Source organism: Alcaligenes aquatilis (assembly GCF_003076515.1).
GTDB classification, from domain to species: Bacteria; Pseudomonadota; Gammaproteobacteria; order Burkholderiales; family Burkholderiaceae_B; genus Alcaligenes; species Alcaligenes aquatilis.
Genome location: NZ_CP022390.1, coordinates 632,345 through 690,015, shown reverse-complemented (window position 1 = coordinate 690,015; position 57,671 = coordinate 632,345). Strand labels below are relative to the sequence as shown.

General features: G+C 56.1%; 53 protein-coding genes (1 of these 53 cut by a window edge). 28 read left to right on the top strand and 25 right to left on the bottom strand.

From position 1 onward, the window contains the following. The 6 genes from ileS to CA948_RS17745 form a co-directional block, all read left to right on the top strand. Nucleotides 1-1,209, top strand: the 3' end of a protein-coding gene (gene ileS, locus CA948_RS03260; RefSeq protein WP_108727318.1) for an isoleucine--tRNA ligase. 1,632 nt of this gene lie to the left of the window's left edge; 1,209 of the gene's 2,841 nt are visible here — the last part of the coding sequence; the start codon falls outside the window, past its left edge; the stop codon is at nucleotides 1,207-1,209. Further along, nucleotides 1,202-1,735, top strand: a complete 534-nt coding sequence (gene lspA / locus CA948_RS03255; RefSeq protein WP_108727317.1) for a signal peptidase II — start codon at nucleotides 1,202-1,204, stop codon at nucleotides 1,733-1,735. Before ileS ends, lspA begins: the two co-directional genes overlap by 8 nt. Before the next feature lie 20 nt (nucleotides 1,736-1,755). Then, a complete protein-coding gene (coaBC, locus tag CA948_RS03250) occupies nucleotides 1,756-2,940 on the top strand; it encodes a bifunctional phosphopantothenoylcysteine decarboxylase/phosphopantothenate--cysteine ligase CoaBC (protein ID WP_108727316.1) in 1,185 nt (394 codons plus the stop codon). A 74-nt stretch (nucleotides 2,941-3,014) separates the two neighbouring features. After that, nucleotides 3,015-3,476 carry a dUTP diphosphatase gene (gene dut, locus CA948_RS03245; protein ID WP_042487854.1) on the top strand — a complete coding sequence of 154 codons (462 nt, stop codon included), beginning with the start codon at nucleotides 3,015-3,017 and terminating at the stop codon, nucleotides 3,474-3,476. Nucleotides 3,477-3,612: 136 nt separating this feature from the next. Beyond that, nucleotides 3,613-4,608 (top strand): 23S rRNA (adenine(1618)-N(6))-methyltransferase RlmF, encoded by a 996-nt coding sequence (gene rlmF / locus CA948_RS03240; RefSeq protein ID WP_108727315.1) that lies wholly within the window; start codon nucleotides 3,613-3,615, stop codon nucleotides 4,606-4,608. A gap of 325 nt (nucleotides 4,609-4,933) precedes the next feature. Next, nucleotides 4,934-6,118, top strand: a complete 1,185-nt coding sequence (locus CA948_RS17745; RefSeq protein WP_108727314.1) for a restriction endonuclease — start codon at nucleotides 4,934-4,936, stop codon at nucleotides 6,116-6,118. 429 nt (nucleotides 6,119-6,547) lie between these two features. Here CA948_RS17745 and CA948_RS03230 read toward each other — a convergent pair whose 3' ends face one another. Next, nucleotides 6,548-7,225 (bottom strand): type 1 glutamine amidotransferase domain-containing protein, encoded by a 678-nt coding sequence (locus CA948_RS03230; RefSeq protein ID WP_108727313.1) that lies wholly within the window; start codon nucleotides 7,223-7,225, stop codon nucleotides 6,548-6,550. Nucleotides 7,226-7,745: 520 nt separating this feature from the next. Here CA948_RS03230 and CA948_RS03225 point away from each other — a divergent pair. Next, entirely contained in the window at nucleotides 7,746-8,435 is a 690-nt protein-coding gene (locus tag CA948_RS03225) for a VIT1/CCC1 transporter family protein (RefSeq protein ID WP_108727312.1), read from the top strand. 55 nt (nucleotides 8,436-8,490) lie between these two features. Here the strand turns inward: CA948_RS03225 and CA948_RS03220 are convergent, their stop codons facing one another. Further along, the gene (locus tag CA948_RS03220; protein WP_234354401.1) at nucleotides 8,491-8,886 is read right to left on the bottom strand and encodes an SDR family NAD(P)-dependent oxidoreductase; all 396 of its coding nucleotides are present in this window, start codon (nucleotides 8,884-8,886) and stop codon (nucleotides 8,491-8,493) included. 584 nt (nucleotides 8,887-9,470) lie between these two features. Here CA948_RS03220 and CA948_RS03215 point away from each other — a divergent pair. Continuing rightward, nucleotides 9,471-10,610 carry a hypothetical protein gene (locus CA948_RS03215; RefSeq protein ID WP_159063911.1) on the top strand — a complete coding sequence of 380 codons (1,140 nt, stop codon included), beginning with the start codon at nucleotides 9,471-9,473 and terminating at the stop codon, nucleotides 10,608-10,610. Between the two features lie 212 nt (nucleotides 10,611-10,822). Here the strand turns inward: CA948_RS03215 and CA948_RS03210 are convergent, their stop codons facing one another. The 11 genes from CA948_RS03210 to clpS form a co-directional block, all read right to left on the bottom strand. Next, entirely contained in the window at nucleotides 10,823-11,560 is a 738-nt protein-coding gene (locus CA948_RS03210; protein ID WP_108727311.1) for an ABC transporter ATP-binding protein, read from the bottom strand. Continuing rightward, nucleotides 11,557-12,393, bottom strand: coding sequence for an ABC transporter ATP-binding protein (locus CA948_RS03205; RefSeq protein ID WP_162496890.1), 837 nt, complete (start codon nucleotides 12,391-12,393; stop codon nucleotides 11,557-11,559). The genes CA948_RS03210 and CA948_RS03205 overlap by 4 nt, the downstream gene beginning before the upstream one ends. Then, the gene (locus tag CA948_RS03200) at nucleotides 12,390-13,496 is read right to left on the bottom strand and encodes an ABC transporter permease subunit (protein WP_376912741.1); all 1,107 of its coding nucleotides are present in this window, start codon (nucleotides 13,494-13,496) and stop codon (nucleotides 12,390-12,392) included. Before CA948_RS03200 ends, CA948_RS03205 begins: the two co-directional genes overlap by 4 nt. Next, a complete protein-coding gene (locus CA948_RS03195; RefSeq protein WP_094196387.1) occupies nucleotides 13,493-14,425 on the bottom strand; it encodes a branched-chain amino acid ABC transporter permease in 933 nt (310 codons plus the stop codon). Before CA948_RS03195 ends, CA948_RS03200 begins: the two co-directional genes overlap by 4 nt. Nucleotides 14,426-14,553: 128 nt before the next feature. After that, nucleotides 14,554-15,711: a branched-chain amino acid ABC transporter substrate-binding protein gene (locus CA948_RS03190; protein WP_094196386.1), complete on the bottom strand. Its 1,158-nt coding sequence runs from the start codon at nucleotides 15,709-15,711 to the stop codon at nucleotides 14,554-14,556. A gap of 128 nt (nucleotides 15,712-15,839) precedes the next feature. Next, the gene (putA, locus tag CA948_RS03185) at nucleotides 15,840-19,613 is read right to left on the bottom strand and encodes a trifunctional transcriptional regulator/proline dehydrogenase/L-glutamate gamma-semialdehyde dehydrogenase (protein WP_108727310.1); all 3,774 of its coding nucleotides are present in this window, start codon (nucleotides 19,611-19,613) and stop codon (nucleotides 15,840-15,842) included. A 111-nt stretch (nucleotides 19,614-19,724) separates the two neighbouring features. After that, complete coding sequence (locus CA948_RS03180; RefSeq protein WP_108727309.1) at nucleotides 19,725-20,339, bottom strand: PqiC family protein; 615 nt, start codon at nucleotides 20,337-20,339, stop codon at nucleotides 19,725-19,727. After that, on the bottom strand, nucleotides 20,336-21,988 hold the full coding sequence (locus CA948_RS03175) for a PqiB family protein (protein ID WP_108727308.1): 1,653 nt from the start codon (nucleotides 21,986-21,988) through the stop codon (nucleotides 20,336-20,338). The genes CA948_RS03180 and CA948_RS03175 overlap by 4 nt, the downstream gene beginning before the upstream one ends. Nucleotides 21,989-21,998: 10 nt before the next feature. After that, a complete protein-coding gene (locus CA948_RS03170) occupies nucleotides 21,999-23,288 on the bottom strand; it encodes a paraquat-inducible protein A (protein WP_238988642.1) in 1,290 nt (429 codons plus the stop codon). A gap of 3 nt (nucleotides 23,289-23,291) precedes the next feature. After that, a complete protein-coding gene (gene clpA, locus CA948_RS03165; RefSeq protein WP_094196382.1) occupies nucleotides 23,292-25,613 on the bottom strand; it encodes an ATP-dependent Clp protease ATP-binding subunit ClpA in 2,322 nt (773 codons plus the stop codon). A 93-nt stretch (nucleotides 25,614-25,706) separates the two neighbouring features. Further along, nucleotides 25,707-26,030: an ATP-dependent Clp protease adapter ClpS gene (gene clpS, locus CA948_RS03160; protein WP_026482895.1), complete on the bottom strand. Its 324-nt coding sequence runs from the start codon at nucleotides 26,028-26,030 to the stop codon at nucleotides 25,707-25,709. A 165-nt stretch (nucleotides 26,031-26,195) separates the two neighbouring features. Between clpS and CA948_RS03155 the strand changes: the two genes are divergently transcribed. Both CA948_RS03155 and CA948_RS03150 read left to right on the top strand, forming a co-directional pair. Beyond that, the gene (locus CA948_RS03155) at nucleotides 26,196-26,441 is read left to right on the top strand and encodes a cold-shock protein (protein ID WP_003801483.1); all 246 of its coding nucleotides are present in this window, start codon (nucleotides 26,196-26,198) and stop codon (nucleotides 26,439-26,441) included. Between the two features lie 46 nt (nucleotides 26,442-26,487). After that, a complete protein-coding gene (locus CA948_RS03150; RefSeq protein WP_094196381.1) occupies nucleotides 26,488-26,958 on the top strand; it encodes a DUF192 domain-containing protein in 471 nt (156 codons plus the stop codon). Here CA948_RS03150 and pcaF read toward each other — a convergent pair whose 3' ends face one another. After that, on the bottom strand, nucleotides 26,959-28,164 hold the full coding sequence (gene pcaF, locus CA948_RS03145) for a 3-oxoadipyl-CoA thiolase (RefSeq protein ID WP_094196380.1): 1,206 nt from the start codon (nucleotides 28,162-28,164) through the stop codon (nucleotides 26,959-26,961). It lies immediately after the preceding gene. Nucleotides 28,165-28,488: 324 nt separating this feature from the next. Here pcaF and bfr point away from each other — a divergent pair, with 324 nt between their 5' ends. Beyond that, nucleotides 28,489-28,953: a bacterioferritin gene (bfr, locus tag CA948_RS03140; protein ID WP_108727307.1), complete on the top strand. Its 465-nt coding sequence runs from the start codon at nucleotides 28,489-28,491 to the stop codon at nucleotides 28,951-28,953. Between the two features lie 139 nt (nucleotides 28,954-29,092). Here bfr and sodB read toward each other — a convergent pair whose 3' ends face one another. Further along, the gene (sodB, locus tag CA948_RS03135) at nucleotides 29,093-29,671 is read right to left on the bottom strand and encodes a superoxide dismutase [Fe] (protein WP_094196379.1); all 579 of its coding nucleotides are present in this window, start codon (nucleotides 29,669-29,671) and stop codon (nucleotides 29,093-29,095) included. Between the two features lie 54 nt (nucleotides 29,672-29,725). Continuing rightward, nucleotides 29,726-31,072: an exodeoxyribonuclease VII large subunit gene (gene xseA, locus CA948_RS03130; protein ID WP_108727306.1), complete on the bottom strand. Its 1,347-nt coding sequence runs from the start codon at nucleotides 31,070-31,072 to the stop codon at nucleotides 29,726-29,728. A 426-nt stretch (nucleotides 31,073-31,498) separates the two neighbouring features. On the opposite strand from xseA, the gene CA948_RS03125 reads away from it, so the two are divergent. The 10 genes from CA948_RS03125 to CA948_RS03080 all read left to right on the top strand — a co-directional run bounded on the left by CA948_RS03125 (nucleotide 31,499) and on the right by CA948_RS03080 (nucleotide 39,113). Beyond that, nucleotides 31,499-32,104 carry a MotA/TolQ/ExbB proton channel family protein gene (locus CA948_RS03125; RefSeq protein ID WP_094196377.1) on the top strand — a complete coding sequence of 202 codons (606 nt, stop codon included), beginning with the start codon at nucleotides 31,499-31,501 and terminating at the stop codon, nucleotides 32,102-32,104. Further along, complete coding sequence (locus CA948_RS03120) at nucleotides 32,104-32,508, top strand: ExbD/TolR family protein (protein WP_094196376.1); 405 nt, start codon at nucleotides 32,104-32,106, stop codon at nucleotides 32,506-32,508. Before CA948_RS03125 ends, CA948_RS03120 begins: the two co-directional genes overlap by 1 nt. Then, entirely contained in the window at nucleotides 32,505-33,584 is a 1,080-nt protein-coding gene (gene lpxK / locus CA948_RS03115; protein WP_108727305.1) for a tetraacyldisaccharide 4'-kinase, read from the top strand. Before CA948_RS03120 ends, lpxK begins: the two co-directional genes overlap by 4 nt. Beyond that, entirely contained in the window at nucleotides 33,584-33,769 is a 186-nt protein-coding gene (locus CA948_RS03110; RefSeq protein ID WP_094196374.1) for a Trm112 family protein, read from the top strand. The genes lpxK and CA948_RS03110 overlap by 1 nt, the downstream gene beginning before the upstream one ends. A gap of 1 nt (nucleotide 33,770) precedes the next feature. Continuing rightward, nucleotides 33,771-34,535, top strand: coding sequence for a 3-deoxy-manno-octulosonate cytidylyltransferase (gene kdsB, locus CA948_RS03105; RefSeq protein WP_108727304.1), 765 nt, complete (start codon nucleotides 33,771-33,773; stop codon nucleotides 34,533-34,535). Between the two features lie 102 nt (nucleotides 34,536-34,637). Continuing rightward, entirely contained in the window at nucleotides 34,638-35,294 is a 657-nt protein-coding gene (adk, locus tag CA948_RS03100) for an adenylate kinase (RefSeq protein ID WP_094196372.1), read from the top strand. A gap of 63 nt (nucleotides 35,295-35,357) precedes the next feature. Then, nucleotides 35,358-36,122, top strand: coding sequence for a 3-hydroxyacyl-CoA dehydrogenase (locus CA948_RS03095; RefSeq protein WP_108727303.1), 765 nt, complete (start codon nucleotides 35,358-35,360; stop codon nucleotides 36,120-36,122). 18 nt (nucleotides 36,123-36,140) lie between these two features. Next, nucleotides 36,141-37,694, top strand: coding sequence for a murein biosynthesis integral membrane protein MurJ (murJ, locus tag CA948_RS03090; protein WP_094196370.1), 1,554 nt, complete (start codon nucleotides 36,141-36,143; stop codon nucleotides 37,692-37,694). Between the two features lie 56 nt (nucleotides 37,695-37,750). Continuing rightward, on the top strand, nucleotides 37,751-38,014 hold the full coding sequence (gene rpsT, locus CA948_RS03085) for a 30S ribosomal protein S20 (protein ID WP_094196369.1): 264 nt from the start codon (nucleotides 37,751-37,753) through the stop codon (nucleotides 38,012-38,014). A 157-nt stretch (nucleotides 38,015-38,171) separates the two neighbouring features. Next, a complete protein-coding gene (locus CA948_RS03080) occupies nucleotides 38,172-39,113 on the top strand; it encodes a 2-hydroxyacid dehydrogenase (protein ID WP_108727302.1) in 942 nt (313 codons plus the stop codon). Nucleotides 39,114-39,168: 55 nt separating this feature from the next. Here CA948_RS03080 and CA948_RS03075 read toward each other — a convergent pair whose 3' ends face one another. Continuing rightward, nucleotides 39,169-39,483, bottom strand: a complete 315-nt coding sequence (locus CA948_RS03075) for a DUF3579 domain-containing protein (protein ID WP_094196367.1) — start codon at nucleotides 39,481-39,483, stop codon at nucleotides 39,169-39,171. 252 nt (nucleotides 39,484-39,735) lie between these two features. Here CA948_RS03075 and argF point away from each other — a divergent pair, with 252 nt between their 5' ends. After that, entirely contained in the window at nucleotides 39,736-40,677 is a 942-nt protein-coding gene (gene argF, locus CA948_RS03070; RefSeq protein ID WP_108727301.1) for an ornithine carbamoyltransferase, read from the top strand. 272 nt (nucleotides 40,678-40,949) lie between these two features. Here the strand turns inward: argF and CA948_RS03065 are convergent, their stop codons facing one another. The 7 genes from CA948_RS03065 to CA948_RS03035 form a co-directional block, all read right to left on the bottom strand. Continuing rightward, nucleotides 40,950-41,657 (bottom strand): response regulator, encoded by a 708-nt coding sequence (locus CA948_RS03065; protein WP_094196365.1) that lies wholly within the window; start codon nucleotides 41,655-41,657, stop codon nucleotides 40,950-40,952. Continuing rightward, nucleotides 41,654-44,323 carry a sensor histidine kinase gene (locus CA948_RS03060; RefSeq protein ID WP_108727300.1) on the bottom strand — a complete coding sequence of 890 codons (2,670 nt, stop codon included), beginning with the start codon at nucleotides 44,321-44,323 and terminating at the stop codon, nucleotides 41,654-41,656. Before CA948_RS03060 ends, CA948_RS03065 begins: the two co-directional genes overlap by 4 nt. Before the next feature lie 45 nt (nucleotides 44,324-44,368). Next, a complete protein-coding gene (gene kdpB / locus CA948_RS03055) occupies nucleotides 44,369-46,453 on the bottom strand; it encodes a potassium-transporting ATPase subunit KdpB (protein WP_199827878.1) in 2,085 nt (694 codons plus the stop codon). A gap of 14 nt (nucleotides 46,454-46,467) precedes the next feature. Further along, nucleotides 46,468-47,142, bottom strand: coding sequence for a potassium-transporting ATPase subunit KdpC (gene kdpC, locus CA948_RS03050; protein ID WP_094196363.1), 675 nt, complete (start codon nucleotides 47,140-47,142; stop codon nucleotides 46,468-46,470). Between the two features lie 12 nt (nucleotides 47,143-47,154). Next, nucleotides 47,155-48,858 (bottom strand): potassium-transporting ATPase subunit KdpA, encoded by a 1,704-nt coding sequence (kdpA, locus tag CA948_RS03045; protein ID WP_203226743.1) that lies wholly within the window; start codon nucleotides 48,856-48,858, stop codon nucleotides 47,155-47,157. A gap of 137 nt (nucleotides 48,859-48,995) precedes the next feature. Further along, complete coding sequence (gene kdpF, locus CA948_RS17925) at nucleotides 48,996-49,049, bottom strand: K(+)-transporting ATPase subunit F (protein ID WP_234354425.1); 54 nt, start codon at nucleotides 49,047-49,049, stop codon at nucleotides 48,996-48,998. A 118-nt stretch (nucleotides 49,050-49,167) separates the two neighbouring features. Beyond that, nucleotides 49,168-49,920, bottom strand: coding sequence for a type 1 glutamine amidotransferase (locus tag CA948_RS03035; RefSeq protein ID WP_108727299.1), 753 nt, complete (start codon nucleotides 49,918-49,920; stop codon nucleotides 49,168-49,170). 247 nt (nucleotides 49,921-50,167) lie between these two features. On the opposite strand from CA948_RS03035, the gene CA948_RS03030 reads away from it, so the two are divergent. The 6 genes from CA948_RS03030 to CA948_RS03005 all read left to right on the top strand — a co-directional run bounded on the left by CA948_RS03030 (nucleotide 50,168) and on the right by CA948_RS03005 (nucleotide 55,992). Then, the gene (locus tag CA948_RS03030; protein WP_108727298.1) at nucleotides 50,168-51,235 is read left to right on the top strand and encodes a LacI family DNA-binding transcriptional regulator; all 1,068 of its coding nucleotides are present in this window, start codon (nucleotides 50,168-50,170) and stop codon (nucleotides 51,233-51,235) included. Nucleotides 51,236-51,387: 152 nt separating this feature from the next. Continuing rightward, nucleotides 51,388-52,353 carry an ABC transporter substrate-binding protein gene (locus CA948_RS03025; RefSeq protein ID WP_230018814.1) on the top strand — a complete coding sequence of 322 codons (966 nt, stop codon included), beginning with the start codon at nucleotides 51,388-51,390 and terminating at the stop codon, nucleotides 52,351-52,353. Between the two features lie 28 nt (nucleotides 52,354-52,381). Then, nucleotides 52,382-53,188 carry an ABC transporter permease gene (locus CA948_RS03020; RefSeq protein WP_094196358.1) on the top strand — a complete coding sequence of 269 codons (807 nt, stop codon included), beginning with the start codon at nucleotides 52,382-52,384 and terminating at the stop codon, nucleotides 53,186-53,188. A 7-nt stretch (nucleotides 53,189-53,195) separates the two neighbouring features. Next, complete coding sequence (locus CA948_RS03015) at nucleotides 53,196-54,008, top strand: ABC transporter permease (RefSeq protein WP_203226742.1); 813 nt, start codon at nucleotides 53,196-53,198, stop codon at nucleotides 54,006-54,008. After that, the gene (locus CA948_RS03010) at nucleotides 53,998-55,083 is read left to right on the top strand and encodes an ABC transporter ATP-binding protein (RefSeq protein ID WP_108727296.1); all 1,086 of its coding nucleotides are present in this window, start codon (nucleotides 53,998-54,000) and stop codon (nucleotides 55,081-55,083) included. The genes CA948_RS03015 and CA948_RS03010 overlap by 11 nt, the downstream gene beginning before the upstream one ends. Nucleotides 55,084-55,158: 75 nt before the next feature. After that, nucleotides 55,159-55,992, top strand: coding sequence for a phosphodiesterase (locus CA948_RS03005; protein ID WP_108727295.1), 834 nt, complete (start codon nucleotides 55,159-55,161; stop codon nucleotides 55,990-55,992). Between the two features lie 256 nt (nucleotides 55,993-56,248). Here the strand turns inward: CA948_RS03005 and argG are convergent, their stop codons facing one another. Continuing rightward, complete coding sequence (gene argG, locus CA948_RS03000; RefSeq protein WP_108727294.1) at nucleotides 56,249-57,583, bottom strand: argininosuccinate synthase; 1,335 nt, start codon at nucleotides 57,581-57,583, stop codon at nucleotides 56,249-56,251. Between the last annotated feature and the right edge of the window lie 88 nt (nucleotides 57,584-57,671).

The window sequence follows — 57,671 nt, the reverse complement described above, 5'->3', positions numbered from 1 at the left end:
GTATGGTTTGACTCGGGTACCACGCACGCCACCGTGCTGGGCGGCAAGGATCACACTACCCACGGCTCGCACGCTGACAAACTGCAATGGCCTGCCGACCTGTACCTGGAAGGCTCGGACCAGCACCGTGGCTGGTTCCACTCGTCTCTGCTGACTGGCTGCATGCTGTATGGCCGCGCACCCTACAAAGCCCTGCTGACCCACGGCTTCGTGGTGGACGGCAATGGCCGCAAGATGAGCAAATCGCTGGGCAATATCATCAAGCCGCAAGAAATTGCCGACAAGATGGGTGCCGAGATCATGCGCCTGTGGGCCGCCTCTACTGATTACTCGGGCGAGCTGTCCATCTCCGACGAAATTCTGAAGCGTGTTGTGGAAGGCTACCGCCGTATCCGCAATACCTTGAAGTTCCTGCTGGGCAACCTGGCCGACTTCGACGTCACCCAACATGCTGTACCTGTTGATCAACTGACCGAGATCGACCGCTACGCCCTGCAAATGACCGCCGACATGCAAGCCGAGTTGCTGGAGAACTACAAGCGCTACGAGTTCCACCCCATCGTGGCTCGCTTGCAGACCTTCTGCTCCGAAGACCTGGGCGCGTTCTACCTGGATATTCTGAAAGACCGTCTGTACACCACCGCCAAAGATGGTCTGCCTCGTCGCTCGGCTCAAACAGCGCTGTATCACCTGACGCAGACCCTGCTCAAGCTGATGGCTCCTATCCTGTCCTTCACGGCAGAAGAAGCCTGGCGCGACTTGCACGGTGGTTCGGTTCCTAGCGGCACCATCTTCACCGAGCTGTTCCATTCCCTGCCCGAGCAAGGCGAACAGTCTGCACTGAGCGCCAAGTGGCAACGCTTGCGCGCCATCCGTGCCGACGTGATGCGCCGCATTGAAGATGTCCGTAGCACCGGCGCCATCGGCTCCTCCCTGGCTGCCGAGATCGACATCTACGCCAAGGGCCAGGATCTGGAATTCCTACAGTCCCTGGGCGAAGATCTGCGCTTCATGCTGATCGTCTCGCGTGCCGACGTGCACGCTGGCGAAGGCGATGTGCGCATCGACGTTACTCCTACCGAACAGGCCAAGTGCGAGCGTTGCTGGCACCACCGCCCAGACGTGGGCCAGAGCGCCGCGCACCCCACCCTGTGTGGTCGTTGCGAGGACAATCTGTTTGGCCAAGGCGAAGTGCGTCACCATGCCTGATAAGGACATGGCCCCTTCTCCCGGCCAGGCCCGACTGCCCTCGCGGCAGTTCTGGGCCTGGATTGGTCTGGCCGCCTTTATTGTCGGTCTGGACCAATGGACCAAACAGTATTTCGACACCAACCTGTTCTATCAGGAACGTTGGAATATCCTGCCCTTTTTTGATTTCACCCTGGTCTACAATCCCGGCGCCGCTTTCAGCTTCCTGGCCGGTGGCCAGGGTTGGCAACGCTGGTTCTTTGTCGGCATTGCCGCTATTGCGACCGTCTTTATCGTGACCATGCTGCGCCGCTCGGCCAAACAGCCCTTGTTTTGCCTGTCACTTAGCCTGATTCTGGGCGGTGCCATTGGCAACGTGGTCGATCGCCTGATGCACGGCCACGTGGTGGATTTTTTGCTGTTCTACTGGAATCAATCCTACTTTCCGGCTTTCAATATTGCTGACGTCGCCATCAGTTGCGGCGCTGCCTTGTTAGTGCTGGACGAGTTCATGCGCATGCGCCGCAACAAACGACAGCGCTCCTGAGTCTGTAAGGATCATGTCCTATGATTAGCAATAAAAAACTGGTGTTTGGCATCACCGGCGGCATCGCTGCTTATAAAACCGCCGAACTCTTGCGTCGCAGCCAGGACCTGGGTGCCCGGATTGATGTAGTCATGACCGAATCGGCCACACGCTTCATCAGCCCGGTCACCTTTCAGGCCTTGTCGGGCCGTACTGTCTACACCGACCTGTGGGATGCGCGTGTTCCCAACAATATGGCGCACATCCAGCTTAGCCGGGATGCCGACGCCATTCTGATCGCCCCCGCCAGCACCAACTTCATGGCCAAGCTGGCCAACGGTCTGGCCGACGACTTGCTCAGCACCTTATGCGTGGCCCGTGGACACTGCCCCCTGCTGATCGCCCCGGCCATGAATCGGGAAATGTGGCTGCACCCGGCCACTCAGCGCAATGTCGAACAACTGCGCCGCGACGGCGTGCATATTCTGGGCCCCGGCAGCGGCGACCAGGCCTGTGGTGAAACCGGCGACGGTCGCATGCTGGAACCGGCCCAACTGCTGGCTGAACTGACCGCCTTCTTCCAACCCAAACTGCTAGCCGGTAAACGAGTCCTGATCACCGCTGGCCCGACCAGCGAACCTATCGACCCGATCCGTGTCATCAGCAACCGCTCCTCCGGCAAGATGGGCTACGCCATTGCGCGTGCGGCTCAGGAAGCCGGCGCACACGTCACGCTGGTGTCGGGTCCGGTAGCGCTGGAAACGCCCTACCAGGTACGCCGCATCAATGTGGAAACGGCCCGCCAAATGCATGCCACTGTCATGTCCAAAGTGGATGATGCCGATATCTTCATCAGCGTTGCAGCGGTAGCAGACTGGTACGTCAGCAATGCCAGCGACATCAAGATCAAAAAGACCTCCGAACAAGCCACGCCAGACCTGCAATTCAGCCCCAACCCCGACATTTTGGCCGAAGTTGCCGCACTGAAGAACGGTCCTTTCTGTGTCGGCTTTGCCGCCGAGACCGACAACTTGATCGAGCACGCTCAAGCCAAACGTCAACGCAAGAATGTTCCCTTGCTGGTTGCCAACCTGGCCCAGCGCGCCATGAACGCCGATGACACCGAGCTGGTGTTGTTCGACGAGCAAGGCCATATGCACTGGCCTGCCCAGGATAAACTGCTGGCGGCGCGCCAACTGGTTCAAGATATCGCCCAGCGGCTTTAAACTCTTTTCTCTTTTATGATGACGGGCAGCGCTAAAGCAGGTGCGCTGCCTCTCTTTTTTTCAGGATACCGTCTATGCACCGCCGTATTGAAGCTCGCATCGTCAATGACTTGTTGGGCACCACTATTGAAGCCCCCAGCTATGCCACAGACGGCTCGGCCGCCATGGACCTGCGCGCCTGCCTGAGCGAAGCCGTTACCCTGCCCGCAGGCGGCCGTACGCTGGTTAAAACCGGCCTGGCCATCAATATGATGGACCCTGGCCTGGTGGCCATCGTCGCCTCGCGCTCGGGCCTGTCCTTGAAGCATGGCGTGCGTGTTGCCCAAGGCATTGGTGTGATTGATGCCGACTACCACGGCGAAATCGGCGTGATTCTGGCCAACGACAGCGACCAGGATTATGTGATCCAGCCCGGCGAGCGTATCGCCCAACTGATGTTCCAACCCGTGGTGCAAGTAGCACTGCAATTTGTGAATGAGTTCTCTACCGAGACCGAGCGTGGTACGGGTGGGTTCGGCAGCACAGGCAAGAACTAAGCATTAAAACTAGGGAAAGATGCGATGCAGAGCGACGTAGTACAGCAAGCATCGCTCCTTCCTTAGTCCTGGCACTTTGCTTTAACAACGTACTAGTGCCACGACTCAGACTTACCCAGGCCAATTTCGGACTTCAATGCGCTCTTCAAAAACAGGTAATTCCAAGGCTGAATTACCCACTTCCAACAGAACAGCGGCCCAGCTCCACCCGCGCAACCGCCATCAGGGCCGCTACGACTTTGACGCTCTCATCAAAGAAACGCCCGAACTGGCCGCTTTCGTTTTCTTGAATCCGTACGGTGATCAGAGTATCAACTTCGCTGATCCGAATGCCGTCAAAACTCTGAATCGCGCCCTGCTAAAGAGCTTTTACGGCATAGCGTATTGGGATATTCCTGCCAATTACCTGTGCCCTCCCATTCCGGGTCGAGCCGATTACGTACACTACCTGGCCGATCTGCTGGCTAACAGCAATAAGGGGGCCATTCCTAATGGTGAGGCGGTACGTGTCCTGGATATTGGCGTAGGTGCAAATGCCATCTACCCGTTGATCGGCCATGCCGAATATGGCTGGCAGTTTCTAGGCTCGGACATCTCGGCTGATGCACTGACATCAGCACGAAGCATTATTCATGGGAATCCTGGTTTATCGGCTGCAATCAAGCTACGCCAACAAAAATCGCCCAGACATATTTTCAAGAGCTTGCTGGGCACAAACGATTACTTTGACCTGACGCTGTGCAATCCACCCTTCCATTCCTCGCAGGAAGAAGCGGTAAGCAGCAGTCAACGTAAATGGCGTGGCTTAGGCAAGGCTGCACCTAAGCACAATGCTCCTGTATTGAACTTTGGTGGGCAGAATACGGAGCTATGGTGCGAAGGCGGCGAGGCGCTTTTTATCCGCCGCATGATAGAAGAAAGCATGACCGTAGGCGGGCAAGTGCTTTGGTTCAGCACCTTGGTGTCCAAAGCATCGAATGTACCCGGTGTGTTGAATGCCTTAAAGAAGGCCAAGGCGGTTAAAGTCAAAACCGTAGAAATGACGCAAGGACAAAAGCAGAGCCGCTTCGTAGCTTGGACTTTTCTTGATGCGGAAGAGCAAGAGGCTTGGCGCAAGGAGCGTTGGAAGTAGACTTACCTCAAATGTTTAGCGAAACAGAAGGTGAATAAATAGCTCTTTCCGCGCTAAAGGTGATGAGTAAAAACAGGTTTGACGGGTGTAAATCGCTGAAGATGTCGGCTCACGGCTAGAAGCAGCCATCTCAAGATGGCTATGGGCACTACACAGCACCTGAGGGTGGAAGACCCCCGTAGACGGAAAGGTAACAATAGGCTACCGTATTTGATCAAATGCAGAGGCTTTTCAGGGCGTCAGATTCATATCCAGTGGCCACTGATCGAAACTGATAGATAAAGTCTTGCACCTCAGATCTGTCTTCAGCGCGGGAAGGATATGCATGATTTACCAATGCCACGGATGCAACAGAACAACTTTTGAGACGGCCTGCCCTTGGTGCAACAGCTCCGACACATCACCGTCTGCTGCGCTGTCAACTCAGCAGTTGACCCCGCTTGACCCCTCTTTCTACCCTGACTTTCAGTATCAGTCCAAAGGACTTATCAAAGATTTTCTGGGTAAGAAGAAAGAGCAAGCACAGTTGAACGATTTGCTTAACAATGTACTGAGAAAATACGCGCAGCTTAAGCAGCCTTATTTCACAAATTTCATCCATACCACCCGGGAAACTGCGTCAACGTCCAACGACGTCGGGATGCCGGGGCCTAGGCCCGAAGGTATCTACACTGAACGTGAGCTCTTCAGAGAGGTGCTGATTCGTAAGGGGTTTGATGAGCTTGAAGGCTTGCCCTCACTGCTGGACAAGCTGCTTCTGACGACTTCGTTCAACTCAACTTACCTTGGCTTCTCCAGAGAGCTCAGCCGTCACATAAAAGCCGACCTGACCGAGACTCTTCGATCATGGATCGACGAGGCTGGAACGACGTTCAGATCCGATCTTGCTCTGTTTTATTACTACCTCTGGGAAAATGATATTTCCTACCCGGATATTCAATTCAACGCTCAAGCGAACGCAACGGTGAATATTCCTCTGATTTCCTTGTCCGCCTTCCTATCAGGGCTGAACCATTGTGAGCAGGTCTACTTCGACGTTCTCGTCGAGCGGCTGGGGAATCAGCTTGAACACTTCAATCCGAACCGGTTCATCACGATGTATCTGGTGGACGCAATGGACGGGTTCCAGTTCGAGGCCTTTTTGATGGAAGTTTTCCAAACCATCGGTTTCGACGTGAAAGAAACGAAGAAGACCGCTGACCAGGGTGCCGATTTGTTTGTGAGTCGGTTCGGCAAGAATATGGTGATCCAAGCAAAAAATTACACTGGCTCCGTTGGGAATGCCGCCGTTCAACAAGCGATCTCGGCCAAGGCATTCTACGGTTGCGACGAAGCCATGGTCGTGACCAATTCCTATTACACGAAATCGGCCAAAGAGCTTGCTTACACAGCTGGTGTTCGCCTCATCGATCGTGAAGGCTTGCAGACTTATCTGGATGATTACAATCAGAAGCTGATTGAGGTCTTCCAGGCTGAATCGGAGGATGAGGATGAAGAAACAATGGCGTAATTTGACAGTTCAATTAACTGCCTGATTGACCCTCACGGAATTGATTGAGCGTTTCGATGACCATTGAGCGGCAATGCCCATTCTTGATCACAACTGCTGTTTCGCTAATGTGCAACTGAAAAAGCCTCGTTTTACATGCCAGGAAGCGAAGCCATACAGGGCAAGCACAGTGCACCAAAGCACCAGGCAGTGGTCAACGTTATCAGTCTATGTTGTGGTCGGAGAGATGCGCGAAGCAGCGAAAGCCGATGATGGGCTAAGGATAAGGGTCTAACCATTTCACTTCAATACATGCCGTCTGGCCCGTGGCGACGTGGCTGGCTGCTTTGGATCGATCACAGTCGCTCACTAAAGACGGCTATCGGCTAACCAAGCAACAAAAATCACTGCACCAACGATGCTGCTCACAGCATCGTTGGCTAGGCGGGTTCACCCCAACATCTTCAGCAAGGCCTCGGCGGCGGGTCTGGATGACGCCGGATTCTGACCGGAGATCAGCAAGCCATCGCTGACCACATGAGGTTGCCAGTCGCTGCCTTTGCTGTAATTGCCACCATTTCCTTTCAACATATCTTCCACCAGAAATGGCACGACGTCGGTCAGACCGACAGCCTCTTCCTCGCTGTTGGCAAAACCTGTAACCGACTTGCCTCGAACCAGCGGTGTGCCGTCAGCCGATTTCACATGGCGCAACACGCCTGGAGCGTGGCAGACGGCAGCAACCGGCTTGCCTGCGGCCAGCATGGTTTCGATCAATGCGATCGATGTGGGATCTTCGGCCAGATCCCACAAAGGCCCATGGCCGCCCGGATAGAACACGGCATCAAAATCGGTGGCCACAACGTCCATGAGCTTTTGCGTCTCGGCCAATACGGACTGAGCCGTCGGATCATCCTTGAAACGGCGGGTGTCATCGGTTTGCGCCGCTGGATCATCGCTCTTTGGGTCCAGTGGCACTTGTCCACCCTGCGGCGAGGCGACCGTGATCTGCGCGCCCGCGTCCTTAAAGACGTAGTAAGGCGCGGCGAACTCCTCCAGCCAGAAACCCGTTTTTTGGCCAGTGTTGCCCAGTTGATCGTGCGAAGTAAGAATCATCAAAATCTTCATGGAGCACCTTCTTTGAATGGAGGATAGGAAAGCAAGCAGTCACGCCAACGAGGTCTTACTCGCTAACGATGCCAATCACCAGCTTACCAAACGGCTGCTGGTAAGTATGCCGATCAAGGCCTGCGACGGCTGCCGAGATCGTCGTCCATGCCGTTGCGAGACAGAACCATGCCTTCCCGCAGCCACTTAAAATGATCACGTTGCGGCACCCACATTGCTAGGTCGTCCGTTCCAGGCTTGCTTGAACCCAAGCTTTACTCAAACAGACAGACGGCGAATTTAACATTGCCAGTCTGGCTAACGTCAGTCAGGAACAAAGGAAGGATTTTGTATATGGATTCACCGCCGTTTCCTGCTAAAAACAAGGTACTGAAGAGACTGTTAGCGTCAACATCGAATTACTATTGATCCAAATACTTTCTAATTACATGCCGAGACTGAAAGCGCGTGCTTAACGTAAGCGGGTCATTCGTCACACCACCGGTTCAGTACGTAATCACACATCAACCTGGGTCTACCCATGAGACATACAGAAAGACACAAGACGCACCGGACAGGATGGCTTCGTGCTGCGGTTCTTGGTGCGAATGACGGGATTGTCTCTACAGCAAGCTTGGTCTTGGGTGTGGCCGCCACAGGAGCAAGCGCAAAGAGCATTCTTGTGGCCGGCGTTGCCAGCCTGGTCGCTGGGGCCATGTCTATGGCGGCGGGTGAGTATGTGTCGGTCAGCTCCCAAGCCGATACAGAGAATGCGGATCTGGCCCGCGAGAAGGCAGAGTTGGCTAAGGACCCCGAACAAGAACATGCAGAGCTCACTGCTATTTATGTCAATCGGGGCTTGGATGAAAACCTGGCTTCAAATGTAGCGACCCAGCTCATGGCTCACGACGCACTCGGGGCCCATGCACGAGACGAGCTTGGCATATCCGAGACCTTGGCGGCCAAACCGGTACAGGCTGCACTGGCCTCCGCTACGACGTTTGCAGCCGGCGCCCTGCTTCCTTTGCTTGTGGTTCTGCTGCTGCCAACGGCTACACTCATGTGGTATGTCGCAGGCAGCTCACTGCTTTTTCTGGCACTGTTAGGCTTGATCGCTGCCAAGGCAGGCGGCGCTCCTCTATTTGTCTCGACCGCCCGCGTGACCTTCTGGGGGGCATTGGCGATGGGACTGACGGCTGGCGTCGGTGCCTTGTTTGGCGTTGCTGCTTAATTGCAGTTCGTTCTTTGGCAATCATAGGCCCGAACACAAAATTTCCGACACTCTCTCAGCTACCCACGCTAAGACCCACGACTCCTAAACCTTTCGCCCAACAACTACGCCCAACAAACATCGGCCCTAGCGCGCATACAGCCTGAATTAACTCGACTGCAGCAAGGAAGTTTTGCTCCAGAGCGGCTTGCCAATGAGAAGTCTCCAACTGAGCAAAAGGCATAGACGGATGCCCGCCCGCATTGGTCACCAGAATGTCGATGTCCGAGCACGCGGCAGCTACGGTTTTTCTGTCGGCCGCCTGAGAAAGATCGGCGGCAATCCATTTGGCTGCGGCACCAATAGAGGCTTCAATCTGTTTGGCGGCTTCTTGCAACTTGTGTTCGCTGCGAGATACCAGGGTGACTTGCACGCCTTCAGCGGCTAGTGCCTGGGCACACGCCAGCCCCAAACCACTCGACGCCCCACAGATTAACGCGCGTCGTCCGGTAATTCCTGAATCCGTTTGTATTCTTCTTAGTGGAGCTTTACAACCGAGTCGTTCACATAGAAGTACCATTACAACTCACTATTTTTTTGGATAGAGCAAGCTCGCCCTATCCACATAGCTGCCTATCAGACATATCAAAACTGGTTTTTTAAAGGTTTACAGTCCCCCCTAGAGTCCGCTCAAAACTCCTAACGACTATTTGCATCGTATGTATCTACCAACAAATAGCTATCTACAAAAAACCATTATCCAATGCCACCGAACGATTCAGTTTTCTATTTATTCGATGTAGAGACACATTTCTTTTTGTTAGTTATTATTCTGTCTGCTTTCGGCCAGAAGCTGACGGTCAGCAAATAAGCCCAAAAGCTGCTGCTCGCGCCCTACAACTGTATGCTTACGGGGGCATTTGTGTGCTGCTGCTTTTCATTCCCCATTTGGTAGGGTAAAAACCCTTGAAAACCTAGGCTAGGAGCCAGTCGCCTCGTGATTCGAGCCGAAATCTTATACGGCAAAATTGCTACCCAAATTTATAGTTAGCCCTTATGAGAACAAAATCACCTCACCGCTCTAGCATCGTCGAAGAAATCCTAGCTGGAAGGGGCGCATTGGCAGAGCTTTTTGTAGCTACCGTATTGCTTGCATTGGGCGTTAACGTTCTCGCCTCAGCAATGGCGGCCATTCTCGGGATTTCAAATGAAGGGCTCCTTTTACTGGGCCTGTCTATGGTGCTCCTCGCATTTGCACTTATCTCTCGAAAGTTTATTGAAAAGCGACGTGTTCAACGCTCGTTTGAGGGATTGTTTGCCTACAGAAAGAACGAAAATATTCTTGTCAAGATCCCTCGCTACGATTTCTCTGAGTCATTAACCAGCTACTTGCAGAGTCTATTTGCTGAGAATGAAGCAATAAAAAAACTCTGGGATAAAGAACCACTCTCCGGAATTATTGAGTATGACAAGGACTCTCAGAAACTGAATTTTAAGAACGTCGCCTCGAAAGCTCTGATTGCGGAAGCCACTGAGTACTATCTTCTCGACATGCTTTCAACCCATCTCAAGGACTTCTTTAACCAACCTCCATTCGACGATGCTCTTCTCGTGGAGTTCGGCAGAGAAGACGTTCCATCCGTTCTTTTCAAGAACAGATTTCTAGATACGTTTTCTAGGCCAATGATAGAACGGCCTGCCTTTGTAGATTCAGCCATGTCAGACAAACCGAATCACGGGAGGATCGTAGTTTCCTATGGCCCAAACAATGTTCGCTTTGAGTCCTTCGACCTGGTTCTGCCTAGCGAAGCAACAGTCACGCGTATATCTGAGCGGCGAATTGAAATAGACACACCGAAATTTTGCTTGCATTTGGAAGTGAGCTTTCCTGGTGTTAATGCAAATCTTCCGAGAGGGTTTGAAAAGCTTTACTTAGAGGAGGAAGATCAGCTCTCATTAAGCGTCTATCAGATAGAAGTACGCATTTCTGTCGAATTCAAAGCTCTTGCATTGCTTACGCGAGCTGGCTGGGAGTACCACATGTGGCTTGACTCCTTCATCGCCTCCTTTGAGCGTAAATTCGCACAAGATTCATTCTTCGAAATGATCGACTGGGATAGAGCCATGACCGTCGCTCGGGTAATGCACAGAGCTTCTACGGTATCGAAAAAATCTGCAAATGTGCCTCAGGACTAACCAATCATTCCACTGGACTTGCGCGAAAAGCCCCGCATACCGGTGAATACAAACGTTGCTAAACGTTAGCTTCTCCATAATGTCGTCAATTACCGCTTAGGGTCGAAAGCAGACACCTATACGTTAATCTGCGTCACTAAGTAAGACTCAGCACAAAAAAAAAGCCAATCAACCCAAAGCTGATTGGCTTTTTCTTCAACCCTGAATCCTACTTACGCAGCAAAATCCTCTTCCCCCAGATAAGCCGCCCTCACCTTCGGGTCATGCAGCAACTGCGCAGCCGGGCCTTCCAGGATAATCTGGCCTGATTCCATCACATAGCCTCGATCCCCAAGTTCTAAAGCCAAGCGCGCATTCTGCTCAATCAGCAAAATCGTCACGCCTTCTTTAGCAATCGTCTGGATCAGTTCAAAAATCCGTTCAACCATGATCGGCGCCAAGCCCATGGACGGCTCATCCAGCAGCAGCAATGAAGGCCGGGATATCATGGCTCGTCCCATGGCCACCATCTGCTGCTCCCCACCGGACAAAGTCCCTGCCGATTGTTTCTTACGCTCGGCCAGACGCGGGAACAAGGTATAGATACGCTCGATATCCTGGCGGACTTCGTGGTGGTCCTTACGGGTATACGCCCCCATGGCCAGGTTTTCTTCGATCGTCAGTTGCGGAAAAATCCCCCGCCCTTCTGGCACCATGACCACCCCACGGCGCACCAGTTGGTGCGATGGCAGGCCGATGATGCTTTCACCTTGATGTTCGATCTGTCCTGCAGCCGCAGGCACCAGGCCTGTGATCGCTCGCAGCGTGGTGCTTTTACCGGCGCCGTTGGCACCAATCAAGCAAACCAGTTCACCCTTGCCCACTCGCAGGTCCAGGCCGCGTACCGCCCGAATGCCGCCATAAGCTACATCCAGACCCCGAATATCCAGCATCAACGGTTCTGTGCTCATGACTTTTCCTCTTCAACGGTAATACCCATGTCTTTGGCGGCACCTGCGCCCAGATAGGCTTCAATCACACGCGGGTTGTGTTGGACTTGGGCGGGTTTGCCTTCGGCTAGTACCTTTCCATACTCCAGCACCAGAACTCGATCACACAGGCCCATCACCAGCTTCATATCGTGTTCGATCAGCAGGACGGTAATGCCGTCACCACGGATTTTTTCAATCAATTGGCGCAGGACGACAGTCTCGGACGGGTTCATGCCGGCAGCGGGTTCGTCCAGTGCCAACAGCATAGGATCCGTTGCCAGTGCACGGGCGATTTCCAGGCGACGTTGGTCGCCATAGGACAGGGAGCGCGCAATCTCGTTGGCGTGCTGGGCAATGCCGACGTAATCCAGCAGCTCGTAGGCGCGGGCCTCGATCTGCTCTTCTTCCTGACGGGTAGCACGATTACGCATCACGGCCCCCAGCACGCCAGCACGGGTGCGGACGTGGCGGCCGATCATGACGTTTTCCAGGGCAGACAGGCTGCCGAACAAGCGGATGTTCTGGAAGGTACGCGCAAAACCGGACTCAGCGATTTGATGGGGTTTGCAGTCGGTCAGGTTGCGACCGGCAAAGGCACAGCGGCCCGACTCGGGGATGTACAAGCCCGTCATCACATTGAACAGCGTGGTTTTACCCGCTCCGTTCGGACCGATCAGACCGTAGATATCGCCCTTGCGAATGCTGAAACTGACGTCGGACAAGGCCTGCAAACCACCGAAGCGTTTGGACAAGCCTTCTGCCTGCAGCAGCACCTCACCGTCTTTTACGTGTTGGTTCATGGTCAGACTCATGCTTGCACCTGCTTCATTTTGCGCTCACGACGACGCACCGCAGAGGGCCACAGGCCTTCAGGGCGATAGATCATGACCAGTACCAGGGCAAAGCCAAACAGCAGCATACGAATGCCGTCCGGATCCAGAATCACATCACCAAACACGCTTTGCTGCAGCGGAACCACAACCGAGCGCAACAGCTCCGGGAATACGGAGAGCAGCAAGGCCCCCACGATCACACCAGGGATATGGCCCATGCCGCCCAGCACCACCATGCACAGCACGGAGATCGATTCGGTCAGGCTGAAACTCTCTGGGCTGACGAAGCCTTGCATGGAGGCAAACAAGCCCCCTGCCACGCCACCAAACGTTGCACCCATCGCAAACGCCAGCAGTTTGACGTTACGGGTATTGATCCCCATGGCCTTGGCCGCGATTTCGTCTTCACGAATGGCTTCCCAGGCACGGCCAATACGGGAGTGCTGCAAGCGTACGCAGATAAACACAATCAACAGCGTGATCAGCAGGAGCAGGTAATAGTATTTCTCTGGCCCGGTAATCCGTATGCCAAACAGGGTTTCCGCCTTGCCGAAAATGAAGTCGCCAATCTTGAAGGTATCGACCCGGTTGATCCCTTGCGGGCCGTTGGTGATATTGACGGGCGCATCCAGGTTATTCATGAAGATACGGATAATTTCTCCGAATCCCAGCGTCACAATGGCCAGATAGTCGCCTCGCAAGCGCAGCACCGGAAAGCCCAGCAGCACACCGAATACGGCCGCCAAGGCGATCCCGGCTGGCAGCACCATCCAGAACGGCAAGTGCAGACCAAAATGTGGTGAGGCCAACATGGCCCAGACATAGGCCCCAACGGCATAGAAGGCGATATAGCCCAGATCCAGCAAACCCGCAAAGCCCACCACAATGTTCAGGCCCAGGGCCAGCATCACATACAGCAGGGCAAAGTTCAGCGTGCGGACCCAGCTTTGACCGGCCATCCCCAAAACAAACGGCAGAATGGCCAGCACCACACCGATAAGAAGCGCACCGACCCAGACTTTAGCGGGTGTTGCGGGACGCTGTTTGGAGCCAGCGCCACTTAGGGTTTGATTCAGACTCATGCGCGATCTCCCACACGTTCACCCAATAAGCCCGAGGGACGGAAAATCAGCACCAGGATCAGCACGATAAAAGAGAACACATCCTGATAGTTACTGCCAAAGACCCCATTGGTCAGGTCACCGATATAGCCAGCGCCCAAAGCTTCGATCAGGCCCAGCAGCAAGCCCCCCAGCATGGCGCCGCCCAAATTGCCAATGCCACCCAAAACAGCGGCTGTAAAGGCTTTCAGGCCCAGCATGAAGCCCATGGTGTATTGGGCAACACCGTAGTAGGTCACGATCATGACGCCTGCGACAGCCGCCAAGGCCGAGCCAATCACAAAGGCTGCGGAGATCACCGTATTGATGTTCACCCCCATCAAACCGGCCACTTCCCGGTTCTGGGCGGTGGCACGCATGGCCGTGCCCAGACGGGTACGGTGCACCAGCACCATCAGGCCGGACATGATCGCAGCGGCACCAACAATAATCAGAATTTGCAGCAAGCTGATGCGCGCTTCGCCCAGTTGGAACACCATCGGCTCAATAATGTGCGGGAAGCTCAAATAATTGCGCCCCCAGATCATCATGGCCAGATTCTGCACAATAAAGGACACACCGATAGCCGTGATCAATGCCGCCAGACGGGGAGCACGACGCAAGGGACGATAGGCATAACGCTCTGCCGTCCAGCCTATGCCCATGCAGACCGGAATCGCGGCCAGAAGAGCCAGTCCCACCATCAGCCAGGCGGACAGCCCTGCCGGGTCCGCGCCGACCAACGACAACACCACTGTCGTAGCCAGCATCGCCCCAACCATGACGACATCACCGTGCGCAAAATTAATCAGGCCAATAATTCCATACACCATGGTGTAGCCCAGCGCCACCAGGGCGTAGACACTGCCCACGGTCAGGCCATTTATTAGTTGTTGTATCAGGATTTCCATAGATTGGGACTCGTGGTCATTGCTCCCTGCCCTGGCGCATGGCGATAGAACAGGGAGCGTGGGCCTGCCAAACACAGGCCACGGTAAAGATGAGCCCCATAGGGCTCAAACTGCAGGATCAAACGCGCTTAGTTAGCCTGACTGACCATGGTTTTTACCATCGTCCACTTACCATCTTTCACTTCATAGATGGTGACGGCAATTTCTTTCAAGTCGCCGTTCTGGTCGTAGGCAATGTTGTTGCTGGTAGCGCCGTTGCGTTTCAAGGCGGCCAGCTTGGGCAGATAGTCTTCTGCTTTGGAGGAACCCGCTTCTTTCATGGCGGTGATCATGTTCCAGGCACCGTCATACGCGTAAGGCGCGTAAACACCAGGATCAGCCTTGAAGCGGGCCTGGTAGTCCTTGGCGAACTTCTCACCAGCGGCCATGGTGGACAGCGGCACACCGGCCAGGGACGCGTAGGTGCCGTCAGCCGCATTGCCAGCCAAGCGCAGGAAGGTGTCGCTGCGGGTCATTTCGCCCGAAACCAGCGGTGCCTGAATGTCCAGAGTCTGCATCTGGCGCTTCATGGGGCCGGACTGCGCATCCAGACCGCCAAAGAAGATGGCATCGGGCTGTTTGGATTTGATGTTGGTCAGAATAGAGGTGAAGTCGTTGGCTTTGTCCGTGGTGTATTCACGGGCGACGATCTGGCCACCGGCTTTTTCTACCGCACGGGCCACCTGATCTGTCAGACCTTGACCGTAGGCGGTCCGGTCATCGATCAACGCCACTTTCTTGGCCGCCAGATCCTTGACGATGAACTGACCCACAGCGGCACCTTGCTGGGTGTCGCTGGTCATCATGCGGAAGGTGTTGTCGTAACCTTGCTGGGTGTACTCAGGCGAGGTTGCCATGGCAATCTGGGGGATACCCGCGTCATTGTAGACACGCGAGGCGGGAATGGTGGTGCCCGAGTTGAAATGGCCCAATACACCATCCACCTCATCGTCCACAATTTGCTGAGCCACCTGAACGGCGGTACGCGGGTCAGCCTGATCATCCTTGGCGACCAGCTCAAAGCGGGCGGTTGCACCGTCAATCTCAATCTTTTGGGCGTTGGCCTCTTCCAGCGCCAGCACCAGACCGTTGCGCATATCTTCACCGTAGTGAGCTTGCGGGCCGGTCAGGGGAGCCGCAAAACCCAGCTTGATAACTTTGTCAGCGGCCAAGGCGGGGCTAGCCGCCAATGCACCGAAAACCGCTGTCGAAACCAAGGCCAATTTAAAGGTCGTGATGGACTGCATATTGTTCTCCTTCGTTTTTAATATAGCCGCGCTACAAGCCGGCCCTTGCCGTGAGAATAGACGCCGGGCCGCCGCTCCAGGTGAAATGTGCGACCAAACGTGTGCATAGAAATGAGTGCCCGCCAAGATCAACCAACCATCATCAAACTGGCATTGCCTCCAGCTGCCGCTGTATTGGTACTAACTGAGACTTCACGCAGCAAACGCTCGATCACGTACGCTGCGCCCTCCTCCAATTCCTGTGTCAACAGCCCCTGAACCCCAACAATGGGACCAGGGCGTTCAGCCACCTGGCCCAGCACGTGCCGGAGTTCATCGCTGTCGCCTTCAAATAAAACAGCATCATAATCTGCCTCACCCAAATCGGACATGGTGATTTGCTCGGCAGGGGCATCGTGCCAATTGCCCAGACCCAAACGGTCCAGCAAGATGGCCTGGTTGCCGCTTTGTGCGCAGGCCTCACGCTGAGCGCGCCAGCCAGGTACGCTAACGGGCATGCACAGAACGCGCCCCCGTGGGTACAGCCGATACATATTGGATTCACCTGTCGGGCCGGGCAAGACCACGCCCTGTTCCTGCCAAGCTTGCAAGGGCAGATTCTGCGGACAACGGCTAAGCAGTCGGCGCAGGTACAAGGGGCCGCCCGCTTTGGGCCCCGTACCCGACAAGCCTTCACCACCAAAAGGCTGTACACCTACCACCGCGCCTACCATATTGCGGTTCACATAAACGTTACCGGCGTGAATGCGCGAAACGACACGATCCACGGTTTCGTCCAAACGAGTGTGAACGCCAAAGGTCAGGCCGTAACCACGTTCGTTGATCTGATTGATCAGGCTGTCCAGTTCGCTGCGCTTGAAGCGCATCACATGCAGTACGGGGCCAAAAATTTCACGTTCCAGATCCTTGACCTGTTCGATCTCAATAATGGTCGGCAAGACAAACGTCCCTGTCTGGATACGGTTTTGCTCGCTTTGGGTAATGCGGAAACCCGCCTCGCGCATGGCGCTGATGTGCTCTTCAATACCGGAGCGGGCTTCTTCATCAATCACCGGGCCTACATCGGTACTGAGCAGATCGGGATTGCCCACACTCAGCTCCTGCATGGCACCGTTGAGCATGCTCAGCACGCGTTCGGCCACATCCTCCTGAATACACAGCAAACGCAAAGCGGAACAACGCTGACCGGCCGAGTCAAAGGCCGAGTTCAAGACATCAAACACCACCTGCTCAGGCAAGGCCGAGCTGTCAACCACCATGGCGTTCAAGCCACCGGTTTCAGCAATCAGCGGCACGGCCTGACCGTCTGCCGTCAGGCGTGTGGCCAATTGACGGTTCAAGCCCTGGGCCACGGCGGTCGAGCCGGTAAACATGACGGCATTGACCTGCTCACTGGCAGCCAAAGGGGCTCCTACGGAAGGGCCATCACCAGGCAGAAGCTGCAAGGCACCGGGAGCAATCCCGGCTTTGTGCAACAACTCGACCGCGGCCGCCGCAATCAGGCAGGTTTGCTCAGCGGGCTTGGCCAGCACGACGTTGCCTGCCGCCAAAGCCGCCGAGACTTGACCCAGAAAAATAGCCAGGGGAAAGTTCCAGGGGCTGATGCACAGCACCACGCCAACAGGACGATATTCGTCATTATCAAAGTCGCGCAAGACTTGTCCCGCGTAGTAGCGCAGGAAGTCCACGGCTTCTCGCACTTCAGCAATCGCATTCGCATAGGACTTGCCGGCTTCACGTACCAGCAGGCCCATCAGATCTTGCATATGATCTTCCAGCAGTTGGGCGGCTTGCTGCAAGGCGGCGGCACGCTCTTGTACCGGCGTGGCCTGCCAGATAGGCGCATAGTGGCTAGCGGCTTCCAAGGCCTGCTCCACATCCTGCGCCGTAGCAAACATGACCTGCCCCACCACATCCTGATGATTGGCTGGATTGCGCACCATCGTTGCCTTGGACTCATCCCAGACCGGATTGCCCTGCCCCAGGATGGGCTGAGCCTGACGTGGCAAGGCGGCGGTTTGCATCAAGGTCGCGGCCAAGGAACCCAGGCGATGCTCATTGCTTAAATCCAGACCGGCCGAGTTCAAGCGCTGCTCGGCATCCCAATACAACTGTCGCGGTAGAGGAATCTTGTCATGTGGGCGACCCAAGGGTTGCAGGCTCAAGGCCTGGGCGACGGGATCGGCAATCAGTTGCTCCATGTTCACATCGGCATCACCAATCTGATTCACGAAGGAGGTATTGGCACCGTTTTCCAGCAAGCGACGCACCAGGTAAGCCAGCAAGGTTTCATGCGAACCCACAGGTGCGTAGATACGGCAAGGACGATTCAACTTGCCGTCCTTGGTCGGGCCGACCACTTCGTCGTACAAGTCCTCACCCATGCCGTGCAGGCACTGGAATTCATACTGGCCGGTGTAGTAGTTCTGACCGGCCATCACGTAAATGGCGGCCAGAGTTTGGGCATTGTGTGTCGCAAACTGCGGATACACGGCTTCGGGGGCCTGCAGGAGTTTGCGAACGCAAGCCAGGTAAGACACGTCTGTATGCACCTTGCGAGTGTAGACGGGGTAGTCTTCCAGGCCATCAACCTGGGCACGTTTGATTTCCGAATCCCAGTACGCGCCTTTCACCAAGCGGAGCATCAAGCGGTGCCCGCTACGGCGGGCCAGGTCAATCAAGTAATCGATGACAAAGGGTGCGCGTTTTTGATACGCCTGCACCACAAAACCAATGCCGTTCCAACCTGCCAAAGACGGGTCAAAACACAGCTTGTCCAGCAAGTCCAAGGACACTTCCAGACGGTCCGCTTCTTCTGCATCAATATTCAGGCCCACATCGTAGTGGTGAGCCAGTTGCGCCAAGGACAGCAGGCGCGGGAAGAGCTCATGCATAACACGATCGCGCTGGGCACGGCTGTAGCGCGGGTGCAGAGCAGACAGTTTGACGGAAATGCCGGGGCCTTCGTAAATACCGCGGCCCTGGCTGGCACGACCAATCGCGTGAATGGCCTGCTCATAAGCCTGGTAGTAGCGCTGGGCATCTTCCGCTGTCGTGGCGGCCTCACCCAACATGTCGTAGGAGTAACGGAAGCCCTGCTCTTCAAATTTGCGGCTATTAGCCAGTGCCGAAGCAATGGTCTGCCCGGTGACGAACTGCTCGCCCATCATGCGCATGGCAACGTCCACGCCTTTACGAATCAGGGGTTCGCCACCCTTACCAATCATGCGGGTTAAGGCAGAGGATAAATTCTTTTCGCTGTTTACGCTGACCAAACGACCTGTCAGCATCAACCCCCAGGTCGCGGCGTTCACAAACAGCGAGGGAGACTCGCCCATATGCGCGCGCCAATCACCGTGACTGATCTTGTCGCGAATCAAGGCATCACGCGTGGCGCGATCAGGGATGCGCAGCAAGGCTTCGGCCAGACACATCAAGGCCACACCTTCCTGGCTGGACAGGGAAAACTCCTGAATCAAACCCTCGACCCCACCACCACGGCGCTTGGCGCGCAGGGCTTTGACCAAACGAGCGGCCAGTTCCTGGGCACGCGCGCTTTGGGACGCACGTGCGGCGCTCAGCAGCAAAGGCAGGCAATCAGTTTCGGGACGGCGATAGGCGGCCGTAATGGCAGCACGCAACACGCTTTGCGGTTGCACATCTTGGGCAAAGCCATAAAACGGGATCGACGGCATCAACACACCGTCCTCAAGCGCCTCGGCATCGCCCCCACTACGCAGAGCCAACTCGCTGGGCAACACACCACGCTCTATCCCTTCGATATAGGACAGCAAAGCCTGCTTGTGCAGCCAATGTGGGGTGCACTGCAACTGATCAGCCGCACGCCGCAAACGTTCGCGCAGCTCTATATCGACTTTGATCCCTAAGGTTGTGCTCGCCATGCTTCTTATCCCGGTTACGCTTTTTTGACTGCGATATGCCGAAATAATACTGACGGTTAACCCAATTTCGTATTCAGGTTAACCCGTGCAAGAAAAAGTTAACCCTAGCATTTAACTCACGCAGATCATGGCCTTGCCCAACATCGCAGGAACAGATTTGCCTTGCATTTGAGCTGCCAGCGCATCGGCCCAGCGCTGCTGCAATTGACGATGTGCCTGCACCAGTTCTGGAACAGTAGACGCCGGCTCGGAGTCCAGCCAGCGGCACTGTTGGGTTTTCCCCTCAAAACCAATTGGCGTCAAGGTCCAGCTCAATTCCAGGGTGGCGCGTTCGCCATAGACAGACTCAAAGCGCTGCACCAACACATCAATCTGCCAGTGAGGTGTTTTCGCAGCGGTACTGGCCAACTGAGGAACGCTCAGGCGATCCTGCAAACCGGACACCAAAGCCAGGGACATTTCATCGGGCAAAGGCGATGCCCACTGGCTATCGTTCAGCAAATTAACCTGTCCACCGGCCGCCTGCGTCAGCACAAAGGCTCGGCGATCCAACTGGGCGGGCATATCCATACGCCGCAACTGAAAGCCCTTCCATGCTTGTGTGGATGGGGCTGCAGCCGCCGGAGCGGCATGGGCGGTTTGCAAGGTGTAGTAAGTAGGCGTGGTCGAGGCGCAAGCCGTCAGCAAACCGGCAAACGCCACGGAAATCAGAAAACGGGACATCATGGCGCAGGCTCCGGCAGTACGTCAGGAGAACGACCTCGCAATATTGCCGAGGGCTGGCTTTGCAAGGTATCACTTAAATCACGCAGGGATCGCAAGGAGCGTTTCAGCTCGTTCAAGGTTTGATCCACCGAGGTATTGAAGGAAGAGTCCGAGTCCAGCATGGCGCCCAGTTTCTGAACTGCTGCATCCATGGATTTGAGAGCCCCATTCAATTGCGGCACCGTCGTCTTGTCCAGTTGCTTGAGCACCTGGCTCAACTCCGTCAGCCCGCTTTGCAGATTCTTGCCAATCTGATCGAACGGAATCGCTGAAATCTTCGTGACAATGTCGCTGACCTGCTCTTGCAAGCGATCAAAATCACCGGCGATCACGGGCACCACCAAGGGTTTGGCCGTCTCATCGAACTCGACCTCATCGGCCTTATCGAAAAACTCCAGGGCAATGTACTGCTGACCGGTAATCAGGCTGGCAGGACGCAACTGGCCCCGCAACCCACGTTCAACCATCGGTTTAAACAAAGCACTTATCGGGTCTTTTTCGTCTGGTCGAGTTTCTACAATCCGCTCGTACAGGTGACCGAAGCGTTGCGGATAAATACGCGCTTTTACTAAAGCGAAAAAGCGTTTGCGCTCAAAGTCGAACTCCAGATCCACGTCGTAGACCTGGCCCAGTTCCAGGCCCCGGAATTCAACCTTGGAACCCGGCCTCAAACCGCGTACAGACTGATGGAAATGAAAGCGCAGCTCCACCGCCGGGCCGTCCGGCTCGGCCATGGCACGATCTTGTGTAGGGAAGAGCTCGTATTGGGTATCTGCTGCTGCTACTTCCGTAGGCTCGCCTTCCATCTGATCAAAAGCCAGACCGCCTGCCAAAGCAGAAACCAAGGAGTGCGTACGGACATTGAAACCCGTGGAATCCAGAGACATATTTACACCACTGACGTTCCAAAAGCGCGAACCCTGGGTCACGAATTTATCATTGGGTGCATCCACAAACACCTGTACACGCACCCCATCACCTTCTTCGTTCAGCTCGTAGCTGCTGACCTGCCCAACCTGAATACCTTTGTAGTACAGGGGGGAGCCCAGATCCAGCGAACCCAGTTCCGATGCGGTCAGCACATAGCGTTTGCCGGCACGGCCACTAATCACTTCGGGTGGGCTTTCCAGACCCACAAAGTTCATTTTCTGCGCCTTTTTGTCCACTTCAAAAGGCGCGTCTACACCGATATACACACCCGAGAGCAAGGTCCCCAATCCCGACACACCACTTAAGCCCAAACGTGGACGCACCACCCAAAAGCGCGTGTCTTTTTGTGTGATGAATTCAGAGCCATCGCGCTCTAACTGTGCGGTCACCAAGACTCCCTTACGGTCCGGGGCCACCTGAATGTCGGAAATCGTGCCCACATCCACTTCGCGGTAACGTAGCTTGGTCTGGTCTACCGCCAAGCCTTCGGCCGAGTCGAAGCTGATCGTGATACGCGGCCCGGTCAACATCCAGTTTCGCAGTACCAACGACGCCCCCACCAAAGCAGCGGCGATAGGCAAAATCCAGATCCAGGAGAATCGGGATCGCTGCGCGGGAATCAGTCTTGGCTGCGCGGGCTCGGTTTGACCGTCAGGCTGATTAGTTGTGGGATCGTGCACCTTGTTTCCTTCAGGAAGTCGCCTGTGATGCAGGCGAAGACAGCTTGGTTTGCGGTTCTATTGTTTGTTCTTCGTCGGTGTCCTGGTCCCAGCCCTGACGCGGGTCGTAGCTAAGTGCGGCCAGCATGGTCAAGACCACGACCATGCCAAAGCTCAAGGCCCCTGCCCCAGGAATAATTTGTGACAGTCCGGGGAAGTTGGCCAGCGCTGCCATCAGGACCACCACGAATACGTCCAGCATGGACCATTGCCCAATCAGCTCGACCATATCGTAAATACGGTTACGTTGACGCTGTACACCATTGCCCCGCCAACGACGCCCCACCAGCAGAACCACCAAAGCCAGGAGCTTGGTAATGGGGACGACAATACTGGCGATAAACACGATCAAGGCCAGGTCCCAGGAGCCCAGTTGCCAAAGCTGAATCACCCCACCCAAAATCGTATGGGCACTCGTACCCATAATGCTGCGCAGCTCCATCACCGGCAAGACATTGGCGGGAATATAAAAGACACAGGCCGTCAGCACCAGGGCGGCAACCCGCCTGCGGCTATTGGGTTTGCGTTTGTGGACAGGGGCTGCACAGCGATGACAGCGTGTATTCTGGCTGGCTTGAACAAAGCCGCAATAGGTGCAGGCGCTCCAGTCCGGATGCGCGTTCAAGACCTGGCGCGTGGCAACTGGAACCAGCTCACGATCCTCCGCCCAGCGCCAAAGACGAGCTGCGGTAATACGGCTCAGGCCCGTCAACAGGAACGTCAGCGCAAAAAATGCGTACAACCCTGGTGCCACAGTCAAATGCCCAATTCCGGCAAACTTCACAATCGCCACAATCAAGCCCAGGAACAGTACGGCCGTCATGGACCAATGCTCCAGATGACTCAGAACACGCAGACCGATGCCAAAATCGCCCGGCAAGGGCTTTTCACGGGCAATCAAACCCAAGGCCCAGAACTGGAAGATCAGTTGGAACAGCGGCAGCCAGAAACCGACCAAACCCGCCATCACGGACAGGCCCCAGTACCCCTGCTGCCAGATCAGCAACAAGGCTTTGGGAAACGTGGGCGATACTGTTTTACCCGCCATGCTTAGATAGACAACGGGAAACAGATTGGCAATCAGGAAAAGGATGAAAACCGCCAGAACCAGCGCTTGCCATTCACGTGGCGAAAAGCGGCTGTGGCGGTAAAGTTCGGTATCGCAACGTACACAACGCGCGAGCCCCGCTCCTGGAACGGGGACTCGCTCGTGTACGGTGTCACAGTGCGTACAGACGATTAAGGGGCGCGATGCCCTCACGGCTTAGTCGACTAATTCCGGCTCGGGACGCGAGGAGGTCTTGCTGCCGGGTTCGTCGGGTCCCGAAGAAGGATATTCCAGTACCACCTCGCCATTCTCGTCCAGATCAACCTCGACCTGACCACCATCGACCAGGCGGCCAAACAGCAGCTCGTCAGCCAGAGCACGGCGAATGGTGTCCTGGATAAGTCTGTGCATGGGGCGGGCACCCATGGCGGGATCGAAACCCTTGGCCGCCAGATGCTCGCGCAAGGCGTCCGAGAAGGACACTTCGACGCGCTTCTCGTGCAACTGGTTTTCCAGCTGCATCAGGAACTTGTCCACCACGCGCAGGATAATGTCGCGCGACAAAGGCTTGAAGCCAATAATCGCATCCAGACGGTTGCGGAACTCTGGCGAGAAGTGACGCTTGATGTCCTGCATTTCATCACCCGAGCGCTGCGGCTGGGTAAAGCCAATGCTGGTTTTGTTCAGCGCTTCGGCACCCGCGTTGGTGGTCATGATCAGGATGACGTTACGGAAATCTGCCTTGCGGCCATTGTTATCCGTCAGCGTGCCATGATCCATCACTTGCAGCAGGATGTTGTAGACGTCCGGGTGCGCTTTCTCGATCTCGTCCAACAACAGTACGCAGTGCGGCTGTTTGGTAACCGCTTCGGTCAGCAAACCGCCCTGGTCAAAGCCCACATAGCCGGGAGGCGCACCGATCAGGCGCGACACGGTGTGACGCTCCATGTACTCGGACATATCAAAGCGCAGTAGCTCTACCCCCAGCACGAAGGCCAACTGACGCGCCACTTCGGTTTTACCCACGCCGGTCGGGCCGGAGAATAGGAAGGAACCGATGGGTTTGTCGGGTAGACCCAAGCCGGAGCGCGCCATCTTGATGGCCGCTGCCAGGGCGTCAATCGCCACATCCTGACCAAACACCACCGATTTCAGATCGCGTGCCAAGGTTGCCAACTTATTGCGATCGTCGCTGGAAACGGTCTGGGGAGGAATGCGGGCAATACGCGATACCGTCGCCTGGATGTCCGCCTTGCCGATAACCTTTTTCTGCTTGGAGCGTGGCAGCAGACGCTGCGCCGCACCGGCCTCGTCGATTACATCGATAGCCTTATCAGGCAAAAAGCGATCGTTAATGTAACGGGCAGACAACTCCGCCGCCGCGGTCAGGGCAGCCGCCGAATAACGCACCCCGTGGTGCTCTTCAAAACTGGACTTCAAACCACGCAAAATCTGGATGGTCTGTTCCACCGTGGGCTCGGCCACATCAATTTTCTGGAAACGACGCGACAAGGCGTGGTCTTTCTCGAAAATCCCTCGGTATTCCGAGTACGTGGTTGCTCCAAGACATTTGAGCTGACCGGAGGACAGCGCAGGTTTGAGCAGATTGGACGCATCCAGCGTACCGCCCGAAGCCGAACCGGCTCCGATCAGGGTGTGGATCTCGTCGATAAACAAAATGGACTGCGCTGTTTCCTTGAGCTGCTTGAGCACCGCTTTCAAGCGTTGCTCGAAGTCGCCCCGATACTTGGTACCGGCCAGCAAGGCCCCCATGTCCAGCGCATAAACACGCGCTTCGCTAAGAATGTCCGGCACATCACCACGCTGAATGCGTAGGGCCAGGCCTTCAGCAATCGCGGTTTTACCCACGCCAGCCTCACCCACCAGCAAGGGATTGTTCTTGCGGCGACGGCACAGAACTTGGATGACGCGCTCCACTTCCTTTTCACGGCCAATCAAGGGGTCAATACGACCCAGGCTGGCTTCAGTGTTCAGGTCCGTGGCATACAGATCCAGTGGCGACTTCTGGGCGTCCGAGCGGGTATCCGCTTCCGCCGCCGCAGCGGCCTTGGGAGGCTCGGGAGCGGCGGGCTCCGGATTGGCCTTGGTGATGCCGTGCGAGAGAAAATTGACGACATCCAGGCGCGAGACACCTTGTTGCTGCAGGTAATACACCGCATGAGAGTCTTTTTCCCCGTACATCGCCACCAGCACATTCGCGCCGGAAACCACGTTTTTACCGGAGTTGCTGGACGATACGTGCATGATGGCACGTTGTATCACTCGCTGAAATCCCAGCGTGGGTTGGGTGTCAACCTCGCCTTCACCAGGGAAAGTGGGCGTATTTTCGCTAATGAATTTACGCAGATTCTGGCGCAGTGCATCAATATCGGCAGCACATGCTTTCAACACTTCCAGCGTGGAGGCGTTATCGAGCAGGGACAACAGCAGATGCTCTACCGTGATGAATTCATGGCGCGCGGCACGAGCCTCGACAAAGGCCATGTGTAGACTGACTTCAAGTTCTTCGGAGATCATGCTTCCTCCTACACGGCAAGAGTAAAACTAGGGGTTAAAGCTATTCTATGACTAATTTGCCTGATCTGAACAATACGGTAAACCACTAAATGGTCAAGCATCAGGCACCGGCTCCATCACACACTGCAAAGGATGCTGTCGCGACTGCGCCAGTTGTCGCACAATTTCCACCTTGGTGGCCGCGATATCGCGCGGATACACACCACAGACAGCCCGACCCTCGTAATGTACTTTAAGCATAAGCTGTTCGGCCTGCTCCGGGGTCTTGGCAAATACCCGCTCCAGTATATTCACCACAAATTCCATGGGCGTGTAGTCATCATTGAGCAAGATGACCTGATACATGGGTGGTGGGGCAAGCCGCGCGGATTGGCGCTCTACCGTTGTGGCGCCTTGCTTATCGATCTCAATGGCCATAATACAGAACTAGGTGCTTTCCATAGGTTGACTGGGGGGAACAAAATTCAGCATCATCCGACTGATCGTGTCAACTTCACAATAAAAAGTGGGGTGCCGCGATCACAGGCCCAGGGAGGGGCCGAAAAAAGTATCAACCATACACTAAGTTGAGAGGCAGCAAGCATGTCGGAAACTACCACCACCGCAGGCACTGGAGACAATCAAAAACTATCCGGGACCGTTAAGTGGTTCAATGATGCCAAAGGCTTTGGGTTTATTACACCCGATAACGGCGGCGAAGATCTCTTCGCTCATTTTTCATCCATTCAGATGAACGGGTTCAAGACTTTGAAAGAAGGCCAGAAAGTTCTGTATGAAGTTGCCCAAGGCCCTAAAGGCAAGCAGGCACTTAATATTACTTCGCCTTAAGATCTCTTGCGCTCTCGATTCTAACAAAAGCAGGTTCGCAACACACATGCAGTATCGCACGACGACTACGGGGCCTGCGCGCCCTGTTTTTTTTGCCTGTCTTCTGGCCGCGTTTTGTATCAGCGCCCCGGCCCAGGCCAAAGAGACTCTTCCCACCCTGACCCTGAGCCTGGGTTCCAAACAAATTCAGGCTGAAGTGGCCGATCGCGACGAGACTCGTGCTCAAGGTTTGATGCATCGAGAAAGCCTGGCCCCCAATCACGGCATGTTATTTGTATTCGAGCAAACCGGAATGCCTTGCTTCTGGATGAAGAATACGCCCTTGCCGCTGGATATTGCCTTTATTACCGATGAAGGCACGATTACCAATATCGAAGCCATGCAACCCTTTGATCTTCAATCCCACTGCCCGGTGCGACCTGTGCGCTACGCCTTGGAAATGGAACAAGGCTGGTTCAAGCAAGCAGATAAAAAGGCCGGTGAGAAAATCACCGGCCTGCCTGCTCTGAAACCGTAGTTAGACGCGCTCAAGAATCAAAGCCACGCCCTGTCCGACGCCAATACACATGGTGCACAGGGCGTAGCGACCGCCTGTGCGGTGCAATTGGTTGATGGCTGCAATTGCCAGACGCGCACCACTGGCACCCAAAGGATGACCCAGAGCAATTGCGCCCCCGTTCGGGTTCACACGCGGATCGTTATCAGCCAGACCCAACATACGAGTTACCGCCAAGCCTTGAGCGGCAAAGGCTTCGTTCAGCTCGATCACATCCATTTGATCCAGTGTCAGGCCGGCCAAGGCCAGGACTTTCTGGCTGGCCGGTGCTGGCCCAATACCCATGATACGAGGCTCGACACCCGCAAAGGCCATGGCCACCACACGAGCGCGTGGAGTCAGACCCTGAGCTTGAACCGTTGCCTTGTCGGCGACCAGCAGCGCGCAAGCGCCGTCGTTCACACCCGAGGCATTACCGGCCGTCACGGTGCCATCGGCACGCACGACAGGCTTCAGACGAGTCAGGGACTCCAGAGTCGTGGCACGCGGATGCTCGTCCTTGTCCACCACAATGGGATCGCCCTTGCGCTGGGCAATGATCACGGGGGTGATTTCTTCAGCCAGAATGCCCGCTTCTTGAGCCGCAGCAGCACGCAGTTGGCTGTTCAGGGCAAAGACGTCCTGGTCTGCACGGGACACATTGAACTGCTGGGCGACGTTTTCAGCCGTTTCAGGCATGGAATCCACACCGTACTGCTCTTTCATGGCCTTGTTGATGAAACGCCAGCCAATCGTGGTGTCATAAATGTTGGCGCTACGGGAGAACGCCGATTCAGCCTTGCCCATCACGAAGGGAGCGCGGCTCATGCTTTCTACACCACCAGCCAGGATGAAGGAGGCATCGCCAGCGCGAATCGCGCGAGCAGCCGAACCAATCGCGTCCAAGCCGGAGCCGCACAACCGGTTCAAAGTCACACCAGGTACGTCCACGGGCAGACCGGCTAGCAGCGCGGACATGCGTGCCACGTTACGGTTGTCCTCACCCGCCTGGTTGGCGCAACCGTACATTACATCGTCCAACTTGGACCAATCGACTTGCGGATTGCGCTTGATCAGCGCGGCGATAGGCACTGCACCCAAGTCATCCGCCCTCACAGCGGACAGCGAACCGCCATAACGTCCGAAAGGCGTACGAATTGCGTCACAAATAAAGGCGTCCTGACTCATGAAAATCACCCTGATAACTTGAATAAAATCACGCGAGAGCGCTATAGAGAGCGCTCGAAATCTACTGTTTTGATAGTAGCGCTTGAGAGCTGGCAGGATTTTTATCATTACGGAGGCCGTCCGCTGCGCGGTCAATTTCTCAGACCCCCAATAGCCAGCTCGAAAGAAAATACGGATAGACGAAATCCACCGTTTGCCGTCCAACTATCCGGCAGCTCTCTCGAACCTCAGCCTCACCCCCCTCTCATCGTCCCAGTGTAAACCCCATGACGCGTAGCCCCATGGCATACTTTCACCGTTGGCATTCTCTACAGGCTCATCATCATGCAAGGTAATCCCGAAGTCCTCGACTATCTGAATCAATTGCTGCGCGGCGAACTCGCCGCGCGTGACCAGTACTTTATTCATTCCCGCTTTTATGAGCATCTGGGTTTCACGCAGCTTTACGAGCGCATGAACCACGAAATGGAGGAAGAAACCCAGCACGCTGACGCCCTGATCCGTCGCATCCTGATGCTCGACGGTATTCCCGACATGCGCCCCAATGCGTTTGAGCCCGGCAAAGACGTAGTCGGCATGTTGCGCAAGGACCTGGAGCTGGAATATGAGGTTCGCGCTGCTTTGCAAAAGGGCATTGAACTGGCCGAATCCGCCAGCGACTTTGTCACCCGCGACATTATTCTGGCCCAGTTGCGCGATACGGAAGAAGACCATACCTACTGGTTGGAAAAACAATTAGGTCTGATCGAGAAAGTGGGTCTGGAAGATTACCAGCAATCCCAGATGTAACGCTTTCGACAACAAGGTATGGCGGCCTCTGCCCTATGCCTTGTTTTCATTGAAGCCATAAAAAAAACCGCCAGCATGCGCATGGCGGTTTTTTCTTGCCGGGCAGCACTCCAATGAGCGCTACCCACGACCTGAGCGATTAACCCAGGTTTTTGGCGGCAAAATCCCAGTTCACCAGGTTCCAGAAAATTTCCAGGTACTTGGGACGGGCATTGCGGTAGTCGATGTAGTAGGCGTGTTCCCACACATCACAGGTGATCAGGGCAACGTCATCGGAAGTCAGGGTCGTGCCAGCGTTGCTGGTGTTGACGATATCCAGGGAACCGTCGGCCTTTTTGACCAACCAGGTCCAGCCCGAACCAAAGTTGCCAACAGCAGACTTGGTGAAGGCTTCTTTGAAGGCATCAAAGCTGCCCCATTTGGCATTGATGGCATCGGCCAGTTTGCCGGTAGGAGCGCCGCCACCGTTAGGGGACAGGCTGTTCCAGTAGAAAGTGTGGTTCCAAACCTGAGCAGCGTTATTGAACACGCCACCGGAGGATTTCTTGACCACATCTTCCAGGGAAGCATTTTCAAATTCGGTGCCAGCAACCAGGTTGTTCAGGTTGGTGACGTAAGCCTGATGGTGCTTACCGTAGTGAAACTCCAAAGTCTCTTTGGAGATGTGTGGCTCAAGGGCGTTGAGTTCGTATGGAAGAGCTGGAAGAGTGAATGCCATTTCAATTCCTTCTAAAAAAAAACCGGGTTTGGTATCCAACAAGGACGACGCAGCCTAAAGCAGATCGTGCGTGCGCACCACATCCACCGTCACATGACCGCGACTCAACTCGACATCGAGTCGTTCACCAATCTTTAAGTCTAACGCATTTTTTACAACTTTCCCCTCGCTATCCCTGACTATGGCATATCCACGATTGATGATAAGGCGCGGGGACAGGGCTTGCAGTGTTTGCTGAGCCGCAGCCAGGCGTTGACGGCGCAAAACCAGCGCATGGTCCAGACCTTTTTCCAGCCGCTGGAAAAGCATATTCAGATTTTGCTGTCTTGACGTCAACTGCGGAATGTTGCGCTCCAAACGTGCCTGCAATGTGGCCAAGCGCAAAGCGGCAGCATCGGGCACGCTGCGGGCCACGCGTTGCAGTCTTTGGGTCAGATGATCCAGGCCTTGCTGCTGCTGGGCCAGGCGTTGATGTGGGGAAACCAGTTTGGCCACCGCTCGATCCAGACGCAAAGAGGCCCGGTCCACATGGCGCTGCACGCCGTGGCTCAAAGCCCCTATACGTGCAAAGACCTGCTCCAGCAATTGATCACGTCCCAGGCAAGCCAGTTCGGCTGCTGCCGTGGGTGTAGGTGCACGCAAGTCGGCCACGAAATCGGCAATGGTGAAATCCGTCTCATGTCCCACCCCACTAATAATAGGAATAGGACTGGAGGCGATCAGGCGCGCCAGCCCCTCATCGTTAAACGCCCAGAGATCTTCCAGGCTGCCGCCCCCGCGTACCAGCAAGAGCGTATCAACCTCGGCTCGCTCAATCGCGGTTTCCAGCGCTTGTCGCAATCGCGGTGGCGCTTCAGCACCCTGGACCGGGGCGGGGTAAACAATAATGCGCACATGCGGAGCGCGACGCTCCATCGCCGTCAGCACATCTCGCAAGGCCGCAGCAGCCAAGGAGGTGATGATGCCTATGCTACGCGGCAAGGTGGCAATGGGGCGTTTGCGTTCCGGCTCGAACAGTCCTTCGCTTTGCAACTGACTTTTCAGTCGCAAAAATGCTTCATGCAAATCCCCCAGGCCCGCGCGGCGCATGCCCTCAACCTGAACTTGAAAATCCCCACGCGCCTCGTACAAGGTCACCGAGCAGCGAAACTCGAAGCGCTCGCCTGCACGCGGCACAAAGCCCACGGTTTGGGCGCGCCCCCGGAACATCACGGCACGCACCGCCGCCTTGTCGTCCTTGATGGAAAAGTACCAATGCCCGGAAGCGGCCTGGGTAAAGTTGGATACTTCGCCGCTGACCCAAACTACCGGCATGTGCTCGTCCAGCAATTGGCTGACACGGCGGTTCAACTGCGCCACGGTCCATACTGCGGGTGCTCTAGATTCTTGATAATGCATCATATTCTTTGTTTTTGACTCGCCACTAGCTAGTTTTCCACCGCTCCGTATCCACAACTGTCATGCTTTTGTCAAATAGACGCCAAGACAATGGTTTCCGCCCAATACCTGATAGTTCACATCACATAAATTCATTAAGTAATTGAAATTACACGACATTTAAGAAAACACAAAAATGGTCGAAAATTAGCCAGAGAACCTCTAAACCACCACCCGAGCCACTATGGGATGTTTTATGCACAGAATTATCCACAGTTTTTGTGGATAGTTTTAGCACTACACTTATTACTTCAAATACATCAGGGGTTTGGCGTCATTTTGCGTGGAAAAGACGTTAAAGTGTACCGCGCCAGCGCCGGAACATTCCCGCAATGCAGACAGGGGCTCTACAATAAGTGCTGATTTATTTCCTGACCGGATAATCGACTCGTGCTTACTTTGATCCATGCCGCTGGCTGGCCTGTCTGGTTTCTGCTGGCCTGCTCCATTCTTGCCCTGGGTTTGATCCTGGAGCGCCTTCTGGCCCTGCGCAGTAAACGGATCTTACCGGCTGGACTGGCACGCCAGATCAGCGAACTGACAAGCCAGAACCGTGTTCAGGATGACTCGCTGCCTCGCCTGTACGACAACTCCCCCTTGGGTCGAGTGTTAGCCACTGTACTGAAGAACCGCCACCTGTCCCCCGCCTTGCGTGAGGCTGCTGTGGAAGCAGAAGGCAAAGACATCAGCTACCAATTGAACAAATATATTCCGGCACTGGGCACCATTGCCGTGATCGCCCCCTTGCTGGGCCTGTTCGGTACAGTCATTGGCATGATCGACATTTTTGCCGCCTACGACCCCGCTGGGGGTGACCCCAGCCTGATTGCCCGTGGCATTTCCGTTGCCCTTTACAACACCGCCCTGGGGATTCTGATTGCCGTCCCGGCCATGATCTTTCACCGTTACTTTCGCAGCCGTGCCGACTATCTGCTGCACTGCCTGGAAACAGAAGCCGGTGCCCTGGATCGTCTGCTGGCTCAGAGGGCTGCCTGATGCGCTTTCGCCGAGCCCAAGACCCAGACACGCTGGAACTGAACCTGGTGCCCTTGATTGATGTCTTGCTGGTCGTGCTGATTTTTCTGGCTGCCAGTAGCACCTTCGTGCGCTATCGCCAGCTGGATGTGTCCTTGCCCCAGGCTCAGGCCCAAGCTGCCCAAGCGGCTGAACTGTTATTGGCCATCAGCCAGGATGGGCGCTATGCCTTGAACGGCATGTGGCTGGACGCCAGTAGCGCCTCCCCCCTTAGTCAAGCCTTGTCGACTGAGAAAACCGACGAGAACAGTAGCCTGCTGATTCTGGCCGATGCCCAGGCCCCTCACTTTGCCGTCGTTCAGGCTATGGAGGCCGCCCGTCAGGTAGGCATCCACCGCGTTCACTTTGCGACCCAGGCCCCATGAGTGTGCGTGTCCGCCTGACTGATTGGCTTCACCAACAGTGGCAGAAAAAAGGCTGGTTCAGTCTCTTGATGCGCCCTCTTTCAACGCTGGCTGCGCTTTTCGTACAGCGCAAACAACGACGCTACGAGCAAGATCCCAGCGCGTCCTACCGCAGCCCGGTGCCGGTCATTGTGGTGGGAAATATTATTGTGGGTGGCGCAGGCAAGACCCCCATCGTCCTGGCGCTGACCGAGCAATTGCGCGCGTTGGGATGGACTCCCGGCATTATCAGCCGTGGGTATGGCGTAAAAATCGGCCCCAGCCCTCACGTAGGTCAAGGTCAGTTAGCTGCTGAACAGTTTGGCGACGAACCCGCACTCATTGCCGCCCAAACCCAGGCCCCCATTGCCGTCCACCCCCGCCGTGCGCTGGCTGCCCAGGCTTTGCTCACTAACTTTCCAGCAATCGACCTGATTATTTCAGATGACGGCCTTCAACACCTGGCCCTGCAACGCGATATGGAAGTCGTAGTTCAAGATGCGCGTGGCGTGGGCAACGGCTTGCTGCTGCCAGCCGGCCCATTGCGTGAAGGCCCCGAACGCCTGCGCAGCGTGGACTGGCTGATCAGTCAAGTGGTGGCCGATCAAACGGCTCCATCCACCCCTCAACCCGCCGAACCTGGCCGCACCCTGACCATGAACCTGCGCCCGCATCAGCTGGAGCACTTGAGCTCGGGCCGCCGCCTGAACTGGTCAGACTGGCAGCAGGAATACGGTCAACAAGAACTGCAAGCTCTGGCCGCCATTGGCCAGCCCGACCGTTTTTTTTCGATGCTGCGCACTTGTGGTCTGCATCTGAACCAGACTTTCCCCCTGCCCGACCATGCTGCCTTGCAAGCCCAGGACTTTCAGGCCCTGCATGATGGGTTGGTACTCATTACCCGTAAAGACGCCGTAAAATGCCAGCACCTTAACGACCCACGTCTGTGGGTTGTGGATGTCCAGCCCATGTTTTCACGTCCGGACTGGATTGCTGAACTGGATGGCCTGTTGCGCAAGCGGCGCTTAACCTCCCCCTCTTTACCCGGAGTTCAATAATGGAAACTCGCCTACTCGACGTACTGGTCTGCCCCCTGTGCAAGGGCCCTCTGCGCCACGACCGCGAACAAGAAGAACTGGTCTGCAAGGCCGACAAACTGGCCTTCCCTATTGTGGACGGCATCCCCACCATGCTGGTCAACGAAGCGCGCCAACTGAACGCGCAGGACCCCGCCAGCAACTGATATGACTTTTTCCGTCATCATCCCCGCACGCCTGGGTTCGACTCGTCTACCCAACAAGCCGCTGGCCGACATCGCTGGCCAACCCATGATCGTGCGCTGCGCCCAGCAAGCGGCGCTCAGTGGAGCGCGTCAGGTTTGGGTGGCGACGGACTCGACCCGCGTGCTCGAAGCCGTGCAGGCGCACGGTTTCAGGGCCTTGCTGACCGATGCCGAACATCCGACCGGCACCGACCGTCTGGCACAGGCCGCCCGTCTGCTGGAGCTGTCCGAGGACGAGATCGTGGTCAATGTGCAGGGCGACGAACCCCTGATTCAGCCCGAACACATCCATGCCGCCGCCGAACTGCTGGCTCGCAGCGAGCAGGCCGATATCGCCACGCTGGCCGCGCCCATCAAGAGCGTCGAGACCTTGTTCAATCCCAATGCTGTGAAAGTGGTCTGCGACCTGCAAGGCCGCGCCCTGTACTTTTCGCGTGCGCCCATGCCCTGGGCCCGCGACGCACTGGCCCAGGGAGAGCGGGTACTGGCCGACGGACTTCCCGCATTGCACCATATTGGCCTTTATGCGTACCGAAATCGCTTCCTGCAGCAGTACGCCCAGCTACCGCGTGGGCCGCTGGAACACTTTGAGTCTCTGGAGCAGTTGCGAGCCATGGAAAACGGCTTCCAGATTATGGTTCACCGCCTCCAGGAGATTCCTGCAGCGGGGGTAGACACCGAACAAGACCTGGAAAGAGTACGCGCTCACTTCGCAAATCGGTTATAAAAGATCTTTTTTCTGCTCCATCCGAATAAAAAATGCGCTCATTATGCTGCAACGCATCATACTGAAGCGAGAATCGGATCGACGCATTTCCTGGAGGAATTCATGCGACTTATACTGCTCGGGCCCCCTGGTGCCGGCAAAGGCACTCAGGCTGCTTTCATCACCGAGAAATTTGGTATTCCACAAATTTCCACGGGCGATATGTTGCGTGCCGCTGTCAAAGCCCAGTCCCCGTTGGGTGTAGAAGCCAAAAAAATCATGGACGCCGGTGGCCTGGTCTCCGATGACATCATCATCGGTCTGGTTCGCGACCGTCTGAAAGAAGCAGACTGTGAGCCCGGCTACCTGTTCGACGGTTTCCCGCGCACGATTCCCCAGGCCGACGCCTTGAAGGATGCTCAGGTCAAACTGGACTTCGTGATCGAAATCGACGTACCGGAAGAAAGCATTATCGAACGCATGAGCGGCCGCCGTATTCACGCGGCCAGCGGTCGCAGCTACCACGTCACGTTCAACCCACCCCAAACCCCCGGTGTGGACGATGTAACTGGCGAACCCTTGCTCCAGCGCGATGATGACCGCGAGGAAACCGTCCGCCACCGCTTGTCTGTCTATCGCGAGCAGACCCGCCCTCTGGTCGATTACTACTCGCAATGGTCAGCCACCGGCGACCCGCAAGCGCCAGCCTATCGCAAGATTTCCGGCGTGGGCAGCGTCGATGAAATCCGCCAGCGCATTGTGGACGCCCTGGCAAGCTAAGCAAATCAAGATTCAGCCGGCCCCAAAAGGGCCGGTTGTTTATTATTCAAGGGAGACAAGCTCATGCAAATCAATAACAAGACTTTTATTGTCACGGGCGGCGCATCGGGTCTGGGCGCAGGCACCGTACGTATGCTGGTTCAAAACGGCGCCCGCGTGGTGATTGCCGACATTCAGGACGAGGCCGGCCAGGCTTTGGCCAAAGAGCTGGGCCAACACTATCAGCGCTGCGATGTGACTTCCGAGCACGATGCCCAGGCCGTCGTGGATCTGGCGTGCCAGGACAGCGCCCGCCCTCTGTTCGGATTGATCAACTGTGCCGGTGTGGCCCCTGCCTCACGCACCGTGGGACGCAACGGCCCACACACGCTGGACCTGTTTCAAAAAACCGTCATGATCAACCTGGTCGGCACCTTCAATATGTGTCGTCTGGCCGCCGCTGCCATGAGCAACAACACGCCTGAAGCATCGGGCGAACGTGGTGTGCTGATCAATACGGCTTCGGTCGCCGCCTATGACGGCCAAATCGGCCAAGCGGCTTACGGCGCCTCCAAGGCGGGCGTGGTCGGCTTGACCCTGCCCCTGGCCCGCGACCTGGCCCAAACCGGCATTCGTGTCATGACGATTGCTCCCGGCATCTTCGGCACCCCCATGATGTTTGCCATGCCTCAGGAAGTTCAGGACTCGCTGGCAGCCAGCATTCCCTTCCCCTCGCGTCTGGGTCGCCCTGAAGATTTCTCCCAACTGGTGCAGAGCATTATCAATAACGAAATGCTCAATGGTGAAACCATCCGTCTGGATGGCGCCATTCGTATGGCACCAAAATAACTTTCTGTATCGGCTCCAATGGGTTTGTTTCGCTCGGCGGCCACGATTAGTGGCCTGACGCTGCTGTCTCGTATCACCGGACTGGCACGCGATATTTTGATTGCCCGCGCCTTTGGGGCGGGTCCGCTTACCGACGCTTTCTGGGTCGCATTTCGCATTCCCAACCTGCTGCGACGTCTGTTTGCTGAAGGGGCGTTTTCGCAAGCCTTTGTACCCATTCTGGGACAGGTGCGCAAAGAGCATGGACAAGACAAGGTGCAGCAATTGCTGGACCGTGTCGCCCTGCTGCTGACCTTTGCCGTCATGCTGGTCACGGTCATCGGCATCCTGGCCGCCCCTTGGGTGGTCAGCGCCATGGCCAGCGGCTTGACCGCCCCCGAACGACAAACCGAATTTGGCGCCGCCATCACCATGACGCGGATGATGTTCCCCTACATCATCTGCATGTCGCTGGTGGCGTTTGCGTCTGCCGTACTCAATACCTGGAGCCGCTTTGCGGTGCCGGCCTTCACCCCTATCCTGCTGAATCTGTCCATGATTGGCGCCAGCCTGTTTCTGGTGCAGTACATGGACACGCCGATTTATGCGCTGGCTGTTGGGGTGATGATAGGTGGTCTGGCCCAATTACTGGTGCAATGGGCCGCACTGGCTCGTCTGGGCCTGTTGCCACGATTCTCGCTACGACTGGGTCAAGCGCGCCGCGACCCCATCGTGCAACGCATTCTTAAACAAATGCTGCCCGCCATTTTGGGGGTGTCCGTGGCGCAGATTTCCCTGCTCATCAATACCAATATTGCCACCTGGCTGCAGTCAGGCAGCGTAACCTGGCTATCATTTGCCGATCGCCTGATGGAGTTTCCCACCGCCCTGCTCGGTGTAGCGCTGGGCACGGTCTTGCTGCCCAAGCTATCGGCTGCCCATGCCAGTAAAGATGACCAGAACTACAGCGGTTTGCTGGACTGGGGCCTGCGTCTGGTTCTGCTGCTGGGCCTGCCAGCCGCGCTGGGCATGGCCATGCTGTCCGACGGCCTGGTCGCCACTCTGTTTCATTACGGTGCGTTTGCCGCCGCTGACGTTGCCCAGACCAAGCTGGCCGTGGGTGCGTACTCAGTGGGTCTGGTCGGCCTGCTGGCCATCAAGATTCTGGCCCCCGGTTTTTATGCCCGCCAGGATATTCGCACACCGGTGCGCATTGCCATTGCTGTTCTGATCATTACCCAGCTCTTTAACCTGGTACTGGTGCCTACCTTTGCCCATGCTGGACTGGCCTTGTCGATTGGCCTGGGCGCCACCGTCAATGCGCTGACCTTGCTGGTCATGCTGCGCAAACGCGGGATTTACCAGCCCAATCATGACTGGTTACGTTTTTTCCTGAAGATTATTCCCGCCCTGGCTGCCCTTGCTGCCGTCCTTGTGCTGGCTGACCGCTATATCGACTGGATCAGCCTGGGAGCCACGCCCTTGCTGCGTGTGCTGTATCTGGGCGGCGTGTTGCTTGCCAGCGGCATTTCTTATTTCGGCATGTTGTTTATCGTAGGCATTCGGCCCTCTTACTTTACAAAGCGGGCTTAGTGTCTTAAAATAATTGTCTTTGCCGATTAAACTTTAAAACTTAGGCTTTACTAAAAATGGCTAATACCGCACAAGCACGCAAGCGCGCCCGCCAAGCAGTGGCTCGCAACAAACACAACGCCAGCATCCGTTCCATGCTGCGTACCGCTATCAAGCGCGTTCGTCAGGCCATTGACGCCGGCGACAAAACTGCTGCTAACGAAGTTTTCCGCAAAGCGACCAGCATCATTGATCGCGTTGCCGACAAGAACATCATTCACAAGAACAAGGCTGCCCGCCACAAGAGCCGCCTGTCTGCTGCTATCAAGGCCCTGGCCTGATTGCTGAAGATTTTTAATGGTTTAATCGGCTCTGGCCTAAAAACCAGTTAGAAAGGGGGTGCTTAGCACCCCTTTTTTATTAGCCACAAAACCATTGCCTGAACATGCAGGCCAATCATGCTAAGTTATGGATTTGCTTGTTCATCAGCGAGTCCCCATGACACGTCCCATCGTGCTGCAACTGGCATCTTTGGCCCAGCACCCTTCTTTTGACGACATTGATCGTTATTTCGAGCGCATTGTCCTCCCGGACCTGAACCAGCTCTGTGCCGAACAGATCGAACGCGTACAGGTACTCCTGACCAGCGCCGTCACCCCCACCCCCGCCTCCTTGATAGACCGCCTGCCCGCTTTAAAAGCGATTTGCAGTGTGGGAGTAGGCTACGACTGCATCGACGTGCACGCCGCCCAACAGCGTGGCATCCAGGTCAGCACCACCCCCGATGTTCTGAACGACTGCGTGGCGGATATGGCCTGGGCCTTGATGCTGGATGCCGCCCGCCGGGTGACGGAGTCCGACCGCTACGTACGTGCCGGCCTGTGGGACAGCCCCAATGGTTTTGGGCTGGGCACTCGGGTCAGCGGCAAGAAACTGGGGATTGTGGGCCTGGGTCGCATCGGCCAGACCATTGCCCGCCGTGCCAGCGGCTTTGATATGGAGCTGCGCTATCACAACCGCCGTCCACGCCACGACGTCCCCTGGCACTATGAACCTTCCCTGATCGAGTTGGCCCATTGGGCCGACTTCATGGTGATTGCAGCCGTCGGTGGCGACGAGACACGCGGGCTGATCAATATAGATGTGCTGAATGCTTTGGGGCCCAAAGGGATTCTGGTCAATATCGCCCGCGGCAGTGTGGTTGATGAAAGCGCACTGATTGCCGCCCTGCAAGAAGGACGACTAGGCGCTGCCGGGCTGGATGTGTTCGAGAACGAACCCCAGGTCCCTCAGGCTTTGCGTGACCTCAAGCAGGTCGTTCTGGCACCGCACACAGCCAGTGCGACACACGAGACGCGTCAAGCCATGCTCTCGCTGGCACTGGACAATATATTGCAGTATCAAAAAACCGGCAAAGTACTGACTCTGCTTACGGTATAAAAAATAAATCGCCTACCGTTTTAACGGTGGCGACTAGTTGGATGTGCTGCCTTAATCAGGAATCGACAGGGCCCATATTGGTGGGATCAATGCCGCTGGTTTTTAAATTATTATCTTCCGCAAAGCCACAGACAAATTTCCAGGCCAAAGGCTCCAGCTCCCGCAAACGCGCATCGACCACCACACAGCGCACGCCGTCAATCAATCGCGGCACCACATAGGGCGAATACGTCAGATGCCCTCCCATCGCCCCAGCCGGACGGAACTGAGACATTACACCGGCCAAGCGTTCTGCCCAGTCACTGGGACGAAAGCGCTGATCCTGCCGGGTCACACCATGGATTACAAGTTGCTTCACTGGCTCTGTCATAACAATTGATCACTCATCGTGCAGTTCAGGTAGGCTGCACCTTTTCCTTTCTCGCTCCGCATTGTATCCGATCGCGGCCAAGCAAAGCCCGGGATTCAATAAATTAGCCACTTGACAATTTATTGCTAATCATTACCTTACCCTTTCTTTTTATCTTAAAACCAAGCTATTTCCCCTTGTCGTGCACAGGCCGGCTTTGCTCTAAATAGCTGGACAGGTTAAGATGGCTTTCTTTATCCGCAGGATTTTTTTATGGATGCCATCGTGCACGCAGGACCGCTTCGGCACTTTCTGCAATTTCGCGACTTTTCTCACGACGAAATTTTATATGTGCTGGAACGCGCACGCCTGATCAAAGACAAGTTCAAACGCTATCAGCCGCACCACACATTGCACGACCGCACCCTGGCGATGGTTTTTGAAAAAGCCAGCACCCGTACCCGTGTTTCCTTTGAAGCCGGTATGTATCAGTTGGGCGGTTCGGTCATTCACCTGACCACCACCGACTCGCAACTGGGTCGCTCCGAACCTATTGAAGATACCGCCCGCGTAGTTTCGCGCATGGTTGATATCGTCATGATCCGCACCTTCGAACAAACCCGTCTGGAGCGCTTTGCCTCCCACTCGCGTGTGCCGGTCATCAATGGCCTGACCAACGAATTTCACCCTTGCCAGATTCTGGCCGACATCTTCACCTTTATCGAACATCGTGGCGATATCAAGGGCAAGACCGTAGCCTGGATTGGGGATGCCAACAATATGGCTTACACCTGGCTGCAAGCGGCGGAAATCCTGGGCTTTACCCTGCATGTATCCGCTCCTAATGGTTACCACCTGGGGTCAGATCGTACTGGCAACCCGGACTCCAGCATCTTGCGCGAATTTGACGACCCGCTGGAAGCCTGCAAGGGCGCACACTTGGTCACCACCGACGTGTGGACCAGCATGGGTTACGAAGCCGAGAACGAAGAGCGTCGCAAAGCGTTTGCCGACTGGTGTGTGGACCAGGAAATGATGGATGTGGCTGCTGCTGACGCCATCTTCATGCACTGCCTGCCCGCTCACCGTGGTGAGGAAGTCACAGGCGAAGTCATCGACGGCCCACAAAGCGTGGTCTGGGACGAAGCCGAAAACCGCTTACATGTACAAAAAGCATTGATGGAGTTCCTGATTCTGGGTCGTTTGGAAGCCTAAACGCTGCCGCTCGGAGCAGATTGCTCATTGATGACAAAAGGGGATGCTACGGCATCCCCTTTTTTACGCAACAACGTCGCACACCTGCATCCAGGCCATCATTGAAAAAAACACTTGAAGATCATTTCAATCGGGCAGGACCTAGCCTGCTTCATATAAACGACGCGAGACGACAGCTCTGTTGAGTGCTGCGACGATACCAACTACAAGCGACTACAGCCAGACCATGACCCTGCGCTGTGCCCCTGATGCTCAGCGCAGCGCGCCCGCCCCTATTCTTCAACCTCCAAACCCGCCAATCGGTAACCAACCTGCAATTCCGTCAACAGATACTTGGGCTGTGCCGCATCCTCTTCCAGCTTTTGACGCAACTGCATCATGTACACCCGCAAATAATGGGGCCGATCACAGTAAGCCGCACCCCATGTTTCATGCAACAAATGCTGGTGCGTCAACACCTTGCCATGACCTCGAATCAAAGCCGTCAACAAGCGAAACTCAATCGGCGTTAAATGTACCGCCTCCCCGTCGCGGAACACCTCGTGGGAGGCCAGATCCACACGGACACCACCGAAGCGAACCAGCGATGAGGCTGTCTGTGCGTTCGGGACTAATTGAGAACGCCGCAGCAAGGCCCGAATCCTGGCCAGCAACTCCGGCACCCCAAAAGGCTTGACCAGATAATCGTCCGCCCCCGCATTCAGCGCAGCCACTTTCTCCTCTTCCCGATCGCGCGCAGACAACACCAGAATGGGCGAGTAGACCCAAGCGCGCAGATCGTGAATCAAGTCCTTGCCGTCGCCATCGGGCAAACCCAAATCCACAATCATCAAATCCGGGCGACGGGTTGCCGCATCCATGCGCGCTTGCGCCAAGGTGCTGGCCTCGACCACGAACATACCTTCCTGTTCCAAGGCGATCCGTACAAAACGACGAATATTGGATTCGTCCTCCACAATCAATATCTGGGTTTTGTTCATGTCAGTAGTTCGTCACCATCCATCTGAGGAGCCGCTTTCCAAGGCAGGCTGATTTCGAAGATCACCCCATGAGGCTGACGCGGCTTGGCGCTGATCGTACCACCATGCGCGGCAATAATTGTTCGGCATAGCCCCAAACCCAAGCCTACCCCTGCTACAGAAGACTCCTTGTACCCCCGCGTAAACGTCTCAAACAAACGCTCGGGATCGCCTGGCGGCAGGCCGGGTCCATCGTCACTGATCAATAAATACATGGATTGGCCAGAACACAGGCCGCGTAGCGAGATTGTGCTGGTAGCGGGGGTATATTTGGCCGCATTATCCAACAGATTCGTCACCACTCGCTCCAGCAACACACCGTCCACCTCGACCAAGGGCAGATCCGTGGCGAACTCGGTCACAATTTTGCGGGGCTGCAAGGCGGCTGCACAGCGGGCAACGGCGATCCCCACAATCTCGCCCAAGGCATGCCACTCTTTATGCAGTTTCACTCCTTCACTTTGCATACGGGCCAAATCCAGCAAGTTAGATACCTGGCGACGCAGTTCGTCAGACTCAATACGGATGGAATGGGCAATATCCGTGCGCTCCGCCTCACTCAAGCCCTTGGGCTGCTCCAAGGTTTCAGCCAAGCCCCGGATCACGGTCAAGGGCGTACGTAAGTCGTGTGAAACGGCAGACAATAAGGTATTACGCATTTTCTCCCCCTCCATGCGCAGCACGGTATCCTGGGCAATTTCCACGTAATGAATCCGCTCCAGAGCCTGAGCCAACGTAAAGCAACAAGCATCCAGCAAGCGCCGTCCGTCAGGAGTGCTTAAAGAGGCAGCAGCCCCGGACTGCACCACCAGGACACCCCGTGGGGCCATCGGGCCTTTCAAGGGCAGGTACAAGGCACTGGCGCCGTTCAGGGTCTCCGTACCATTACCGGCAGCTTCCATATGATCAAACACCCATTGCGCTACCGACAGCTCGACAAAGCCGGTGTGGCGGGTTGCCACCAGTTGGTTCTGTTGATCCGGCACCACCAGCACCAGTTGCATCTCAAACAAAGGCTCCAGCGTATCGCGGCAGACCGCCAGGACCTGCTCCAGGGCCAAGGCCCCCGCCAAATCCCGACTAACACGCGTTAACGCCGCCGCACGACGTTCACCATCACGCGCAGCCCGGGCCTCGGCCTGCAGTTTGGCAGCCAACTGGCCAATAATCAGCGTCACGACCAACATGACGCCAAAGGTAAACACGTATTGGGTATCGGTGACCGAGAAGGAGTAGCGCGGCGCGACAAAGAAAAAATCAAAAAACGCCACTGACAGCAATGACGCCCATGCCCCCGCCAGCCGTCCCAAACGCAAAGCGATAAAGACCACTGTAATCAGGAACAGCATGATGACATTGGAGAGATCAAAAAAGGACAAAAGCTGCTCGGCCAACAAGGTGGTCGCCACGCAAATAATGGAAGCGATGGACAAGGCCTTGCCCTGCGCCATGGGCTGCTCCAGCTCCAAAGGCCGGATTGGTCGCTGAACCGTATCCATGCGCAGGAGCAGCAAACCAATTTCAGGATTACTGCGGGCCAGGCGCTCGGACAGGCTGGTGCGCCAGGGCCAGGCAGAGCGCGCTGAAGAGTTCCCCAGAATCAGCTTGGTGACATTGCGCTGACGGGCATAGGCCAGAATCGTATGCGCCACATCCTGCCCGGCAATATTGGCAAACTCGGCCCCTGCATGCTGAGCACTGGCGGCCAAACGCACCAACGCCTCCTGTGCCTTGATCTGCCCGCTTTCCTGCGGCGTATCCACATGCAGCACAATCCAGGGGGTTTGCAATTGCTGCGCCAAGCGCGCCCCCTCCCGAATCAGGGCTTCCTGAGCACTATCGGCGCTGACGCAAACCATTAACAGCTCACGGGTGGGCCAGACTGTTCGTATCGCATGGGAGATTCGGTAGACATGCACATCGGCATTGACCCGATCCGCCACACGACGCAACGCCAACTCACGCAAAGCGATCAGATTGCCGCGACGAAAAAAATTCTGGCGCGCGTGGGCGACCGAGTCGGCCAGATATACCTTGCCCGCATTCAGACGAGACAACAAATCGTCTGGAGGCAAATCCACCAGCAGGACATCCGCCGCTCGATCAAAAATACGGTCCGGCACCGTCTCCCGAACCCGTACCCCGACAATGCCGCCGACCACCTCATTGAGACTGTCCAGATGCTGCACATTCAGCGCGGTATATACATCAATACCGGCATCGAGCAGTTCCTCCACATCCTGCCAGCGTTTGGCATGACGGCTACCCTCAAGATTGGAATGCGCCAGCTCATCGACCAGCAGCAACTGATAGCCCGACGCCAAGGCAGCATCCAGATCAAACTCCGTCACTACCCGCCCCTGACGCTGATACGCCTTGCGTGCCAGTACGGGCAAACCGTCGATCAAGGCCTGGGTTTCCTGGCGACCATGCGTTTCTACAATCCCGATGGCCACGGACACCCCTTCGGACTGGCGTTGATGCGCCTCCTTGAGCATGGCGTAGGTTTTCCCTACGCCCGCACAAGCGCCAAAGAAAATCTTGAGCTGCCCACGGCGAGGCTGATGCGGATCCTCGCCAATGACCTGCAACAGCGTATCCGGGTCCGGCCTATCCTCAGGTGACATGAATCTGTGCACTCCATCCAGAAAATAGCTATTGATCTTACGCTCTTATCCGAAAAACGGTGTCAGCAGCATATCAATCAGTTTGATACCTATAAAAGGCGCAATCAGCCCGCCCAAACCGTAGATCAGCAAGTTACGCCGCAGCAGTCTGCTTGCGGGCTCCGCCCGATATTTCACGCCGCGCAAGGCCAAAGGAATCAAGGCGATGATGATCAGAGCATTGAAAATGACCGCAGACAGAATCGCTGTGGCTGGGCTGTGCAGTTGCATCACATTCAAGGCGCCCAGAGCCGGATAGGTGACCACAAAAGCCGCAGGAATAATCGCAAAGTACTTGGCCAGGTCATTGGCAATACTGAAGGTGGTCAGGGCACCACGCGTCATGATCATCTGCTTGCCTACTTCCACCACACGCAAGAGCTTGGTGGGGTTGCTGTCCAGATCCACCATATTGCCGGCCTCTTTGGCCGCCTGGGTACCACTATTCATGGCCACGGCCACATCTGCCTGCGCCAGAGCAGGCGCATCATTCGTCCCGTCGCCAGTCATGGCCACCAGGCGACCTTCATCCTGATAGCGTCGAATCAATTGCAGCTTGTCCTCGGGCGTGGCTTCGGCCAGATAATCATCCACCCCGGCCTCAGCCGCGATTGCTGCGGCGGTCAGTTTGTTATCCCCCGTAATCATGACGGTCTTGATGCCCATGGCGCGCAGCTCGGCAAAACGCTCCTTGATACCGCCTTTGACAATGTCCTTGAGCTCCACCACACCCAGCGCCTTATTGCCCTCGGCAACGACCAGCGGTGTGCTGCCACGCCGTGCCACCTCATTGACCAAGGTATCCAGTTCACGAGGGAACACCCCGCCCTGGGACTCAATGTGCGCGCGCATGGTATTGGCCGCCCCTTTACGGATCTGGCGACCCTCAATATCAATCCCGCTCATGCGGGTATGGGCACTGAAGGCAATGGTCTGCGCGCCCTGCAATTGACGGCCACGCAAATTGAAAAGCTGCTTGGCCAGCACCACAATAGAGCGCCCTTCGGGAGTCTCATCGGCCAGCGAGGCCAATTGAGCCGCATCCGCCAAGGCGTGCTCCGATACCTGCGGCGCGGGCAGAAATGCCGAAGCTTCTCGATTGCCCAGTGTGATGGTGCCTGTCTTGTCCAGCAACAAGACATCCACATCCCCGGCCGCCTCGATCGCACGGCCCGAGCTGGCCAGTACATTGGCCTTCATCATGCGGCTCATTCCGGCCACGCCCACTGCCGACAACAAGGCGCCAATCGTGGTCGGAATCAGGCACACCAGCAAGGCGATCAGGGCCGTAATCGTGACGGGCGAACCTTGGCCGGTCAGCGCGGTGGCAAAACTGGAGAAAGGCAACAAGGTGACGCACACCAAGAGAAAGATCAGCGTCAAGGCGACCAGCAAGATATTCAAGGCAATCTCGTTTGGCGTCTTGCCACGTTTGGCCCCTTCCACCATTGCAATCATGCGATCCAGAAAGGCTTCGCCGGGTTTGGCGGTGACCTGCATCACAATCCAGTCCGACAGAACACGCGTCCCACCCGTGACCGAGCAAAAGTCGCCCCCCGACTCCCGGATAACCGGCGCTGACTCCCCAGTAATAGCGGACTCGTCTACCGAGGCTGCCCCCTGCAGCACTTCACCATCGGCCGGAATAATCTGGCCAGCCTCGACCAGCACATAGGCACCGGGCACCAGCTCATCGCTGGGGACAGGCCAGGAACGACTATCTCGCCTGGGCTCTTTCAACACTTTGGCCATAACCCGCTTGCGCGTAGATCGCAGCGCATCAGCCTGCGCCTTGCCACGCCCTTCTGCCACCGCTTCGGCCGCATTGGCAAACAAAACCGTAAACCACAACCAGGCAGCAATGGACCAGATAAAACCAGCGGGGGCCTCGCCCTGCCCCATCAAAGCCTGCACACCCAGCAGGCTGGTCAGGATGCTACCCAGATACACCACACACATTACCGGGTTCTTGAACTGCACCCGAGGGGACAGTTTCTTGAAGGCTTCCTTGCACACGGTGCCCCAGGGCACAGCCTGAAACACCGTTGCGTGCTCCGCCTCTTGCGAGGCTTTTAAATCAGTAATAGACATATTGACACCTGCTCCTAACGCACGACGGGCTGGACGCTCTTGGCCATATCCAGCGCAAGATTTAGCTCCAGGACCTGCACACGTGGTTCACCCAGTACACCCAATTGACGAGCATGGGTATAGCGATCAATCAAGGCCAGCACCTGTTCCAGCGACATGCCGCGCACCCTGGCAATACGCGCAGCCTGCAAACGGGCATTAGCCACCGAGATATGCGGATCCAGACCCGATGCCGACGCTGTCACGGCATCGACAGGTACGGGGGCATCCTCTGCCAAACCATTCATCAGACGATAAGCCTTGCTTCGCTCTGCCACGGCATTGAGCAAATTCTTGCTTAATGCCCCTTGATTGCTGCCCCCGCTAGCGGCGGCGTTATAGGGCTGCGAGATACTATTGGATGGATCTGAAGGGTCCACACCCAAGGTCACACTGGGGCGGCCATGAAAATACTCTGGCTGACTGAAATATTGGCCAATCTGGCGTGAACCCACGACTTGGCCATCACGCTCAATTAAGCTGCCATTTGCCTGCTCCGGGAACAAAGCCGTCCCGATAACAGTCGTTGCCAAGGGATAGGCAATCCCGGTCAGAAGCATAAAGAACACAGCCGACAGCAACACGGGACGCAGCAGGCTTTTCACCGTCGGTGCCACTGGGGTTGAAACCATAAATTGATGGGTAGACATGACAGTCAATCCTCAAAAAGTAATGCCATCGAGCATCAACAGGTGCTCCACAATCGGGCCCAGCGCCAGAGCAGGCAGAAAAGTCAGACCGCCCACCACCAGGACCACGAAAATCAACAGGCCGGTAAACAAAGGGGTGGCCGTCGACAAGGTTCCTGGACCAGCAGGAACGGCTTTTTTGGCCGCCAGCACACCGGCCAGAGCCAGCAACGGCAATAAAGTCAGATAACGCCCGACCAGCATGGCCAGCCCGATCGTGGTGTTGAAGAAAGGCGTGTTCGCGTTGAAACCGGCAAAGGCCGAACCGTTATTGGCCGTACCCGAGGTGTAGGCGTACAGAACTTCACTGAAACCATGCGGCCCCATGTTCGAGAGGCTGTCCATGGTGGACGGCAGTACGCTGGCCAAGGCCGTAAACCCCAGAATGCTGAAGGCGTGCGCCAGCATGGCCAGCATCACGTACTTCATCTCCCGGGCCTCGATCTTCTTGCCCAAAAACTCCGGGCTGCGTCCTATCATCATGCCCACCAGAAACACGGTCAGAATGGCGTAACTGACCAGGCTGATAAAGCCCACCCCGATCCCGCCAAACACATTGTTCAGCATCATTTGAGCAATCGGCACCAAGCCACCCAAAGGGGTCAGCGACGCATGCATGGCATCGACCGAGCCAGTGGTAGCTGCGGTGGTCACTGTCGCAAACAGACTGCTTTGCGCCACACCGAAACGCAGTTCTTTACCCTCCAGATTGCCCCCGCCCAGCGTACTGCTTTGGGTCTGATCGACTCCCAAAGGCGTCAACAAAGGATTGCCTGCTTGCTCGGCGCTGTAGATCAGAGACAAAAAGCCGATGAACATCACCAGAAAGGCTGCAAAAAAGGCCCAGCCCTGCCGGCGACGAGCCAGCATGGAGCCAAAGGCATAGGTCAGGGCCGAAGGCACCAGCAACATGCTAAGCATATGCACGGTATTGGTCAGCGGCGTGGGGTTCTCAAAAGGATGCGCCGCGTTCATGCCAAAGAAGCCGCCCCCATTGGTTCCCACATGCTTGATGCTTTCAAGACTGGCCACGGGTCCCAAAACAATCTGCTGCTTGAGTCCTTCCAGCGTGTTGACCACGACCTCAGAACTCAGTGTTTGCGGCATACCTTGCCAGATATAAAACAAGGCCAGCAAGAAGCTGCACGGCAAGAGCAGGCGATACAAAGAACGGGTAAAGTCCACCCAGTAATTACCAATATCAGCCGAGCTTTTACGACTTAAGCCACGGATGAAACCACCTGCCGCCGCCAGACCCGTGGTGGCACTGATCATCATCAAAAAGGTGATGGCCGCCATTTGGGAAAAATTGGACAGACTGGATTCGCCCGAATACGCCTGCCAATTGGTATTGGTCGTAAAGGACACGGCCGTGTTAAAGGCCAAGTCTGGCGTTTGTGCGGCACGCTGCAGGCTGTCTCCGGGAATCCAGCCCTGCACCCGCAAAAGAACATATCCCAGAAGCAACATGGCGGCGTTGCTCAATAAAAGCGCCAGGCCATATCGCCTCCAGGACATTTTCTCTTCAGGATTCACACCCAGCAGCCGATACGTACCGCGCTCCATCAAACTGTGATTCGGGCTGCTGAAAAAATGGGCAATCCATTTACCCACCACCACTAACAAGACCGTTGAGACGGCCAAAATAACTAGAAACTGCATCAGATCGTCCAGCATGACAGCACCTCTTACAGTTTCTCAAGACCAAGAATAAATCCGGTCGCCATCGCAAAGAACGCGAACAGCACCGCTAGAAATAGAAAATCACTCATATGCACACCTGTTCCAAACAATGAACACTTGTCGGCCTGAAGCTAAAATTTTTCGGCCTTAATCAAGGCATAGAACAAATAAATAAACAGTCCCATAGAAATCCCTCCTGCCAGAACCGTAAAAAAAGACGCACTCATTCCACACTCCCTCTCAATGCTGACTTGCAGCAGACAGAGAAAGTCTAGAATTGGCGGCATAAATTCAGAGCAGTGTTTACTGGCCTGCGTATAAAGACGGCATATGGATTTGGGTGCGGGCAAACCCGGAGCGCTCCAGCAACTGATCTGTCCAGCGCTGGTAAGTCTGTCTGGCAAGAAGATGCAAGGTGCTCACATGCTGACCCAGCCCAAGCAAGATATGGTCAGCATCCTGAGCGGCAGGACCGTATACCTGCGCCAGCTCGTGGCGACCGTGGTCGCACCACTGCCGAATGCTATCGGCAGTCACTTCCAGATGACCTTGAAAAGCCCAATGCGGACCCAAGCCAAAGCCCTTGTTCAGACAATGAGGGCCATACAACGTCCGGCTGGCACCCGAAGGAATCTGAAAAGTGTCGTAATGCCAGTTAAACAGCACAGCACGTCTGGGCAGGCCCATCACACGCTGGGCATAAGGGCTGCTCCAGACCTGGCCCCAGCCTATATTCGGATACGGGCTGCGCTGCACCTTGGCGCCCAGAGAACGGGCCAGAAGCTGCGCCCCAAAGCAATGGCCCAGCACAGGAACATGGCGCTGGACTGCATCCTGCAAAAGCGCCTGTTCACACACTATCCAGGGCAGATCCTCGTTAACACTATGGTCGCTGCCCAAGACGACAATCCCGCTGTAATCACGTGCCAAGACCGGTGCTCTCCCCTCCAGCGGTGACATCAGTAGTTGATAGCAAAGGCCGTTTTTCTCCAGATGATCCAGTAATACACCTGGCCCTTGTGTAGCCTCGTGCTGCAAAACAAGAATGGGTTTCATGACGTGAAAGCCTGACCGCGCAGGCCTGTTGTTCAGGAGAGCCCACTGTAGAATCCGCCGCATCAAGACCAGGATCTGTTTCAGATCCCGCTCGTATAAGTGGCATCAATTTTGGTGAGGAACGATGCTTCCGGCCACGAAACCCGATAAGGTTCTTGGTGCCCGGCAGGAAAAAAACCGATTCGTCATTTGCCTGACATATGCCTTTGCTCAAATGTAATCGTTTTCATTTTGACGGCTGAATGTCATGGCCAATGTTGGAATCCTGGATGTTGCCAAGGCAGCGCAGGTATCGGTTGCCACGGTATCGCGTGCGCTCAACGAACCAGAGAAAGTGGGTAAAAAAACCCTGCTGCGTGTGCAAGCTGCCATACAGGCCCTGGGTTATCAACCCAATGCTTCGGCCCGCAGCCTGCGTAGCCAACGCAGCCGTGTGATTGGCGTGGTCTTGCCTACTTTGCTGAACCCCGTCTTTGCCGAGTGCCTGAAAGGGATAGCCGATACCGCCGCCCATGCCGGCTACGCCATCTTGCCCTTCTTTACGGAATACCACGTCGAACGTGAATCCCAGGCCGTAGCTCTGCTGTTGGCCAGCAATGTCGAAGGCATTGTGCTGGTGGTCTCCAATCCGGCCACGTCCCCGGCATTGGAACGCTTGAGCACCACACCCTGCCCCTATGTACTGGCCTACAACCAGCATCCCGAACACCCTTGCGTCAGCGTCAATGGTGAGCAAGCCATGATTGAGCTGATTGGTCACCTTGCCACCCAAGGTCATCGCCGCATTGCCATGGTGAGCGGACATTTGCATGTCTCGGACCGGGCCCAACAACGCAGTTGCGGTTACCTCAAAGGAATGGAAAGCGCGGGCTTGGCCCCCATGCCGCTACTGGAAGTACCTTTTATGGATCACCCTCCTGAGGACCCGACAGCCCCTGCCTCCACAGAAGGCGGCATTCACTTGGCCAGCGTCGCCCGACTGCTGCGTCAGGCTGATCGGCCTACGGCCGTCATTGGCTCCAATGACCTGATTGCCATTCGTTGTCTGCGAACCGCCCAGCAGATCGGTTTACGCGTACCCCAGGACATCAGCATCATCGGCTTTGACGGCATTGGCCTGGGGGCTGAGCTGTTCCCTCGCCCGGCCACCATTGCTCAACCCAATGAGGAAATTGGCCGCCAGTGCATTGGCCTGCTGCTGGGTTCTATGGCCCGGCAGCAGGCTGTCCCGGCTCAAGAGTCGATATTGCTGCCCTACACCTTTGATCCGGGTGAGTCCTGCGCCCCCTCTCCGTTCCATCTACAGGCGCCCTGACAATGCTGTGCCTTCCTTTCCGGGAAACTTTCCCGCAACACCCCTGCTTGCAAGCCATGCCGGCTTTATATAGACCCACCTACTAACTGGAGTGACCAACCATGAAACACATCCTGAGCACACTGGCCTGCCGCGTCGCATTGCCATTGGCCATGCTGACATTGGGCAATGCGGCCGCCGCACAGACGGCGATTTGCTACAACTGCCCACCCGAATGGGCTGATTGGGCCAGCCAAATCGAGGCCATCAAACAGCACACCGGCATTACCGTGCCTCCAGACAACAAGAACTCCGGTCAGTCGCTGGCCCAACTGGTTGCCGAATCGGCCAACCCGGTGGCCGATGTGACCTATCTGGGTATTACCTTTGCCATTCAGGCCCAGAAAGAAGGCGTGACGCAGGCCTACAAACCCAAGGGCTGGGAGCAGATTCCGGAAGGCTTAAAGGATCCGCAAGGCCACTGGTTTGCCATTCACTCCGGCACCATGGGCATCATGGTCAACAAATCAGCCTTGGGCGATGTACCGGTCCCTGCCTCCTGGAACGACTTGCTCAAACCGGAATACAAAGGTCTGGTCGGTTACCTAGATCCTTCGTCCGCCTTCGTGGGTTATGTGGGCGCCGTGGCCATCAATGAAGCCCTGGGCGGCACGATGGATAACTTTGATCCGGCCATCAACTGGTTCAAGGCCCTGCAGCAAAACAACCCCATTGTCCCTAAGCAAACCGCCTATGCGCGCCTGATTTCCGGCGAGATCCCTATCTTGCTGGACTATGACTTCAGCGCCTATCGCGCCCAATACAAGGACGGAGAAGATGTGGCCTTCGTGATTCCGCAAGAAGGCACGATTGTGGTTCCTTACGTGATGTCGCTGGTCAACAAGGCACCGCACACCGAAGAGGGACGTAAAGTGCTGGATTTTGTGCTTTCCGAGCAAGGTCAATCCATCTGGGCCAATGCCTTCCTGCGTCCGGTTCGCAGCAGCGCCATCAGCGAACAGGCACAGTCGCGCTTTTTGCCTGACAGCGAATACGCCCGTGCCAAGGCAATTGACTATGACCGCATGGCACAAGGCCAGAAACCCTTTGCCGAACGTTACCTGGCCGAGGTCCGCTAAGCGGCCCTCTGAGATGTGGAGTGAGCGTATGCAACGCAAATACCTGTTACCCCTGTGCTCGGCCCCCGCTGTCGCTTTCTTTGCCGCCTTCTGGCTCTTGCCTGCAGCACAGCTCCTGGCACTACCCGCACAAGAAGGCATGCACACCTATTGGGTCGTTCTGACATCAGGACGTTACTTGCAGGCCCTGCTGCAAACGCTGCTCCTGTCTGCCATCGTGACGCTGGCGACCCTGATATTAGGCGCCATGGTAGGAATTGTGATGGCTCGCTATCGCGTCCCTGCCAAGCGTCTGCTGCTCTCCTTGATGACCCTGCCCCTGTCTTTCCCAGGGGTGATTGTCGGTTTTTTCATTATTTTGCTGGGTGGCCGGCAGGGGCTGCTGGCCCAAATTACGCAGGGTCTGGGATTGGGACGCGTGACCTTTGCCTATGGCCTGTTAGGTCTGTTTCTGGCCTACCTGTACTTTTCACTGCCCCGCGCCATTGCCACCTACACTGCGGCGGCAGAATCCATCGACCGCAATCTGGAAGAAGCGGCACGCTCTTGCGGTGCCTCGCGTTGGGCCGTCGCCAGAGACGTCTGGATACCGGAACTCGCACCTACCTCCTTGTCCTGTGGCGCCATTGTGTTTGCCACCTCCATGGGCGCCTTCGGCACGGCCTTCACCTTGTCCAGCCGCTACGAAGTACTGCCCATCACCATCTATAACGAATTTACCAATTATGCGAATTTCACCCTGGCCGCCAGCCTATCCATTTCATTGGGGCTGCTGACATGGTTTACCTTGTGGATGGCTCGGCGTCTCGTGCGCGACCCCTCCGTCATCGCGTGAGGGTTCCATGAAGACAATCTCTTCTGGCAGCATGCATCGCCCTGCTCCTTTGCTTTTGGCGGTCACTGGCCTCACTGTTTTGTTTCTGCTGGGTCCCATCCTGATTTCGGTGATGGCGGGCCTGGTCAACAACTATCGACTGGGCCTGAAAAGCGGCCTGACCCTGAAATGGCTGGAACAGGTCTGGGTGAACTATGGCGGTACGGTCTGGCTATCACTGCAACTGGCTTTACTCTGCGTACTGGCTGTCATTGTGCTTGGTGTGCCCTGTGCCTACGCATTGGCTCGCAGCCGCTCGCGCCTGGCCCGAGCCTTTGAGGAACTGCTGACCTTGCCAGTTGCCGTTCCCGGGCTGGCCTCGGCGTTAGCCCTGCTGCTGGCCTACGGCTCCTTACAAGGTTTTCGGCAAAGCTTCTGGTTCATTTTGGTGGGCCACATTGTGTTCACCCTGCCCTTTATGGTGCGCACCACCAGTGCAGCCCTGCAAAAACGCAGCCTGATTGATCTGGAAGAAGCCGCCCGATCCCTGGGTGCCAGCTTTAGCCAGATCTTTTTCGGCATCTTGCTGCCCGCCATCCTGCCCGCGATTGTGGCGGGCAGCTTGATGGTGTTCACCTTGTCCCTGGGCGAGTTCAACCTGACCTGGATGCTGCATACGCCACTGACCCGCACCCTGCCCGTGGGGCTGGCTGACAGCTACGCGTCGATGCGTATCGAAGTGGGCTCGGCCTATACACTGATTTTCATGCTCGTCATCTTGCCCGTGCTCTGGGGGCTGCAAACACTGGCGCGCTTGCTGGAGAAACACGATGGAAAATAAACACGTCCCGGTACGTATCGAACAATGCGCCAAAACCTATGCGGATGGCACGCGGGGTTTGCATCCCAGCACACTGGACATCGACCCCGGTGAAGTCATGGCCTTGCTCGGGCCTTCGGGCTGTGGAAAAACCACCTTGCTACGATTGATCGCCGGTCTGGAAATGCCAGACGCCGGCAGCCGCATTCTGTTCGATGGGCAAGATGTCACCCATGTGCCTATTGAAAAGCGCGAGGTAGGCATGGTGTTTCAACACTACGCTTTGTTCCCCTCTATGACGGTAGAAGCCAATATCGCTTATGGCCCTAAAATCAAGGGCATGGCACCAACCCTGCGCCAAGAACGAGTCGGCGAGCTGGTCGATCTCATGCGTCTGAATGGCCTGGAAAAACGTCTGCCCTCTGCGCTGTCCGGGGGCCAACGACAGCGGGTCGCCATTGCGCGAGCCATTGCCAATCAGCCCCGCGTCCTGCTATTGGACGAACCCTTGGCCGCCCTGGATGCCAAGTTGAAAATCTCCTTACGCGATGAACTGGCCGAACTACTGCGGCGTTTACGCATCACGGCCATTCATGTCACCCACGATCAGCAGGAAGCCTTTGCGATTGCCGATCGGCTGGCCGTCATGCACGAGGGCCGCATTGTTCAAACCGGCGACGGTGAAAGCCTGTACCGCAACCCGGCCCACCCTTTTGTGGCGACCTTTTTGGGGCGTGTGAATGTACTGCAACGTACAGCGCAAAACCTGCTGAACAAGGACATTCAGCTAGCCGATCTATGCCTGCCCTGCCCCGAGACCTTGCTCGGCACCGATCAGTTGCTGGTCCGGCCAGAAGATATTGACGTTTCCATGAACAGACCAATAGGCTGGGCACAGGCACAGGTGCGTCAACGCAGTTTTATGGGAGGAAGGGTGCAACTGACACTAGGCGTCGAAGGCCAGGCAGACATGATTGCCGAAGTTGATCGGGATCACACAGCGATGGTCGGCAGTATCGTGGGCATTCGGATCAATCCCATAAAACTGATGCCAGGCACCGTGACACACTCCCAGGATGTCCCTAATCAACCCTGATCCTGAAAACGCCACTTACCTTCCCCACCGAACCGTTGACACAGAAAGCGCCCACCTAGGGGAGCTCGGAAAAAGATGCTGAAAACACTACTGATTCAAATGACAGACCCGCATATCCGGGAAGAAGGCAGGCTGGCCTATGGGCGCCTGAATACCGCACCCTATCTGAAACAGGCCATAGAGCACGCTCTGGCCCTGCCCCAAAAGCCAGATGCGATCGTGCTGACGGGCGATCTGACTGATTTTGGCAGACCGCAGGAATATGCCCACTTGCGCCGCTTGCTTGCCCCTCTAGGAACGATTCCTGTGTACCTGCTGCCCGGAAACCATGACGATCGACAGCAATTACGCGCAAGCTTTCCCGAGCATACTTACTTGGGCAAGACCGGCCCCGTTTGCTACGGCGTGGATGTGGGTGAGTTAAGACTGTTGGCCCTGGACAGTGCCGTCGCGGGTGCCAGTGCGGGAAGTCTGGATCAGGAGCAACTGGACTGGCTGGCAGCCGAACTGAGCGCACAGTCCAAGCGCCCCACCGTCATTGCCTTGCATCACCCTCCTTTCAACACCCTGATCGGCCATATGGATAAGATTGGCCTACTGAACGGGGCAGAACAACTGGAGGCGATTGTGCGTCAGCATAACAATGTGGAACGTGTAATCAGCGGACATTTGCATCGCAATATACAGATCTGCTTTGGCGGAACCATTGCCAGCACCGCCCCCTCTGTTGCCCACCAGGTTTGCCTGGACCTGGCTGAGGATGCCACCTCGGCCTGGACGCTGGAACCACCGGGCTATGCCGTTCATGCACTGAGTAATCACGGCCAGATCGTCACCCATACCGCCACAGTGGGTCAGTTCGATGGCCCATTCGCCTTTCATGAGCCAAGCGGAAAACTGATCGACTGATTCGATGCCCGACGCACGATAAGCGCAGCTTGCGTCTTGCTGGTCTCATCAAAACAAATTGACGATAGGCTCATACCGCTTCTGCGTACTCAAGCAAGTAGCGACAACTGCAGCCATTAAACAGAACGGCTCAGGAACGCTGGGCCAACTCCATAAAAAACACCCCAATGCCTGTTGAATCGGGCATTGGGGTGTTTTGACACTGCTACTTCAAATCAGGGGTTCTACTCAGAGCCCCCCGATCTGCCGCGATGTCTCACTTCTTGCTGTCTTTGAGCTGAGGCACAGCCGAACCGGCAGCAGGAGCCAGCAGGCCAACCTGGGTGTAGGTGAACAACTTATCACGTGTGTCCACGATGTCCAGATTGCGCATGGTCAGTTGACCAATACGGTCGCGTGGCGAGAACATGCTGTCCACTTTTTCCATGCTCAGGCGCTCGGCCTTGTAGGTCAGGTTAGGCGAAACCGTATCCAGGATGGAGTAGTCATTACCGCGACGCAGTTCCAGAGTCACTTCGCCCGTAACAGCACGAGCCACCCAGCGCTGGGCAGTTTCACGCAGCATAATGGCTTGTGGGTCAAACCAGCGGCCCTGGTACAGCAAGCGGCCCAAACGCAAACCGTTGATGCGGTACTGCTCGATGGTGTCTTCGTTGTGGATGCCGGTCACCAGGCGCTCGTAAGCGATGTGCAGCAAGGCCATGCCGGGAGCTTCGTAAATGCCACGGCTCTTGGCTTCGATAATGCGGTTTTCAATTTGGTCGCTCATGCCCAGACCATGACGGCCGCCGATGCGGTTGGCTTCCAGCATCAGTTCCACCGGGTCGGCGAATTCCACGCCGTTCAAGGCAACAGGCTGGCCTTCCTCGAAGCGCACACGCACCTCTTCAGCGGCCACAGCCACGTCGTCACGCCAGAAAGCCACGCCCATAATGGGTTTGACGATATTGATACCGGCGTTCAGGTATTCCAGATCCTTGGCTTCGTGCGTGGCACCCAGCATATTGGAGTCGGTGGAGTAGGCTTTCTCGGCCGACATCTTGTAGTCGAAGCCGTTTTCCTGCATGTACTCGGACATCTCGGCACGGCCACCCAGCTCATCAATAAACGTCTGGTCCAGCCAAGGCTTGTAAATCTTCAGCTCAGGGTTGGTCAACAAACCGTAGCGGTAGAAACGCTCGATGTCGTTGCCCTTGTAGGTGCTGCCGTCGCCCCAGATATGGACGTCGTCTTCTTTCATGGCAGCAACCAGCATGGTGCCAGTCACAGCACGGCCAATAGGCGTGGTGTTGAAGTAGGTGACACCGCCGGTGGTGATGTGAAAGGCGTTGCACTGCAAGGCGGCAATCCCTTCAGCCACCAGTTGCTGACGGCAGTCCACCAGACGGGCCAGCGTGGCACCGTATTCCTTGGCCTTGCGGGGAATCGCATCGTAATCGGGTTCGTCAGGCTGACCCAGGTTCGCGGTGTATGCGTAAGGGATCGCGCCCTTATTGCGCATCCACAAAAGTGCAGCGCTGGTGTCCAGGCCACCGGAAAAGGCAATGCCGACCTTCTGGCCGACTGGAAGAGATTCAAGGATGGTTGTCATTATCGCGTCAGTAGTGGTGTGCAAGTACAGTTCCGCCCGTAAGACTCTATAGCAGAGCCATGCCCGCGGCAGGATCAATATGTCATTA

Coding starts and splice junctions, on each gene's coding strand:
- CA948_RS03060 (WP_108727300.1), bottom strand. CDS start 44,323: ATGTCACCTGAGGATAGGCCGGACCCGGATACGCTGTTGCAGGTCATT.
- clpS (WP_026482895.1), bottom strand. CDS start 26,030: ATGGCCATTGAGATCGATAAGCAAGGCGCCACAACGGTAGAGCGCCAA.
- CA948_RS03195 (WP_094196387.1), bottom strand. CDS start 14,425: ATGGAAATCCTGATACAACAACTAATAAATGGCCTGACCGTGGGCAGT.
- CA948_RS03080 (WP_108727302.1), top strand. CDS start 38,172: ATGACACGTCCCATCGTGCTGCAACTGGCATCTTTGGCCCAGCACCCT.
- CA948_RS03180 (WP_108727309.1), bottom strand. CDS start 20,339: ATGATGTCCCGTTTTCTGATTTCCGTGGCGTTTGCCGGTTTGCTGACG.
- CA948_RS03035 (WP_108727299.1), bottom strand. CDS start 49,920: ATGAAACCCATTCTTGTTTTGCAGCACGAGGCTACACAAGGGCCAGGT.
- kdsB (WP_108727304.1), top strand. CDS start 33,771: ATGACTTTTTCCGTCATCATCCCCGCACGCCTGGGTTCGACTCGTCTA.
- CA948_RS03025 (WP_230018814.1), top strand. CDS start 51,388: ATGCTGACATTGGGCAATGCGGCCGCCGCACAGACGGCGATTTGCTAC.
- xseA (WP_108727306.1), bottom strand. CDS start 31,072: ATGATGCATTATCAAGAATCTAGAGCACCCGCAGTATGGACCGTGGCG.
- argF (WP_108727301.1), top strand. CDS start 39,736: ATGGATGCCATCGTGCACGCAGGACCGCTTCGGCACTTTCTGCAATTT.
- murJ (WP_094196370.1), top strand. CDS start 36,141: ATGGGTTTGTTTCGCTCGGCGGCCACGATTAGTGGCCTGACGCTGCTG.
- CA948_RS03225 (WP_108727312.1), top strand. CDS start 7,746: ATGAGACATACAGAAAGACACAAGACGCACCGGACAGGATGGCTTCGT.
- CA948_RS03120 (WP_094196376.1), top strand. CDS start 32,104: ATGCGCTTTCGCCGAGCCCAAGACCCAGACACGCTGGAACTGAACCTG.
- CA948_RS03075 (WP_094196367.1), bottom strand. CDS start 39,483: ATGACAGAGCCAGTGAAGCAACTTGTAATCCATGGTGTGACCCGGCAG.
- pcaF (WP_094196380.1), bottom strand. CDS start 28,164: ATGAGTCAGGACGCCTTTATTTGTGACGCAATTCGTACGCCTTTCGGA.
- CA948_RS03230 (WP_108727313.1), bottom strand. CDS start 7,225: ATGAAGATTTTGATGATTCTTACTTCGCACGATCAACTGGGCAACACT.
- lspA (WP_108727317.1), top strand. CDS start 1,202: ATGCCTGATAAGGACATGGCCCCTTCTCCCGGCCAGGCCCGACTGCCC.
- CA948_RS03190 (WP_094196386.1), bottom strand. CDS start 15,711: ATGCAGTCCATCACGACCTTTAAATTGGCCTTGGTTTCGACAGCGGTT.
- clpA (WP_094196382.1), bottom strand. CDS start 25,613: ATGATCTCCGAAGAACTTGAAGTCAGTCTACACATGGCCTTTGTCGAG.
- lpxK (WP_108727305.1), top strand. CDS start 32,505: ATGAGTGTGCGTGTCCGCCTGACTGATTGGCTTCACCAACAGTGGCAG.
- CA948_RS03005 (WP_108727295.1), top strand. CDS start 55,159: ATGCTGAAAACACTACTGATTCAAATGACAGACCCGCATATCCGGGAA.
- CA948_RS03020 (WP_094196358.1), top strand. CDS start 52,382: ATGCAACGCAAATACCTGTTACCCCTGTGCTCGGCCCCCGCTGTCGCT.
- rlmF (WP_108727315.1), top strand. CDS start 3,613: ATGCGCTCTTCAAAAACAGGTAATTCCAAGGCTGAATTACCCACTTCC.
- CA948_RS03015 (WP_203226742.1), top strand. CDS start 53,196: ATGAAGACAATCTCTTCTGGCAGCATGCATCGCCCTGCTCCTTTGCTT.
- CA948_RS03095 (WP_108727303.1), top strand. CDS start 35,358: ATGCAAATCAATAACAAGACTTTTATTGTCACGGGCGGCGCATCGGGT.
- CA948_RS03155 (WP_003801483.1), top strand. CDS start 26,196: ATGTCGGAAACTACCACCACCGCAGGCACTGGAGACAATCAAAAACTA.
- adk (WP_094196372.1), top strand. CDS start 34,638: ATGCGACTTATACTGCTCGGGCCCCCTGGTGCCGGCAAAGGCACTCAG.
- CA948_RS03065 (WP_094196365.1), bottom strand. CDS start 41,657: ATGAACAAAACCCAGATATTGATTGTGGAGGACGAATCCAATATTCGT.
- coaBC (WP_108727316.1), top strand. CDS start 1,756: ATGATTAGCAATAAAAAACTGGTGTTTGGCATCACCGGCGGCATCGCT.
- sodB (WP_094196379.1), bottom strand. CDS start 29,671: ATGGCATTCACTCTTCCAGCTCTTCCATACGAACTCAACGCCCTTGAG.
- CA948_RS03205 (WP_162496890.1), bottom strand. CDS start 12,393: ATGAGTCTGACCATGAACCAACACGTAAAAGACGGTGAGGTGCTGCTG.
- CA948_RS03215 (WP_159063911.1), top strand. CDS start 9,471: ATGAGAACAAAATCACCTCACCGCTCTAGCATCGTCGAAGAAATCCTA.
- dut (WP_042487854.1), top strand. CDS start 3,015: ATGCACCGCCGTATTGAAGCTCGCATCGTCAATGACTTGTTGGGCACC.
- putA (WP_108727310.1), bottom strand. CDS start 19,613: ATGGCGAGCACAACCTTAGGGATCAAAGTCGATATAGAGCTGCGCGAA.
- kdpB (WP_199827878.1), bottom strand. CDS start 46,453: ATGTCTATTACTGATTTAAAAGCCTCGCAAGAGGCGGAGCACGCAACG.
- kdpA (WP_203226743.1), bottom strand. CDS start 48,858: ATGCTGGACGATCTGATGCAGTTTCTAGTTATTTTGGCCGTCTCAACG.
- CA948_RS03030 (WP_108727298.1), top strand. CDS start 50,168: ATGGCCAATGTTGGAATCCTGGATGTTGCCAAGGCAGCGCAGGTATCG.
- rpsT (WP_094196369.1), top strand. CDS start 37,751: ATGGCTAATACCGCACAAGCACGCAAGCGCGCCCGCCAAGCAGTGGCT.
- kdpC (WP_094196363.1), bottom strand. CDS start 47,142: ATGTCTACCCATCAATTTATGGTTTCAACCCCAGTGGCACCGACGGTG.
- CA948_RS03210 (WP_108727311.1), bottom strand. CDS start 11,560: ATGAGCACAGAACCGTTGATGCTGGATATTCGGGGTCTGGATGTAGCT.
- argG (WP_108727294.1), bottom strand. CDS start 57,583: ATGACAACCATCCTTGAATCTCTTCCAGTCGGCCAGAAGGTCGGCATT.
- bfr (WP_108727307.1), top strand. CDS start 28,489: ATGCAAGGTAATCCCGAAGTCCTCGACTATCTGAATCAATTGCTGCGC.
- CA948_RS03200 (WP_376912741.1), bottom strand. CDS start 13,496: ATGAGTCTGAATCAAACCCTAAGTGGCGCTGGCTCCAAACAGCGTCCC.
- CA948_RS03010 (WP_108727296.1), top strand. CDS start 53,998: ATGGAAAATAAACACGTCCCGGTACGTATCGAACAATGCGCCAAAACC.
- CA948_RS17745 (WP_108727314.1), top strand. CDS start 4,934: ATGATTTACCAATGCCACGGATGCAACAGAACAACTTTTGAGACGGCC.
- CA948_RS03110 (WP_094196374.1), top strand. CDS start 33,584: ATGGAAACTCGCCTACTCGACGTACTGGTCTGCCCCCTGTGCAAGGGC.
- CA948_RS03150 (WP_094196381.1), top strand. CDS start 26,488: ATGCAGTATCGCACGACGACTACGGGGCCTGCGCGCCCTGTTTTTTTT.